We start from the raw sequence: 57,245 nt of genomic DNA, 5'->3' as shown, positions 1-57,245 counted from the left end.
GGCAGCTCTGAAACCAGAGCTGCCTTAAATCAATTTTTTACGATATCATTGCCGGATCATTCGATATCCAACGCCAATATGAGTCTGAATGTATTTGGGATCGGATGGATTTTTCTCAATCTTCTTGCGCAGGGTTGCCATGAACACACGAAGCGAAGGGGTATCGGAAGCCAGCACACTCCCCCACACCTCTTTCAAAATGTAGTTGTGTGTAAGCACTTTTCCCGTATTTTTCGCAAGTACGCACAATAGCTTATATTCAATGGGAGTAAGATGGACTTCGTTTCCTTCCATATATACGCAGCCGGCCGCATAATCGATCACAATTCCGCCATTGCGATATATGCTGCTCTGCGTCTGGGATGCACCTTCCTCTGCACGGCTGCGTCGCAATGCCACCCGCAATCGAGCAAGCAGTTCATCGATGCTGAACGGTTTGGTCAGATAATCGTCCGCCCCGGCATCCAGCGCCTCCACCTTATCCTGGTCCTCACTCCGGGCGCTTACCACGATAATCGGAACCATACTCCAGCCACGCACCTTATGGATGATTTCCACACCATCCATATCCGGCAGACCCAAATCCAGTATGATCACATCCGGATTATAAGAAACCGCATCCAGCAATGCTTCTGCGCCATTTTTCGCTGTATGATATTGATATTCCTGGGTATCCAGAGTGGTTCGAATCAGATTGGTAATGGCTGGATCATCCTCCACTACCAGAATTTTCGGCTTATACACGATCTAAATTCACTTCCTCTAAAGGCAATGTAAAGGAGAATACTGCTCCGTGCGGCTCATTATTCTCCACAAAGATCTCACCACCATGCGCCTCCACAATGGACTGGCACAGGCTGAGCCCCAGGCCCAACCCTCTCCGGCTGTCGGCTTTTCCAATCCCGGCGGTATAGAACATGTCGAACAGATGCACCTTTGCCTCGTCCGAAATGCCCGGTCCATCGTCTGCAATGTGGATGCATACCATTCTGTCTTCTTTTTCAGCGGAAATGCAGATGTGAGACCCCTCCGGAGTATACTTGATGGCGTTATTCACAATGTTGATGATTACCTGAACAATCAGCCGGGCATCCATTTTTGCCATCAGCAAATCATCTTCCAGGTTCACCCGAATGTGATGTCTGGCAGCCTGACGATCAACATGCGCAATTGCTTCCCGCAGTACGTCGTCAATAAGCTCCGCATTCATCTGCAGATGCATCGTGCCGTTTTCTATCCTTGTAATGGACAGGAGATTTTCCGTCAGGTCCACCAACCACATGGAATCATCGTAAATCGACGCGTAGATTTCCTGCTTTTTCTCTTCCGTCAGCGCGATGCTCTTTTCCATCAAAACGCCTGCATTTCCGCTGATGCTGGTAAGCGGTGTGCGCAGATCATGGGAAATCGCTCGCAGCAGGTTGGACCGCAGCCTTTCCCGCTGCGTCTCCAGCGCGATTTTCTGTTTTTCATCCCGCAATCTCCTGCGTTCCAGAATAAGGCCGCATTCGTTCAGGATCGAAATCATCAGATTTTTCTCGAAAACCTCCAGCGGCGGATAATACTTTGCCGGAACGCCAATCACGCCCATTACTTCCTGGTTTCCCCGGACAGAGAGATACAGATTATGCGCGTGCGAGAGCGTATTGGTGGTCGCGCCCGCATGCTTGTTATTCTTTATTACCCAGTCTGCAACCCCTTTTTCTTCCGGCGTCATTGCACTGAGTTGTTTGTTTGCTTCGCTTTGCGGCGATACCTGAAAAGAAAGCTCCTGTCCTTTCATCGCCAAAGCGTAGAGCACCGGCCGATCCAGGAGTGCACTCACCTGCTCTGCCGCAATCTGAATGATTTCCTGCTCATCACGCCCCTGCTGAAGCTTTTGATTGCTGTTGATCAGCAATTCCATATAATATGCCTTCTGGGCAGACTGGCGCGCCTGCTTTTTAACCCGGGTGGCCAGTGTACTGGAAATCACACTGGCCACCAGCATGATCAAAAACGTGACCGGGTAATCCGGATCATTTGCTGCCAATGTGAAGCGTGGTACCGTAAAGAAGAAGTTGAACGAGATAACACTGAGCAGCGATGCCAGCGCGCCATAGAGATGCCCGTTTGTCCAGATGGCCGTCAGCAGAACGCCCAAGATGTATACCGTAATGATATTCGCTTCCCGCAGCCCCAATGTATAGAAGCAAAAACTGATTCCGGTAGCTGCTGCCGTAATCAGAACAACCTTCAGCAAATCCGTCCAGCGAAATTTGTGATCTTCCAGATGAATGAAGGATGCTTTTTTCTTGTAGAGCGGCTGTGTGTCGGGAATGATATACACATCAATGTCACCGGCAAGTTTCGTCAGCTTATCCACCAGTGTTTTGCTTTTCAAAAAGGCCGTGGACTTGTGGTTGGTACGGCCCAGAACAATTTTTGTAATGCCGCTGACCTTTGCATATTCGGCAATCTGTACCGCCGGGTCATCTCCATAAACGGTGGCGATCTGTGCACCAAGCTGTTCTGCCAACCGCAGATTATCGCGCAACCGCTTGAGATTTTCTCCCTTCAGCTCCTTTGTCTCGGTCGTTTCTACAAACAACGCTGTAAAACTGCTATGGAACGCCTCTGCCATCCGTGCCGCTGTACGAATCACCTTTGCATTCGACGGTGAACTGGAAAGACAAATCAAAATATGCTCGCTTGCCTTCGCCGCAGTCTCGTTTCCTGTCCGCTGCGCATTCCGGCTCAATCGGTCAGCCGTACGGCGCAGCGCAATCTCACGCAGCGCTACCAAATTGTCCTTTGTAAAGAAGTGATTCAACGCACGGGAGGCCTGGTTCCTCTGGTAAACCTTACCCGTTTGAAGCCGAAGGATCAAATCGTCCGGCTCAATGTCCACCAGCTCCACCTGGTCAGCTGAATCGAACACCGAGTCGAGAATCCGTTCGTTGACGGCAACCTGCGTTATAGAAGCCACCAGATCATTTAACGACTCCAGATGCTGCACATTGACCGTCGTATATACATCGATTCCTGCTCTCAGCAGTTCTTCCACATCCTGGTATCGTTTTGTGTGGCGGCAACCTGCTGCATTGCTATGCGCCAATTCATCCACAAGCAGTAATTGAGGTCGTCTTTTCAATGCTGCATCCAAGTCAAACTCGTTCAGAACGATTCCTTTGTACTCTACTTTCAACGTGGGGAGTTGTTCCAATCCATCCAACAGCGCCAATGTATCCGGGCGGGTATGCTTTTCCACATAACCCACTGCAACATCCACACCCTGATCCTTCGCACGATGAGCGGCTTTCAGCATCGCATAGGTTTTCCCCACACCAGCAGCATAGCCAAAAAATATCTTCAAACGGCCTTGCCGCGGTTTATCTGCTTTTTCGTATTCCGACTCGTACCAATTATCCAATCTTCCATCGCCCGCTTCTCATTTTTGTCTTTATTGTACCATACTCTGCCTTGAAATAATGTAAAGAAGGCTCATCAGCGCATTAAGATTCCATTAAGATAACCGTCTTAACAAAATCTTAGCAAGCCAAAAAGTTCCCTAACGGCTTCTTTGACCTCTATGTGCTATAGTATGACCATGAGAAGCGTCGAACTATTATGATGCAATCAAGCCATATTGCGGCAGAAAGAATTCATCCAACGCAGGAAAGCCAGCTTACAAAGCATACCGTATTTTCTTCTCAAAGCCTCCTGTTTTCTTCTTTCACAAAAGGACTCTCTGTTTATTTCGGGAAACATCCTTTGGCGTTCTGGGCTGCTGCCCTGTGGGGAATGCCCATCGCACTTGTTTGTTTATTCGGAGCCACCGCTTTCTTTTTAAACATTGCACTGAATGAACTTATTTTTTCGTTTTTCTGAGCTAAAGATGATTGCGAACCGCTTGCAGGAAGCAGGATAGCGCCAATTGCAGACCTCATTTACGGGTGTTGAAAAAGGGCGGGTCCTCTGAAGGGGCCCGCCCTTTTTGGTCAAAGAGAGTCGCTAAAGAAATGGATGATTTTTTCTTCGATGTCCAGAGCTTCATCAGACACAACATGGCTGTATTGGTCGTATATGCAGTGGGCGGCAGATACATAACTTAGGGGCGTTAGAAACGATGGTATCGTTCTCTATGCCTTCATGCTGTTGACTGCGAACATAATCACGGAGCTTATCGTTCCGGCGTGATGAAGAATATCATCGGCCGTGGCATCGCGAAGAAACAATACTACTTCTCGATTGTTTTGACGGTATCTGCTGCCTATTTATTGACAATGCTGGTCAACGGCATGATTGCAGGGGTTCTCGCATTCAGCAAATATGGAATGGGAACAGTTTCGTATCCTGCTTATTATGCCCTTTCTATAATCGCACGTGCTCTTTTTGTATTGGTGTACATCAGCTTTGCTGCCACGACGACCATCTATACCAGAAATACAATTGCAGGCTTTATTTCTGCCCTGATCATTCCGAATATTCCGCAAATTTTGGAAATGGCATTAAGAGTTTTTAAAATTCAGATCGACCTTGATTTTATCAAAACCTCTACACATATGCCGTCTACCTATGCGGCATCGAATGACTTGTCATCGTTCCTGCCGTGCTTCATTGTTCTGTGTGGATATTTTATTCTGTCTGTTTTCTTTGGCCTGAAAATTTTGAAGCAGCAGGATATCAAGTGAGTTCCACTTAGATATCTATACCCTGAAAAGCATATTTTATAGAACTGTAGGCCGCATGAGATGATCTCATGCGGCCTACAGTTCTTTTTCCTGCCCCTGCAAAAACGAAGGTGGCTACTTGCTCTTTCTTTCGAGATCCTACCTTGCTTCCCCCTGTCCGTTCGACGACATCGTTCGATTCACATTTCCGGTTGCCCTCGGCCCGCTATTCGGCGGATTGCTATAGAATTTATCCGTCCTATATGTTCGCTCAGGGATCTGTTCATTTATGCGTTCATTATGCTGGGCAAACATGGTTCTTCCAAGGAAATGTCTCACCTTTCCCATCCTAGCATAATCACACTCGCAAACCCGCATTACAAAAACAAAAAAGCCACCAGCTTTTCAGCTGATGGCTTTGGTCCGAGTGGCGAGAGTCGAACTCACGGCCTCTTGAACCCCATTCAAGCGCGCTACCAAACTGCGCTACACCCGGACGTTTGGCCCGGTGTTCTCACCGGCGACGTTGTTTATTATAGCGCATCCCTCGACAGATGTCAACTCTTTTTTCAAAGAATTTTCAAAAAAATTTAACGCGTTCGATTTTTCTCTTTTCTCCCCTGTTGTGGGCCTGAATCCGATCGCCGCTTTGCCGGAGCATTCAAAAAGAGGCAGCCTTGCGGCTGCCTCTTTTTGTGTTTATGCGATCGATTAGTTGCCGTAGTAAGCCTTCAGGTACAGCTCCTTGATCTCGCTGACCAGGGGGTACACCGGGTTAGCGGTGGTGCACTGGTCCTCGAAAGCCTTGTAGGACAGCTCGTCCACCTTGGCCAGGAACTCTTCCTCAGAGATGCCGCAATCGCGGATGGTCATGGGACGATCAGTCTCCTTCATCAGCTTGCGAACGGCCTCGATCAGGCTGTTCACAGCGGTCTGAGTCTCGGTGCCCACGTTGCACAGGCCGCAGCGCCAAGCCAGCTTAGCGTAACGCTCGTCGGCGATGTACTCCTTGTACTTGGGGAACGCAGCAAACTTGGTGGGACGGGTCGCATTGTAGGCGATCACGTAGGGCAGCAGGATGGCGTTAGCACGACCATGGGGGATGTGGAACTCACCGCCCAGCTTATGAGCCATGGAGTGGTTCAGACCCAGGAAGGCGTTGGTGAAGGCCATACCGGCGATGCAGGAAGCGTTGTGCATCTTCTCGCGGGCCAGGTTGTCACCATTGTAGGAAGCCTTCAGGTAGTGGAATACCATCTCGGTGGCCTGCAGAGCCAGACCATCGGTGTAGTCGCTGGCCATAACGGAAACGTAAGCCTCGATGGCGTGGGTCAGAACGTCCAGACCAGTGTCGGCAACGATGCTCTTGGGCATGCTGCGGGTGAACTGAGGATCGATGATGGCCACGTCGGGAGTCAGAGCGTAGTCGGCCAGAGGATACTTGATGTTGCCATTCTTCTTATCGGTGATAACGGAGAAGCTGGTAACCTCAGAACCGGTACCGGAAGTGGTGGGGATAGCGACCAGCTTGGTCTTGGCGCCCAGCTTGGGGAACTTGAAGGCGCGCTTACGGATATCCAGGAAGCGCTGACGCAGACCGTCGAAGCTGGTTTCGGGATGCTCGTAGAACAGCCACATACCCTTGGCAGCGTCGATGGCGCTACCACCGCCGATGGCGATGATCACGTCGGGATTGAAGGCACGCATGGCCTCCACGCCGCGCATGATGCACTCTACGCTGGGATCGCTCTCAACGTCGGAGTAGATCTCGCTGTGGCAGTACTGCTCACGCTTACGCAGGTAATGCAGGATCTTGTCCACATTGCCCAGCTGAACCATCACGGGGTCGGTTACGATGAAGGCGCGGCTGATGCCCTCCATCTTCTCCAGGTACTGGATGGAATCTTCCTCGAAATAGATCTTCGGGGGAACCTTGAACCACTGCATATTAACTCTCCGTTTCGCGATGCGCTTTTTGTTGACCAGGTTGACGGTGGTAACGTTCTGGCTCACGGAGTTCTTACCGTAGCTGCCGCAGCCCAGGGTCAGAGAAGGAGTATTGGTGTTGTAGATATCACCGATAGCACCCTGAGAAGAGGGGCTGTTCACGATGATACGACCAACGCGCATTGCGATGCCGTACTCGTCGGCAACCTTCATGTCGCCGGTGTGGATAACAGCAGAATGGCCCAGGCCGCCCAGCTCCAGCATCTTGTTGGCGTAAGCGAAGCCCTGCTCGTTGTCCTTGGCTACGAAGTAGGCCAGAACGGGGCTCAGCTTCTCCTTGCTCAGGGGGTACTGCTCGGAGGGTTCGGGCAGAGGAGCGATCAGGATCTTGGTCTTCTCGGGAACCTTCAGACCAGCCTGCTCAGCGATCCAGTTAGCGGACTTACCAACAACGGGAGCGAACACGCCCTTGTTGGGGTCTGGGAACATGTACTTGGTCAGCTTCTCAACTTCTTCGGGATTCAGGAAGTAGCAGTTGTTCTTCTTCATGTACTCCTCGAAGTCCTTGGTCAGCTCCTTGGCAACGATAACAGCCTGCTCGGAAGCACAGATCATGCCGTTGTCGAAGGTCTTGGACATCATCAGGTCGGTGCAGGCGCGATGCAGGTCTGCAGTCTTCTCGATGAAGCAGGGCACGTTGCCGGCGCCAACGCCCAGAGCGGGCTTGCCGCAGGAGTAAGCAGCCTTAACCATGCCAGGGCCACCGGTGGCCAGAATGGTGGCAACACCGGGATGATTCATCAGAGCGCCGGTAGCCTCAATGCTGGGCTTGTCGATCCACTGGATGCAGTTCTCGGGGGCGCCGGCCTTAACGGCAGCTTCGTAAACGATGCGGGCGGCCTCGGCGCTGCACTTCTGAGCGGAGGGATGGAAGCCGAAGATGATGGGGTTGCGGGTCTTAACCGCGATCAGACATTTGAACAGGGTGGTGGAGGTGGGGTTGGTGGTAGGAGTAACACCGCAGATTACGCCCACGGGCTCAGCAACTTCCACGTAGCCCTCCATGTCGTTCTCTTCCAGGATGCCAGCGGTCTTTTCCTTCTTGATGTTGTGCCAGATGTACTCGGTGGCAAACATGTTCTTGATAACTTTATCTTCATACACGCCACGGCCGGTCTCTTCCACAGCCATGCGTGCCAGTTCCTGGTGCTTGTCCAGGCCGGCCAGAGCCATCTCGTGAACGATGTGGTCGATGGTCTCCTGATCATAGCTCAAAAACTCCTGAAGAGCCTTCTGGGCCTTTTCGACCAGACCGTCGATCATTACCTGAACTTCGGACTTGTCGTTCTCTACGGTTTCAACCTTAGCTTTCTTCTGTTCTGCCATTGGTTCTGCCATCCTTTCAAACGATTGATTCAAAACAACCGGGGCGTTGGCGTTCCGCTCTGCCCCACTGACAACATAATATCATATTGTTAATTGAATAACAATGCACCAGTTTCCCAAACATTGTTAGAACGGTAACAATGTTTTTGTCAAACTATACAACACCTCGCTTTCTGCTTTTGGGAAACGATTTTTACCGCCCGGGCTATGGCCGCTTTCCGTCCTCCTTTCTTTTTCATAGCTCCTAGGCAGAAAAGACACTTCATGCTATAATGATACAACAAACAGCAACCTTTGAGGAGGCGATTTTATGTATTGGTCCCGTAAACTTTTAAAAAGCAACGCGCGTAATGTGCTGCGCGGCAGCTATTGGCGGGTATTTGTGGCCTGTTTGGTTTGTGGCCTGTTGGGTGCAGGTTCCAGCAGTACGGTTAACATCAATCTGCCGACCCAGCTTCTGGATCTGAATAGTTTGGATTACGATCCCTACTGGTCTCTTATTTTTTCTATCCTCTGGATCGTTATGATCGCAGTCATCCTGCTGTGTTTGGCCTGGGGAATCTTCGTAGGCAGCCCCATGAAGGTGGCACAGTGCCGCTACATGATGGAAAACCGCTGCGGCAATCCCCCGTTCAGTAGCCTGTTCTCGGTATTCAGCAACAAGGATGCCTATCTGAACGTGGTCAAGACCATGTTCCTGCGGAATCTGTTCATCTTTTTGTGGAGTCTGCTGTGCGTAATTCCCGGTATATATAAGGAATATCAATATTATTATATCCCCTATCTACTGGCAGAAAACCCCTACATGAGCTTTGACCGTGCCAAAGAGCTGAGCATTGCCATGACTGACGGCGAGAAGATGGACATCTTCGTGCTGGATCTGTCCTTCATCGGCTGGTATCTGCTGGGCGCGATCATCCTGATCGGCGGGATTTTTGTAAATCCCTATGCCCAGGCCACCTACGCAGAGCTGTATGCCGCGGCCCGCAGTAAGGCCATGGATACCGGCATCACCGGCCCGGACGAGCTGAGCGGATTTGCACAGTATTGACCGGTTCCATTTCAATCAATAAAATCAATTGTTTAACGATGGGCTTTGCCTGCGGTTATGACTAACCGGGGCAAAGCCCATCTTTTTGGTTAATCTGCCAGTTTTTTGCTCTGGTTTTTTTCAAAAGCGGCCCTGCATCAAGGTCCTGTTTTTGATAGGATAAGTTGACTATGTACGGCACGGTGCGGAACGTCTGTATAAAAATGAGGAGGTTTTTCTTCTATGAGCAAGGAAACAAAAAAACACACCGCCATCCACCGACTATTCTCAGGGCATCTATGATGCAACTTCGCTGGGCAAACCTCGCGTACTGGTTCTTGGCCTGCAGCATATGTTCGCCATGTTTGGCGCAACCGTGCTTGTACCCCTGATTACCGGTCTGAGCGTTTCCACCACTCTGCTGTGTGCCGGTCTGGGCACTCTGCTGTTTCATCTGATCACCGGCGGCAAGGTTCCCGCTTTTCTGGGCTCCTCGTTTGCTTATCTGGGCGGTTTTGCCATCGTCGCGCCCATGCTGGTGGATGAAAGCGGCCAGCAGACCATTCCCAACACCGAAATGCTGCCCTACGCCTGTGCGGGTGTAGCGCTGAGCGGTCTGGTGTATGTGGTGTTCAGCCTGCTGATTTCGGTATTCGGCATCCGTCGCATCATGAAGCTGTTTCCCCCTGTGGTTACCGGCCCCATCATTATCGCCATCGGCCTGATTCTGGCCCCTTCCGCCATCACCAACTGCCAGAGCAACTGGCTGCTGGCTTTTGTGGCACTGGGCACTGTAATTGTATGCAACATCTGGGGCAAGGGCATGATCAAAATTCTTCCCATTCTGCTGGGCGTGCTCGTCTCTTATGTGGTAGCTCTGGTCACCGGTGCGGTGAACTTTTCCGACGTAATGCAGGCCGACTGGTTCGGCATTCCCCTGAACCCCAAGGCCATGGGCCTGTTTGCCATTGACGGCAGCCCTGAGTTCATCAGCGCAGTACTGACTATTGTACCCATTGCTCTGGCCACCATGATGGAGCATGTGGGCGACGTGGCCTCCATCAGCGCCACTGTGGGCAAGAACTTCATCCGCGACCCCGGTCTGAACCGCACTCTGCTGGGCGATGGCCTTGCCACCAGCATGGCCGGCCTGCTCGGCGGTCCCTCCAACACCACCTACGGCGAAAACACCGGTGTTCTGGCCCTGACCAAAATTTACGATCCCCGAGTGATTCGCATTGCGGCCGTATTCGCTATGATCCTGAGCTTCAGCCCCAAGTTCGATGCCATATCATCAACTCTATTCCCGCCGGAATCATCGGCGGCATCAGCTTTGTGCTGTACGGCATGATTTCCGCGATCGGCGTGCGGAACGTGGTGGAAAACCAGGTGGACTTCACCAATTCCCGGAACCTGATCATCGCCGCGGTCATTCTGGTCTGCGCCCTGAGCTTCAACTCTGTGGGCGGTCTGACCTTCACCGTCGCCAATGTGGCCATCAACCTGTCCGGCCTGGCCATCGCCGGTATTCTGCTTAACGCAGTGCTGCCCGGCAACACCTATGAGTTCGATGACAGCACCGGCACCGGCGAAGGCGCCAGCCTGCGTGTCTGATTGTCTGCCAGCCGCAGCAGGCGGCGGAGCCAGGCAATTGAAAAACTGAATCGCATAAAAGGAAATCCGGAACCGTATTCGCTGCGGCTCCGGATTTCTTTTATATTATTATATGTATTCCGCACATCAGCGAACCAGAAGCCAGATTGCAATTGCAACCTGCGCAAGTAAAATGGCCGGAACGCCCAGATAAAATTTCGGCTTGCGGGTCTTGTGGTGGAAACGATACATCGCTGCCCAGAACGCGGCGCTTCCGCCCAGCACACAAAGCAGCAGCAGGGTGTTTTCCGGAACTCTGCGCCCGCCTTTTTTCGCCTGACGTTTATCCCAGGCGCATACGGCCACGGAAATCAGGCTGATCAGCACCCAATATATCAGCAATCCAATTTGTATTCGATCCAAGTAAGTTTCTCCTTTGCTTGTTTACTCCTGCAGCAGTTCCATTTGCGTCTCTGCCTGACCCATTTTTGCCGGGCCGGATCCTCTTTGAACATCAAATGCAGCATGTTCCAGCGGCCTAACTATACCATACCAGCGCGTAAATTTCCAGTCATTTTAGCCTCAAAACTTTCTTACATATTATTATATATGTATCTATATGTTTCGAAGCGTCATCCATTCGGCATAAAAGAACCTGTATCAGCACAGCATTTAAAAGCATGCGAAACGCAAAACCATTATAGTCCGCAGAGGTGAAGTATTTCTCAGGCTACAGTCTCCCTGTCACACAACCGTACACTTTGCAATCGCGAATCATACGCCGACACTGCGGCGAAGATCTGCTGCCCGGCGCACAGAAAACCGGTATGGCTGCCCACTTCCCCATCGCCGAAAAGGCCGGCCGCAGCTGACTCAATCAGGAGTTTTCCGGCCATCCGGTTTTTGCTCTACATGGTAAATACCGCTTTGCGGATTAAGCACCGGCAGGATATGAAGGGTTTCATACTACGCAGACGTTCTTTCAGCAGTACCCGATTTCACCCCTGAAACGGGTACTCTCAAGCCGGGTTCGGTATGCTATAATTAGTATAAAGGGAAGTTTCGCGTTTTCCCGGCATAAGCGGGCAGCAGACCATAAAATAGACAGGGTCTGCCGATTCCGCTGCCAACAAAAACACGAGGAGGAAAGAATATGAAAGGACAAGCAAAACCGCTACATGGCCGATCACCTGGAAAGCGATTGTTTTCAGCAATTGTCAGCCTATGCATGATCGTGTCCCTGCTGCCGACGACGGCGTTTGCCGAAGCTGGCGTACAGGACAGCATTGTGATCACAGGCACAAGCAGGCTGTGCGAACATCACACCGAACACACCGCCGATTGCGGCTACACCGAGGGAACGGCGGAAATTCCCTGCTCCCATGAACACGACGAGAGCTGCGGCGGGCTGATTGACCCGGAAGCCTGCAATCATACTCATGATGAAACCTGCGGCTATGTTCCCGCCACAGAGGGAACGCCTTGCACCTATGTTTGCGAGATTTGCAATGCACAGGACAACGGGAACCCCGTAACTCCGTCCGACGCACAGCCGGAAGAATGTACCTGTGAAACCCTCTGCACCGAGGAAGAAATCAATGAGGATTGCCCGGTCTGCTCTGTGGAGGGAGCTGAACTGGACAAGGTTTGCGTCGGTGCAGCTCTTATGCTGCCCGTCACGACGCTGGCGGCGGGAGAAGATGCGCCTGGTAAACTTTGGGTGGGCCAGACACAAATTACAGGGAGTGGCTATTGGAAAACAACTACTGAAGGAAACTTTGAAACTGGTAGTGAAAATGACTACAATGTCTATTACGATGGCAACGGAACCCTGACGCTGAACGGCGCGACGATTCAGGGAGGAACTTCTACCGGGTCAGTTCCTTATGGCGCCGGGATCTATGCTCAGTGCAATAGCGGGGAGTCGGTTTCCCTGACCATCGAGCTGATTGGTGAGAATACCATCACAGGCTACTATGGGATTTATGTGAATGCAGAGATAAGCGCGGACAGCAATGGTACAGACGCCTCCCTGACTATTACGGGTGAAAACAATGGCAGCCTGGAAGTATCTGGTTCTAATCACGGAATATTTGTCAAAAGCGGAACAGGCAACGCCTCCCTGAACATCGAGAAAGCCACTGTCACAAGCAGCACCAATGGCGGATATGCCGCCGGCGTCTATGTGATGTCCAGCGCGAATGCCACCGGCTCCCCGAATATCTCTCTTTCCGTCAACGGCGGCAGCCTGACCGCCAGCGGCACTGGAAACAGTGATGGGATACTGTTTCATGTGGGATCGTCTCAAGCCTCTAATGCCACTACCAGTCTGACGGTCAGCGAAAAAGCGATCGTGGACGCTAAAACAGGCGGGATCAAGGCATCTGATCCCAATCTTAACAATCTCAGTGATCAAATCGTTGTTGGTTCCGGTACCGGCACCAACGGCGGCATCGTCTTTGACGGTACGGAAGGCACCGTGTACGGCAATGTGACCCTGGACGAGAGCCTCACCATTAACCAGGGCGAAACCCTGACCGTCCCGGATGGCTCCTCGCTGAACTGCAACGGCAACCTGACCAACAACGGCACGATCATCGTGGAGAAGGGCGGCAACCTGACAGGTGACCCAGGCGGTACAGTGGTTAGTGCCCCCACCATCGGCACCCAGCCTGCAAGCCAGACTGTGACCAAGGGAAACACTGCCACCTTTTCCGTTGCGGCCACCGGCGAAAAACTGTCCTATCAGTGGCAGCAAAGCACTGACAACGACCAAAGCTGGACGGATATTTCTGGAGCAAACGCAGCCACCTATACCACAGCGGCTACCACTACCAGCATGAACGGCTATCAATATCGCTGTGTGGTGAGCAACAGCGCAGGTAGCGTCACCAGCAATGCCGTTACCCTGACGGTCAACGCTGCCACGGTTTCTGTCACCGGCGTGACCCTGGAACCAACCTCGCTCTCCCTGTTCACCGGGGATACCGCGCCCCTGACCGCTACGGTAAAGCCTGACAATGCCACAAATAAAAACGTGACTTGGGAAAGCAACAATACCACAGTTGCCACCGTGGACACTAACGGCAATGTTGCCGCTGTGGCTGCGGGCGAAGCTACCATAACGATCAAAACTGCGGACGGCAACCACACCGCTACCTGCCAGGTGAAGGTGACCCAACCAACATACGGCATTTCCGCCGACATCTCGGCTCTCGACTTTAGCATCGCTTGTCCCGGTTATGAGCGGCCTGCTGCCAAAACCGTGACCATCACCAACACCGGCAACCAGGCCCTTACCCTAAACCAACCTGCTTCCACCAACAGTTTTGAGGTGGGGACCCTCTCCAAGACCAAGCTGGCCGCAGGCGAAACGGCTACCTTCACGGTGCAGCCCAAGGCCGGACTGGCCGAGGGGGCATACAGCGAAACCATCACTGTTTCCGGTTCCGAGAATACATCCGTGACGATCTCCGCCACCTTTACCGTGCAACACCAGCTGGAAAAGGTGGCCGCGAAAGCCCCCACCTGCACCGCAACAGGAAACAAGGAATACTTTGTCTGTAAAGTCTGCGGCAAATATTTCGACATCGACGGCAAGACTGAGATTACTCAGGAAAGCACTGTGATTCCGGCCACCGGTCACAGCTATGGCGAACCGGAGTGGAGCTGGTCGGAGGACGGAAAGACCTGCACCGTAACCTTTACCTGCAAAAACGATGCAGCCCACAAGGAAACTCCGAAGGCAACTGTAACATCGGCAGAAAAGACCCCTGCCACCTGCACAGAAAAAGGCGTGACCACCTATACAGCGTCCCTTGAATTTAACGGCCAGACTTACAAGACTGCAAAGGATGTGACAGACATCCCGGCTACCGGCCACAGCTATGACAACGGCAAATGTACTGTCTGCGGCGCGATTGCTTCTGATTTCAAGGCCGTTATCACAGCCGGGGCAAACGGCAGCTGGCAGAAAGGCACAAAGGATGGTCTTTCCTTTACTTCCAATGCAGCTTATAAACACTTCCGGAAGGTACAGGTGGACGGCAAAGACCTGGATGCTGCCAACTACTCCGTAAAGGAAGGCAGCACCATTGTCACCCTGAAAGCCGAATATCTGGAAACCCTGTCTGTGGGCAAGCACACGCTGGCTGTCGTTTCCGATACCGGCACAGCTGTTGCGGAATTCACCATTCAGGCGGCTCCTGCCACCGATAACACACGCTACTATACCTGCCAGAGCTGCGGCCACCACGACTGGACCGCCACCGATGCGGGTTACCGCTGCGACTACTGCGGAAGGGTTATCACCGAGCAGATTTCCGGCTACCCGAATGTGAAGGGGGTCTACACTGCCCCCACCGCCAGCCCCGCTCCTTCCACCGCACCGGGCTCCCCCGCCACCGGCGATGAGAGCAATCTGGTTCTGTGGGTGGTTGTGCTGGCTGCCGGTTCGGCTGCACTGGCCGGGAGCTTCCTGATCCAGCGCAAAAAAGAACAATAACACCGAAGAGCGCCGCCACACACCCAGACTGCGGCGGCTGATCTCTTCTGAATGAACCCGATTTCCTCTGATCGATTTTTAAGCCCTGTTCAGCCCTTTGCTGAGCAGGGCTTTTTGTGTCTGCTGCACCGAGCCGGAAGCAGTGGGCAATGCGTAGCTCAGCCGCCCTGGCGCTGATATTACAATTGATGCGAAAGCCATGCTGCTCTAAATCCGCCTTTTTGCTACAGCTGAAAAAACGAGGGCTGCGCAAGGCAGCCCTCGTTTTTTTCATAATTCAGATTATTCCTGTGTATGCTCCGCCACATAGGGCTCCAGGAACATTCCATCCGCCTTCAGTGTTGCCCGAAGCGTATCGGTATCCAGTGCATTGGCAGGCTGACCCAGGGCCGCGCTCTGAGCTGCCGCCGTTCCTGCCGCCTGAGCCGCCGCCATTACAATGGGGGTGACCCGAATGGCCGCACAGGCCTCGTGGGTGGCACTGATACACCGGCCAGCCACAATCAGGTTCTGAATCTCCCGGGTGGTCAGGCAGCGGTAAGGGATACTGTACCAGCTGCCGGGCCGCAGAAAGCGGTGTTTCATTGCGGCACCGTCCGGCGAGTGTACATCGATGGGATAACCGCCCATGGCAATGGCATCCGGGAACATACGGTTCTGCAGCAGGTCGTCGGCCGTAAGCTTATATCTGCCGTCGATCTTGCGGCTTTCCCGAATTCCGATGTGCGGCCCGGTGGAAATCAGGCGGCAATTCTCGAAGCCGGGGATATACTTGCGCATGAATGCCACGATTTCCCAGGCCTGGCGTCGGCCTTCGATCTCCGCATCGGTCAGATCAAACGCATCCACCGCCGATTTCTTAATGATACGGGACATGTTCAAAATCATCTCGCCGGGGGTGTTGGTCTCGAAGCAGAGCACCATATCCCGGTCCACATGCAGTTCTCCCCGCTCCTTCGCCAGCCGGATCACCGAATAGGCACCCTGCATACCGGTGCGCGGGATCTGCTCCAGATGATCAAAGGGAATGGTGGAGAGCATATCATCCTGATGGCTCTTCACATATTCCATCATCTTCTGACGGTCCACATGATCCACCTTGATGTTCATGCTCATGGGCTGGGCCAGATGGTCGCTTTCCCGCCCGTAACAGGAAGTAACCCCTGCATGGGTGGCAAGGTCCGCGTCGGCGCTGCAGTCCAGGAAGACCTTGGCGGTCACGTCGAAAAATCCGTTTTTCGAATACAGATGTACCCTGGTGATGGTTCCGTTCTCCACATCGCATCCGGTGTATACGGTATGATACAGCAGCTGTACCCCCGCTTCGCAGGCCATCTGCTCCAACACCAGCTTCATACCCTCTGCATCAAAGGGAGTCACACTGCTGGCATAGCCCACAAAGTCCTCCATATGGCCGGGGGAAAGCTTTTTTTCCTTCAGACGCTCAATGATTTCATCCGCAATGCCCCGTACCACCTGGGTCTTGCCCGCATGGAAGGTCATCTGCGGGCCGGTTCCGGCCATGGTCAGCATACCACCCAGGTATCCGTTCTGTTCCACAAGCAATACGCTGGCGCCATGCCGCGCCGCTGCGATGGCCGCTACCGACCCGGCGGGGCCGCCGCCGATTACAACCACATCATAGTTCAATGTCCGCCCCATGGTCTGCCTCCTTGCAAAGTTCATGATAAGTCCGCGCAAATGCGTGGGCGCCAATCTCCGACAACGCCCGAATCCCGGTATTTCCCAGCCGCAGCGGGCCCACGCACAGCATGGGCACCCGATATTCGCGGCTGGTCAGACCCAGACGGGTCCATTCAAGAAAATGAAAATACTCATGGCTCAGGATCAGGTTTTCTGCCTGCTTCAGTTCCATCCCATTCTGCTGTGCCCACAGACCAATGGATTTCAAATACAGGTTCACAACACTCTGACCGGCAATGTAGTCGCTGAAGTAACGCTGGTTCCCACTGACAAAATCCACGTCCTTTTCCACCAGCTTCAAACCACTGGCCCGGGCGATGGCGAAAAAGTCGTAGCTGCCCGCCTGTTCCCGATAAAGCGCACGGGCGGCGTTCGCACCCTTGTTCCAGGCCGATTCCACAATACCTGCCCGGTCCTGCGGGGGGATTCTGCCGTAGCACGGGTCACGCTCCAGTTCCCGGTCTGCCAAGGTACGGTCCGGAAAAGGAAGTTGCATCTCCTGCTGCATACGTTTCTCCTCAGCTTTCGCTTCTCTTGGTTGCCGCCAGAATCAGCGGCTCCTCCTTGCTGCATCCGGCAAGCTCCACATTGCCCAGGCTGGAGATCTGCTCCGGGCTCTGCATACCGGACAGGTCAATCACCCGCTTGCCCAGTACCACATATACATTGGGCAGATTTACGCCGCCGTCGTTGTAAACGGTCAGTTCTTCCAGAATCCAATCCAGATCGGTCTGCCAGCCGCCCACGGTGGTCTGGCGTACCAGAGCATTGTTCTTCTGCAGGCGGATTACGCCTTCCTCGTCCACCAGACGCAGCTGGCGCACGCTCTTTTTCAGAATGCCGAAAAGCTTCTTCTCCACCTTTTCGTGCAGCACCGCATACATGGAACCGTTGCGGGCTGCGATTGTCAGCTCATTGCTGGGCGCATCCAGGTTTTCGGCCACGACCTTCAGGATCTCTTCCTCGGTCAGCCGGCGGCTCATCCGGTCCTTGCTGCGCAGCTCAGTGGCACCCACGGCGATGGCCCGCACAATGCTGCGCTGGGTATCCACCTCCACGCTCACCTCAACGGTGCCCGGTGCGGCGCCGTTCTGAATGGCCTTGAGCTCAGCCTCACGGCGCACACTGATGATATCTTCCTCGGTGGGGTTAGTCACGCTTCGCTCCACCATATCCCGTACCATTGCCAGTGCCACGCCAATGGTGGAGATAACAGGGGCGTTCTTCGCAATGCGGTATTTATGCTGCATGGTCTCGGCCAGATGCGGCACAACCGTAGCCGCACCACCGCCACCGCCCACGAACACTGTGGTGCGAGGGTCCATTTTGTAATCCTTCATCAGCTGGGCTGCCACTTTGCTGTTCTTTGCTGCGGCGAAGGCAAGCACCTGCTTTGCCGCTTCCTCCACCGTGCATCCCATGGAATCCGCCAGCGGCTTCCAGGCTTTGCGCGCTGCTTCCGCGTTGCCATAGGCATAATCCTCCGGCCGCACATAGCCGGCGATGTTTGCCGCGCCTGCCATGGTCAGCGCCACCCGCAGACCGTTTGCGCATTCGATGCAGGCGTAGTCCGGGTCGGTCTCGGTGGGACGCACAGTGACCAGCTTGGGTTCCACGATCTGGTCCGCCTCGGTATAAACCTCATAGTCCAGCCCTGCAATGTGGGCACTGCGGGGACCAGTATCGCATGCCTTGCCGTCTTTGATCTGAACCATCGAACCGCCGCCGATGCCCACCGTGCGCACATCCAGGCTGTTCAGGTAGGTCTTGTGACCGCCTACCTCGGCGTACTGGATCATGACCTTGCCGTCCTTCACGCAGGAGATATCCGTGGAGGTGCCGCCCACCTCGAAGAAGATACCGTCGGTGAGCTTTTCATACATCAGCGCGCCCGCAACACCAGCCGCCGGGCCGCTCAGAATGGTCAGAATCGGGCGGCTGCGCACTTCATCCACCGTCATAACGCCGCCGTCACAGCGCATGACCATCAACGGGCTTTGAATGCCCGCGCCCTTGATGCTCTGATCGGTCATGGTGGCCGCCTCCAGCATCTTGGGCATAATGCTGGCATTCACCACGGCAGTACGGGTGCGGATCTTCAGGCCGTACAGCTTGGAAATGTCATTGGTGGCTGTTGCGGGCAGATCCCGCTCGCCGCACATTTCCACCACCTTGTTCTCGTTGGAGGGGTCATCCACGCTGAATGCTTCTGCCGCCACGATACTGGTGCACTGCTGTTTCTGCAGCGCATCCAGTGCACCGGCAATATCCCCTGTCAGATCAGAAGCCGATGTGTCCACATATTCGTTGCAGGATACCAGGAACTTGCCCGGTGCAAGCTCGATATTGCCCATGGTGGTATCGGACTTGCTCTTGGCTCCCTGCAAGCCGCTGCCCAGGGTGATCACGCCCACCTTGGCCACGTCGCCCTCCAGCAGTGCATTGGTGGCCTGCGTGGTTCCGTGTGCAATGAAGGTAACGTCTTCCGGACGAATGCTGCACTGCTCCATAACCTTGTGCAGCACCTGAACGATGCCGGCGGCAACGCCCTCCTTTGCGCTGTGCGTGGTGGGAACCTTGACCTGGCCGATCAGTTCGTATGTATCGTTGTTGATGGCGACTGCGTCGGTAAAGGTACCGCCCACGTCGATGCCGATACGCACTTTCATAGTTTGACCCTCCTATAATAAAAATCTTTGTTGTATAACGTCTTTCATGCGCCATTTCAGCACGGCTCTGGAAGTTTCAATCCGCGGTGCTTGCCGTGGGTTCAAACCTCCAGAGGAGCGGAGGCCGCGCGTGACCTCCGCTCCGCCAAAAAGGGGAGGAAAATTCTTCCGGTCAGAAGTACAGTACAGCGCTGATCACAACGCCGATGACCGCAATGATCCACAGGTAGGGCAGCAGCCGCTTGGTGACTGCGTTCACATCCACCTCGCAGAAGTTGGCGGTCCATACGTTCTGGGTGTTGGTGGGGTCACCGCAGCCCTGAATACGCTCGGCAGCCAGGAACGCACCCATAACCGCCATGGCAGGCAGAGTGCCTAGACCGATGATCAGAGCAGCGATGCCGCTGCCCAGGCCAAACAGGTTCATGGGTCCGCGATACAGGGACAGCGGAGCCAGAATGCTGAAGAACAGGATGTAAGGCAGCTTGCTGGTGGGAATCACCGCTACCAGGAACGGATTCAGCACTTCCTTAACCATGGTGTGGGTCACGGCCAGATACAGAATGCCGATGCCGATCATCAGGATGATGGCGGGGCCGCTGTCGGTAATGCCGTCATAGCAGGTCTTGACCAGCAGGTTCATGGCTTTGGAGAAGCTCTTGGAGGTGAATACCAGAATCCAGATGATGCCGACCATGAAGGCAGGGCATACCGGGAACTTGAATACCGCCACCAGAACGATGGGGATCAGCGGAGTGAGCATGGCCAGCGCGCCGGTCACACCGGTGAGCTGCTTGGTGGGCTGAGTATCCTGAACCGGAGCGGAGAAAGCGAACTTCACGCCGTTGCGCTTGAACTCCACAAACACCAGCACCAGAGTGGCAATAAAGGTGGCAACGAGCATGTAGATCTCGAAGCCCTTGATCTGCTCAAGCTCCAGCCCGAAGATGGTGGAGAAACTCTTCCAGTTTGCGATGTTGAAGGTCAGGCCGGTGGTGAACGCCATTAGGAAAATACAGGCGGCGCTGAGGGCCGGAACACCAACGGAGATCAGGATGGGCAGTACGATGGAGCCCACCATGATGATGGAGCCCAGGCCGTTCAGGGTAGTGAACAGCACGGCACAGGCAATCACCATAATCAAGGTGACGATCAACGGGCGGTCGCCGCCCAGCTCGGCACTCTTTTTGATAATGTTTTCCGTTACGCCGGTCTTGTTCATCAGCTGGCCCAGCCAGGCGCCGAAGATCACGGCCATGATGGCGCTACCCATACGAACCGTACCATTTTCCAATACAGTCTGCAACCAGCCAATCTGATTGCCTTCCGCATCGGTACCAATGGCCGGAACGCCGGCGATCACACAAATCACCACTGCCATCAGCGGCAGAGCAAGCAGAGTGGGGATTTTTTTCGTCATCATCAACGCCGCAATGATGAGAAATGCAACAATAATCAAAGAACCTTGTAGCATCTGATTACACTCCTTACTTTCGAATGTGCTGTGCAGCGCGTTGCTGCAACGGCTCTATCACATCGGGAAACGCGCCTCCCGCATGTTCTGAATCAAAGTGCCTCCACGGCTTCGCGGAAGGCGGCAGTGGCCTGCTTGAGCTGCTCCGGCCCCGGCTCCTTGCCCATGACAATGGCGCCGATCATCACAGCCTTGCAGCCGGCCTGATACAAATGCTTTACCTCGCAGGGTTTGATCTTGCGCTGGGTGGGAATCAGGCAGGGCTTGCCGCTCTTTTCCACCAGATCCGAATACCGCAGAATATCCGCGTAGTTCAGATCGGTGCCGTAATTTTCACCCGGCTGCACCGAGCATTCCAGCACGTCGATGGGGCTTCTGCGCACCGCATCCAGCGTGGCGGGGGTGTAAGTATAGTCGATGGCAACCATCTTGCTGAGCACCTGGCTCTCCATCATATGGCAGGGCAGATGCTGCGAATAGGAGCTGAAAAAGCCCAGGCCCATCTGCTCCAGCTCCAGCCGCTCCTCCGGCGTAATGAAGGCGTCCGCACCACCAGGCACAAGGCCTACCGGCACATCCCCGCATAGCTCGATCAGCTTGCGCAGGAACTCCTTGTTTTCCGCATAGCTGCCAAAGGTATGGCCGCTGGCCCGGTGCCACACGTTGCAGTGGACCTTTACCGCCTGCGCGCCGCCTTCCAGCGCCGCCTTCGCCAGTTCCAGATCATTGGAGGGCAGACTCACCACCAGGGAGAACTTGTTCTGCCGAATCATCTCTTTGAATTGCATAACAATGCCTTCTTTCCATAGATTTGATTATATGAAAAGCACTTTGCGTCAGCGGGCACACAAGGCTTTTTGCCGCACCGTATCTGCAAATAGCTTTATCGTATCTCCGTCATTTTTTCTCAACAGCTCAAATCTGGGCGCGCCGTCTTCCTGCAGCGCGGTCTTCACGTACCCCTCCACCGTGCTCAAAAAGCCCTGGGTATGCGCTGCGGTCCCGGACAAAAAGACCACATCCAGATTGAACAGGGTGCACAGAATCGCCGTCATTGCCCCGATCTGTCGCGCCAGCAGCCCCGGCTGCTCCCGGTTCAGACTGGTGGCCTCTTCCCCGCTCTCGCCGGACTTCAGTTCAAGCTGAGTCTCCGGTGTCATCAGAGGGGTCATATCTGCAATCACACCATTCTTTAACGGAATCGGGCGACCATCGATGTTCACACTGGCCACCACTGCAGCACCAACGGCAATGTGGGCACTGTTCACTTTTTCTTCCTTCATTCCCCGCATGGCCTGGGCCGCTGTATAATTCTGGCTGTATTCCTCCAGCACCGGAACCCGGAACTGGGTACGCAGCGCTTCCACCAGTGAAATACTTGCGGAGGAAAAGCCGGTGGAATACACCACGTTGAAATCGCTGGGGCGCATATCCTTCTGGAACAGCAGCCCGATTCCCATCAATGCCCCCTGCCGGATTGCCTCATGCCCCAGCAGATTGAACAATACCCGGGTTATCTCGGTAAGCAGTTCGTTGCTGGACAGATACTGTTCTGCCAGAACAACGCTCTGTTTCACCTGAAGTGCCAGGTCAAACAGGATCAGCCGGCTGCTTTTTCGGCCGATTTCCGCCACGGCCACCACTCCCCGGTCCCGGTTGACCGTAAGCGCGGTGCGGCTGCGCCCGCCGGTTGCGACCCGCACGCCGCTTTCCACCAGAAGGCCCTCCTCCAAAAGCTCACTCACCAGCCCGGAAACCGTACTGGGAGAAAGCTCGGTCAGATTTGCGATTTCGATGCGTGAAAGCGATTCGTGCTCCAGCACCGTTTGCAGCAAAACCCGTCGGTTCTGCTTTTTCATGTCCTGCAGTCCACTCTTTTTCATGGGACGTGAATTCACTCCTTACTTTCTTGCGCGCGCCTTATTTCGGATTCCGAAACATCTTTCTGCTTGCAGTATAACACCGCCCAAAACTTATTTCAATCTCCGAAATAAGTTTTTTTGAGATGTAGGCGGATTTTCTCTGTTTCGCTGTTTTCTCACACCAGGAATTGTGTATTCTAAACAATATTTTCTTTTTTGTTTTTCAAGAGCGATTTTCGTCTCTTCCTCGGCCGAATGTTTTCTTTCGTCGAACAATCCGGCTGCTGTTGTTCAATTCCTGCTCTACTGTGGCGGCCGCTCTTTCAAAGGCGTGAAAGGCTCTCTATCGATCTTTCCTGAGAGTTTAACCAAGGATATCTTCTTCTCTTTGGTCAGTATGGCCCTTGAAATCGGCAAGAGCACAGGCGTAGACTATAGATGTACCATACCCGTTATGAAAGGCGGTGCAAATTCGCTAATGAACACTCTGGATTTTTTCTCCGCTTAGAAAGGTTTGGTTATCCAATGGAAGATTGGCGAATTACAAATCAACGCCAATATCTGGATGGGGCCACGCTTGTATGGGACCACTATTCCACGGATGATGCATGGGATCATGACCACTGCGAACTTTGTTGGGCCAAATTCCCGGAGGATGAAAGCGCCGGATACCGAACCCGGGATTCCCGTCACTGGATCTGCAAGCGGTGCTTCGAGGATTTTAAAGAGGACTTTTCCTGGACAGTTGCGGAAAACGGCCAGCCTGCAAAGAACAATCACCTGGAAAATTAACCGGATGATTCGTATCTGTTATTCAGCCTGTTCACCTGCTTAAAGCACTATATCCTGTTCGTTCTGGAAGCGGAGGGATCTATGTATTCCGCCGCCAGTCTGATCAGCCCGGGCACTCCACCATCCCCGTTGCAGCGGAGGCTCCGGCGAATCCTGATTCCGGTGGGGCTCGTTCTTCTTCCGCAGGCAAGCTTATTCTGGAGAGAAGTCATCACAACAGACCCCATATCCGCCAAAGAAACTGCAGCAAGAGCTGCTTTCCCCGTTCAATTGAATTCGATTTTATGGATCATCTGACCGAAAGGACTTTTATGCCCCGTTGAAAGCAAAAAAGCACCGAAACCGCCGATTATAAGCCGTTCCGGTGCTTTTTTCTTTTTCATCTATTTTTTCGTTTCAATCAAGCACGGGTTTTACCCCGCAGTCGGTTCTTCCGCACTTACAGAGAGCATTGGAAGGTCCAGACCTTCCACCCAGGAAGCCACCTCTTCTTCCGATGCCCCGGCGCTGAACCGCTGTCCCTCCAGCCACGTGGCATTTTCTGCGAAAGCCTGCAGGTCATCAGCACTGGAACCGATCCCACTGGAACCGGACGTGCAGAACGGAACAATTGTGGCATCCCCAAAATCATAGCTTTCCAGAAAGGTATACAGGATTTTTGGCGCTCCGCCCCACCAGATTGGGTAGCCCAGGAACACCACGTCATATTCCTCCGGGTTTTCCAGCGTTCCCGCAATTGCAGGTCGGGCGTCGGGGTCCTGCTGTTCCTGATTGGCCCGGCAGGACTCGTTGTTATAATCAAGATCCTCGCTGGTGTACGGCTCCTCGGCTACAATCTCATAAAGCTCTGCATTCAACACTGTCTGAAGATGCCGGGCAACGTTTTCTGTATTGCCGGTAGCGGAAAAATATGCCACCAGAATATTTGCGCCCGATTCAGCGGTATCTGCATCCTCCACCGGCTCAGAGGCTTCCGACGATGCAGACGGAATCGAAACGTAGGCCTCGCTTTCCTGCACAGACTGCGTCTGTTCCGACGTGCTCTGTACTCCCGTTCCTCCACAGGCTGTCAACATACAGGTCAATGCAACCAACACAGCAAAAATTCGTTTCATCTTGTGATACCTCCTCGTTCTTGTGCGCGACCGCCAGACCTTGCATTCAAGCCCCTGCTGTTACCGAACGCTGGAATGAGACTTTTTGCCCGGCTCTTGCTGCACAGTCAAAAAAATGTGGGTGCCCTTCTTCGGACACCCACATTGTAAAACGATTTACCTCTCATGTCTAATGCTTATTTTGTTTGCTCAAAAATGCTCATCAGACATTTTTAATATGTTCATGAAATGCCTCTGTCGCCGGTGTCAGAACCTGATCTTTTTTCCAGACCAGCACGGTTCCCGTTTCCATTTTCGGGGAAAGCGGACGGAAGCACAGCCCCTCAAAATCCAGATTCAGGTCAAACCCGAGCGCCACACCAACGCCGCAGCGCACCATATTGGCTGCATTCAGGATCAGATTGAAGGTGGCTGCAATCTGCAAACGATCCCAGCTTTCGCCAAACCAACTGGCCAATTCCCTTTGAACCGTTTCCCGTCCGCTGAGCAGCAGCGGAATATTTTCCAGATCGCCGGGCGTGATCACCTCCCGCTGGGCCAAAGGCGTATCTGTCCGCATCAATACACCCCAGCGATCCTTCTCTTTCATCCGGCAAAAGGCATACCGGCCCACATCCACCGGCTCGGTCAACAGCCCCATATCCAGCAATCCCATATCCAGCCGTTCCTTCACATCGTCCGCGCTGGCACTGAAAATCCGAAACGTCACCTTTGGGTAACGCTCCCGAAAACTGACAATCGCCTGCGACAAAAAAGACATACTCTGTGTCTCACCTGCACCAATGGCGATTTCTCCCATCAGTTCCGTTTCTCCGGTGATAAACTCCCGGGTGGTTTTGTCCGCCAGATCCACCAGCTCCTGTGCTCTGCGACGCAGCCGCATTCCTTCATCTGTTAACACAATGTGGTAGCGGCTGCGCTGAAACAGCTTTACGCCCAGCTCTTCTTCCAGCTGCATCAGCTGCCGGGAGAGAGTAGGCTGCGTCAGGTGGAGCAGCGCCGCCGCCTTTGTGATGTTCTCCTCCCGGGCTACCGCCAGAAAATAACGCAGGACTCTCAGTTCCATTGTTTTCCCTCCTTTTCTTTATCTTATCACGGGCATATTCATGTCGCAACGAAAAATGCTCGCAGAGAATAACTACAGATAGAAAATGAGTATTTTACATTTCTCAGCATCCGTTTTACAATGAGGGCAAAGGAGGTTGTATCCATGAACGCATTGATTGCTTATTTTTCTGCCACCGGCACCACCGCAGCGGCAGCAAAGGCTCTGGCTCAGGCTACCGGAGCCGCTCTTTATGAAATCAAGCCTGCCATTCCCTATACCAGCGCAGATCTGGACTGGCGGGACAAAACTTCCCGCAGCAGTGTGGAGATGCGCGATAAGCATTCCCGCCCTGCTCTGGCAGACACTGACGCACCAGTCGCCGATTACGATGTGATTTTTCTGGGCTTCCCGGTCTGGTGGTATGTTGCCCCCACCATTCTCAACACCTTTCTGGAAGCCTACGATTTCACCGGCAAAACCATCGTCTTGTTCGCCACATCCGGCGGCAGCGGCCTAGGCAAGTCTGCCGTGGAGTTGCGGCCGAGCGCACCCGGAGCCAGAATTGTGGAAGGTCGGATGCTGAACGGCCGACTGAGCGAGTCCGAACTGAAAACCTGGGCAGAGGGGTGGGACCGGCAATGAAATATGCCAGACTGGGCAATTCCGACCTGACGGTTTCCCGCATCTGTATGGGCTGCATGGGATTTGGGGATGCCCAAAACGGCCAGCATTCCTGGACCATCGACGAATCCCATTCCCGGGAAATTATTCGCCGCGGACTGGAGCTTGGCGTTAATTTTTTTGATACCGCCATTGCCTACCAAAGCGGCACCAGCGAGCAATACCTGGGCCGGGCATTGCGGGATTTCGCCCGGCGGGACGAAGTAGTGGTGGCCACCAAATTTCTGCCCCGCACCAACGAGGAAATTGAAGCGGGAATCAGCGGACAGGATCATGTCCGGCGAATGCTGGACCAAAGCCTGAAAAACCTGGGAATGGACTATGTGGATCTTTGCATCTACCACATGTGGGATTATCAAACTCCGCTTTCCGACATCTTGGAGGGGCTGAACAATGCAGTAAAGGCGGGCAAGGCCCGGTACATCGGCATCTCCAACTGCTTTGCCTGGCAGCTGGCCAAAGCAAATGCTTTCGCTGAGCGGGAAGGGTTCACCAAATTTGTTTCCGTGCAGGGCCATTACAACCTGATCTTCCGGGAAGAAGAACGGGAGATGGCTCCCTACTGCCGGGAAGAAAACATCGCCATGACGCCTTACAGCCCTTTGGCGGGCGGACGATTGTCCAAGCACCCCGGCGAAAGCTCCCGGCGTTTTTGTGAGGACAGCTATGCCCGCCTGAAATACGATGCTTCCCGGGATCAGGACGCTCCCATCCTGGCTCGCGTGGCAGAGCTGGCCGACCGCCGGGGCGTTTCCATGACGGAAATCTCTCTGGCCTGGCTGCTGACTCGCGTCACTGCCCCTGTGGTGGGGGCCACCAAAATCAGTCATATCGAGGGCGCAGCCAAGGCGGTGGACCTTACCCTGACGGCGGAAGAGTGCACCTATCTGGAGGAGCTTTACACACCGCATCCTCTGGTTGGAGTTATGGCACAGAACACAGCGGCAGCGGCGAAGGAAAAACACGTCTGGTCTACCGGAAACCAGGAGATCGGCGGGACACGGTAACTGGAATGGGGTGTTTTCCTGTTAATCTACAGGTCCGGTGTAACTACTTAACTGGACACGCTGAATTGAAGAACACCTTCCGCTCGTTCTTGCATGCAAATTATCCAGTAATACACAACAAGCAACGCCATTCGCATCTGGCGTTGCTTGTTGTTTTCTTCGGATAGAATCCACACACAAGAAAAAGACCTGTGATCCTAAGATCACAGGTCTTTCTGGTGGAGATAAGCGGGATCGAACCGCTGACCTCTTGAATGCCATTCAAGCGCTCTCCCAGCTGAGCTATACCCCCACATTATGTGCGCCGTCTCTCGACTGCTTGATTATTATATCAGCTGCATTTTGAAATGTCAACAGATAAGCGAAAATTTTTTTCATATGTTTTTTCAGAGATTTTTCCGACACATTAACAGGGATATTCCAGCTCGAAGGAGGCCCGGTCGGCTTCCAGTTCCCACAGAATAAATCCATCTTTCCGCAGCTGGTATCGAACGCGGCAGCAAAGATTTTCGCGGATCGTACGCGTCATTCCCCCGCAGACCGGCGCGTTCAGCGGCTGGCCTGCCTGGCCCAGCCGTTCCGCTATAAGGACAAGGCATCCCTGACGAATCTCCACTCGGCCAGCCCGGACACTGACCAGCCTCGCCCCCAGATAGCTTGCAAAACGGTATTCCCTGCCCCGAACTTGCAGCAATGCAATTACCCCGGAAAATGCAATCGGTCCTACTGGCACCCGGGCGGCAGCCAGCATCAACGAGCCTTCCGGAAAAAAGCACTGACTCCATGCGTAGTCCCTGGGAAAAGAGCGGCCCTTATCACCTTCGATATAGCCTTCCGCATTCTCAAACCGGACGCACTTTCCGTTTACAAGCAGTATCCCATCCACCCGATGTTTCATACTGGCAATCCGGTGACTGCACTCCATGAATGGCATCAGCTCAAAAGGTCCCATAATCGGTATGTGCAATGGATTCAACGGTCCAAACCGGAGTACCCCCTGAATGTTCCAACGGGCATTTCTGACCGAAAGCGCAACACCATGCGGGCAGAACAGATTTTCTCCCAGAATCGCTCTGGGGCTGGCCCAGTTCACAGCAGCCCGGACTGCTGGTATTGGAACAACTCCGCTCTGTTCTCCCCACAGAATCTGTAGAGATGCGGCACTTTCTTCTGCTGACCCGTGCACTGCTGGAATCAGCGCAAGGCTGCACTCACTTGACTGCACTTTAAAATACCACCCGCAAAATGACGGCTCCATCCTCATGCTCCTTTTCTTTCACCGATAACCATCGGATTCTTTGCGGAAACGCCGAGATGAATTTGAATTGTTTTATTCTTAGTATCTCCCAAATCCGTGCTATCATCAGCGCTGTCGGAAACATTTTTGAAAAAGTTTGCAATTATCCCTTTTATCGGACACACCTGACGCTATAATAGTAGTAAGTTACTGGTAAATCAAGTCTTCAAGATAACCCACTCAGAAACAGAACGCAAGCAGAACGATGTTTCGTTCTCATGCGCCATACTGAAATTTAAGCCAGAGCAATCGGACAAAAGGAGGAAAGAATATGCCTTATGCAGACAAACGCCAGCTGAACGTTTCCGTTTTTGAAGATACACGCAACTGGTACTCGCAGGATGCGATGCTGAAGGATGCCATCTGCCATTCAAAACAGCACACCAAATTTTACGCTCCCGGTGCGGTTTCTCCTGCTCCGGAAATGCTTACTCGTTTCCCTGAAGACATGCATATTCTTGTATCGTCGGAACGGACGCTTCAGGCGGCCGGGAAATATGCCGGCCAGAAGGTTGCCGTACTGAACTTTGCATCGGCCACCAACCCGGGCGGCGGTGTTCTTCGCGGCAGCTCCGCCCAGGAAGAAGCACTGTGCCGGTGCAGCACTCTGTACCCCTGCCTGCTGGGAAATGACCTCTGGCAAAGCTACTACCAGATGCACCGGGCGCAGCACGATGTGACCTACACGGATGCATGCATCTACACACCGGATGTACTGGTAATCAAAACCGATACAAATTCCCCCGAACGACTGTCCAAGGATAAAATCTATCCTGTGGACGTGATCACCTGTGCGGCGCCCAATCTGCGCCCGCAGCCCAACAACTACATGAACCCCGGGCATGGCGTACCGGTCCGGCTGACCCGCGAGCAGATTCGTACACTGCACTTACAGCGCGCTCGCAAAATTCTGTCGGTGGCTGCTATCCATGGCGCCGAGGTACTGATTCTGGGCGCTTTTGGCTGTGGTGCATTCTGCAATCCACCCGAAGTGGTCGCGGGCGCCTTCCGTGACATCCTGCCCGACTTTGCACACGCCTTCCGAACGGTGGAATTTGCAGTTTATTGCACACCCCGGGATGATTCCAACTACCGCACCTTCCAGCAGATTCTGACAAGATAATCCTTTCCTCAGTTTAACAGGCCATCTCTTACAGGTGGCTTTTCCATAGTTTCTCTTCAGCCAATCGAAAAAGGGAGCAGCCCACACAAGCGGACGGCTCCCCTTTTTTCTCTCTTTTATGCTTTGGGGCGATCCTCCCGGAGCTGCTCCAGCACGCTCCATCCGATGGGTAAAGTGAGGGCAAAGCTCAGAATATCTGCTGCCATCTGAGCAAATTGCACCCCGGCCAGCCCAAACAACCCGGGCAACAGCAGGATCATGGGCACAAACATGATCCCCTGCCGGGCCGATGCCACCACGCTGGCCTTTGCGGCCATTCCAATGGTCTGCAGCAGCATGCTGCACAGGATAATCCAGACACTGAGCACCAGCACAAGGCACTGCGCCCGAAGTGCCAGCGCACCGATGCGGGCCACCTGTTCATCATTTCGGAACAGCAGCATCAGCGGGTGTGCAAACAGAATACCCAGCACCGAAAAAACAGCCAGCGTTCCACTGCCCAGCTTCAGGCAGAAGAAAAGCGCCTCCCGCACCCGTTTGTAGCAGTCTGCACCATAATTCGTCCCGCAAATCGGCTGAAAGCCCTGCCCGAAACCGATCAGCGCCGAGTTGGCAAAGGCGGTAATTCGCCCCACCACGCCCATGGCGGCAATGGCCTGATCCGCCATAGTTCCGCCATAGTAACCGGCAGCCAGATTCAAAAGAACCGTCGCCAGACTGCCCAGCCCCTGCCGGAACATGGAAGGGATTCCTCCCTTCAAAATCCCTTCCAGATAACGGCGCTTTAAGCTCATCTGGTGCCAGTGTACCTGAACCACTGCCCGTTTCCGGTGCAGCCTCCACAGCAATACAAAGCTCATGATCTGGCTGATTACCGTGGCGAGCGCCGCCCCTTCCACACCCATGGAGAGGCCAAAGATGAGAAGCGGGTCCAGCAGCACATTGGCCACCGCACCTGTCACGATACCGATCATGGCCACCGAGGCGTTCCCCTGAAACCGCAGATGGTTATTGAGCACAAACGAGCACATGATGAACGGTGTGCCCACGAAAATGACACGCAGATATCGCACCGTATATTACCATAGAAAGAGCGCTTCATTATTGCTCTTCGGTCATCATATGCATCAATTCGCAAGTGGAGTCATAGAGCTTATCATATATTGCCTGATACTTCTGGTAGATTTTATATTTTTTGAAATCAGGCTTATATACTGTTCCCGTTTTGATATGCTGAGCCAAGCAAGAAAAATTCTCAAATCCCGGATGTCTCACTCCTACTGCGGCCATCATGGCATCGCCGTAACTCGCTCCCACTGTGACGTCCGGCGTGTTGATCTCTCTGCCCGTTACATCCGCCACAATCTGCATCCACAGCGCATTGTTCACCCCGCCGCCCACAGCAAAGATTTGATCAATGGACACATCCTCATGACTTTCCATCAGGCGTAGCTGCTGCTGAATGGAATACGCTACTCCTTCCAGCGCGCTGCGGTATAAATGCCGACGCGTATGGGAGATCGTGAGTCCAAACAAGATACCACATGCCAGTGGATCATTGACCGGTGTGCGTTCTCCCGCAAAATAGGGCAGCGTGATCAATCCGTCCGAACCTGGCGGTACCTGATCCACTCCCTCCAGCATCAGTTGATAGGCATCAATCCCCGTCTTTTTCTCCTGTTCCAATGCATCACTGAACAGTTCATCTCTATACCATTTGGTCAAACTGCCACCAGTGTTCGTACCCGCGGAGATATCGCACAGTCCGGGCACAATGAATTGCTCACGCCACAACCGCTCGTCGTCCACCAGGTGTCTGGTACCCAGAATCATATAGATGGAGGAACCAAACTGAATCATCATTTTGCCCGGCTCCACCACGCCGGCGCTGATAGCTTCAGCACCAGAATCATCTGTCCCCGTGATCACTGGTGTTCCCGGGGCCAGGCCTGTCTCTTTGGCCGCAGCCTCGGTTACGTAACCCGCTAGATCCGTTGCCTCCTGTACCTTCGCCAACTGGTCCGGTCGACAAACAGGCGCGCACAGTTCCGGGACCGGTCGCCAAGTTTTCGGATCATACAACGGATTGAAACTGGCCAGTCCCAAGAAACGATCCACCACATAATTGCCTGTCAGCTTTGCCGCAAGAAAACTGGAGCCAGTTAAAAATTTGTAAGTTCTGGCATACACCTCTGGCTCGTTATTTTTGATCCACAGGATTTTGGGCATTACATCGCTAGAGCACAGCGGACGACCATACCAGCGGCGGATTTGTTCTGGGCCATACAGGCTGGTCAACTGTTCAATCTCTTTTCCTGCTCGCGCATCAATGCCATACAAAATGGCCTTGCGCAATGGACGGCACTGTTCATCAACTGGAAGGCAATCAGCTCCCAATGCGCTAAGCCCCACTGCCTTGATCTGAACCGGATCAATCCCGGATTTTTTCAATAGCCCTTGGCTGATACGACAGAAATCGCCCCACCAATCTTTTTCGGCATCGTGTTCGAAGTGATTCGGCTTCGGATTGGTCATGGTGTGCTGAGTAGAACAACACGCCACTACATTGCAATCCTCATCAATGATCACACCTTTGCTGGAATTTGTTCCCGTATCAATTCCCATAAAATATGTAGCATCCATGCAATTCAACCTCCTTCACAACTATTCGCACAGTTCATTGAATTTCTTCGAAAAAATGTGCAACAATATGGGCCACTGTATCTTCATTATTGCAAAAAGGAGATACATAATCTGCCGCCCCCTTGACATGAGGCCGCGCGTTGGCCACTGCTACACCGATGTCACTGTTCTTAATCATTTCAATGTCGTTATCGTAATCCCCAACAGCAATGATCCGGAACGGTTGAACCGGCAGCAGCGAAAGCAGGCGACAAATACCGTTCCATTTGCTGATTCCCGGTGCCATGATGTCTACACTGGTAGGGTCGCTTGGCGTAACACTGAGTGCAAGCCCCTTGCGGCGCACAAACTCCCACACGGGCTTCCAGTCCTGGGTCACAGTAAAGCCCTCGATGTCATCCAGCGGCAACTGATCACAGTGTTGAAATCGGCTGGGCCAAACCCCCAACTGATCAGCATACTCTCTCAGACTGTCATTTTCCTTATTCACCGCCCATAACGGTCCAGCCAGTACATGTAACAGATAGTCATGATGCAAGCAAAATTCCACCAGCTGCCGAGCCGACACTGGATCAATTCGTTCCCGGAATAATACCCGGCCACTGCCGGTCTCTACTAGCTTACCCCCGTTGTTCAGCAACAGATAGTCGGCGCAGTCAGACACGTCTCCCAGTGGAAGCATGTCCACCTCTCGACGACCAGTGGCAAAGCAGACCATATTCCCCTGACTACGAACCCATTGCAACGCTCGCCGGTTCTCCCTGCTGATGTTCCCCTGGTCATCGCAAGTAGTGCCATCCAGATCCAGAACCAACAGGGCCGGAACTCTGTTGCTATCTTTATGCCCCCTCATCTGGCTCGCACCTGGTACACTACCCGCATCAGCTCCCTGACCCGGTCAGCGCACACCCGCACATTCTCCAACTGTTCGTTTTCCAGTCTACCGCCCTCCTTGAAATAGGTCCCCACTACTGCTCCATCCGCCACCGCCAGCTTACGGGCAATGGTATCTGGCCGACATCCTGTATTGCACAGGATCACCGTTTGAGGCGCAGCCTGTTTGACACTGGCAATCAGCTCCTCGTCCACATCTTGTCCGGCCGCATTGGCTGAAACACATAATCCATCCGGATGGACCTTGAAAATAGTGGATCGAGCAATGTCTGCCAATGGCCTGTTATCTAGGTTTTGGTCGGATTCCGGATTGATAAAATACAGCATCCGAAGCTGCTGCAGATGCAGCTCCGCACGCCGGCGCATCAATTTGGAAAAATCATTGTTATACAGGCCTCCATCTCCCACATACACGCCGGAAAAGGTCCCACGCACAAAGTCTGCATCCACCGCGGCGGCCAGCTCAATCGTGGCGCGCCCATCCGAGATGCAGTCCACGCCAAAGGGGACTCTCAGATCCTGCTTGAGCCGCCCCACCACATAGGCCATGGCCGCCGGGGTCACAAAGTTCATCTGTCGCTCATAGGGCAGGCTGAACTCGTTGCTGATCAGCACCCCGTCCACGCCGCCCTCCTGCAGCGCCTGCAGGTCCGCCCGGGCATGTTCCACAATCTCTTCCATCGCGGTGTTCGGACGAAAGCGGGGATCGCCAGGCAGTGGGTCCAGATGCAGCATAGCGATGATGGGCTTTTTTACGCCGAATAAGATTTCACTCCAAAGCATGGTTAGCATCCTCCTTTTTGAAAAGAGCCGCCGCAACGACTCATGCAAGGAATCGCTGCGGCGGCTCGTGCTGTAAATGGATCAATACTCAAATTGGCGGTAGTAGCGGCGTATCGACAGCGGATGGCGCAGGAACAGCTCCATGTAAGCGTCCACGCGATTGTTCACACCGTGCATCACCAGATGAGAAATCGTGCCGCGGAATTCCGGGCTGATGCCCTTCAACGCAAACTCCTTGGTATCGATGATGGTATAATTGCCGCACACCTTGGGCAGGAAACGCGCCACCCGTTCGGCCAGCGGACGCTGCTCATCCTCGCCCATAAACAGGGTAACGGGGGTGTCCCACACCACAATCTCCTGCATGCCGTGGAAGAACTCCTGGCAGGAGATGGACTTGGTGCGAATCCACATCTGCTCTTCCCAGTAGCACATGGCGTAGGAATAGGTGGCACCATACTGGTTGCCGGAACCAATGAAGTAGCGCGGCAGGTCCGGATGCTCGTTCCGGAACGCGACACAGGCCTTGGCGTAATCGTAGGCCCAGGCATCGGACTCCTTTTCCACATCCACCAGTACCTGCGCCAGATGAGCCTCCATCTCCCGGTTGTACCGGTCATAGTCCGCAAACTCGCCGTTTTTGTACATCAGGTAGTTCGCTACCATATAAAATTTCAGCTGTTCGTTCTTGGGATAGACCACCAGATAATCCTGCTTGTCCGGCTGGGTCAGCACACTGCCCGGCGTGTCGATAAAGCTGAACACCCTGCCGCCAATCTGATGCACCCGGTCCACCAGCTGTACCATCTCCTTGGTGTTGCCGGAAACCGAAGAGAGGATCACCACCGAGCGATCGGTGAATCGACGGTTGCCCGTGGTCAAAAATTCGGCGGCATTCTCCACGAACACCGGCAGTTTGGAGTGTCCGCGCATATAGACCTCCACCTGCATGCTGGAGGCGTAGGTGCCACCGATACCAATAAAATAGATCCCGTCGAAACCATCGGCCCAGATCTGGTCGATGATCTGTTCAATCTGGCCACGCAGTGCCAGCGCGCCATTTACACTGTCCAGAGATTCTTTTTCATCAAAATTACGCAGACACGCACCGGTCTGTTCGTTCCACATAGAAGTCGTAACCATAATACAAATGCTCCTTCTCTTTCATACTATCATGCAGTTTTCCCGCCAAGCGCCGGCTCAGAAAATCGGGCTGGTCTGCAGGTCCATTCCGCAAAAATACTGGAACGCCCGCTGGATCGCCACATCCCAGAAGGGCCACGCATGCTCTCCGGCCCATTCCAGATAGGTGTGTCCATATCCCGCCGCTCTGGCCGCATCCCGAAAGCGCAGATTGTCTGCATACAAAAAATCTTCCGTGCCGCAGATCTGCAGCAGCCCGGGGCGCCCAGGGTCGTTGGCCCGGTCCCTCAGCAGCTGAAACAAGTCCTCCTGCGGATCAGGCGGCATGCCCATTCCGTGAAGGGCGTCTAGTTCCTGGGACAGCACATCCGGCCACTCTCCTTTGCGGACCCGTTCCACCATGGCGGCATAATCCATCACGCCGGACAGACTTGCGCAGGCGGCAAAGCACTCCGGCCTGCGCAGGGCCACCTTGACCGCCCCGTAACCGCCCATGCTTTCCCCCGCAATAAATGTGGAGGCTCTTGCTTCGGGTAGTCGAAACCAGGTTTTGCACAACTCACTCAGTTCGTCGGCCACATACCCGAAATAGTCCGGGCCGTACCGGGCCGTGCAGTAAAAACTGCGCTGGACCTCCGGCATGATCACAATGAAATTGTATTTTTTGGCATAGTATTCAATTTTGGAAAAGCGGGTCCATTCGCTGGCGTTGGCCGCAAGGCCATGCAGCAGATACAGAACCCTGGGCTCCCCCGTCCACAGCGGAGTTACATCGTTGGAGGGGTCCGGGAAGATCACATACAACTGGGTGGTCATGCGGAGCTTTTGGGAATAAAATTCCCCGCGGAACAACCCCATTACAAGCCCTCCCTTCACAGGGCACGCTCATTTTTGAAAATGAACGGTAAAATTGCACTTGTCGCCCCGGGTATAGTTGCGCGAAAACTCAATCACCCGACCGTTTTCATCCTGGCTGGTGCACTCGAACAGCATCACGGCCTGCTCGCATGAAATGCCGAGCAGACGCGCGTCGTTTGCTTCCAGCACAGCCAGGTCCAGCGTTTGCCGCGCTTGTTTGGGGCGCACGTGATAAAAATCATAAACCTCATACAAAGAAAAGACGGACAGATCGATTCCTTCCAGCTTCGGGACCACATAATGCGGAATGAAAACCTCTTCCAACGAAACCGGCTCATCGCTCACATAGCAGATACGCTTGATGTAATAGATGGAGTCCTCCGGCTGAATCCCGAAGACCAACGCATACTTGTTTCCCGCCGGGCGTAGCGCCTTGGTGAGGATTCGGGTGGAGGGCACCGCGTTTTTCTGCCGGATGGTTTGCGTAAACCCGCCCAGATTGTCCAGGTCCCGGTTCATCTTTTCCCCCAGCACATAGACGCCCTTGCCCTGCACCCGCTTGAGCAGTCCCTCGTACACTAGGGCTCCAATGGCTGTGCGCACGGTCAGACGGTTCACATCATATTGGGCTGCCAGTTCGTTTTCCGGTGGGATCGCCGTGCCGGGAGGGTATATCCCTTCCTCAATTTGTGCGCGAATGATCTCCCGCAGCTGCAAAGAGACAAGTCCAGTTCCGATGTGTTCCATGTCGAGTCCTTTCTTGTTCGGCTTATGCGGGACCGGTTACAGCCACGCGCCGAAATATTGCAATGTTTCTGTGGAGGTTGCGGCTCCCTTTTCCATGCACGCCTCAATGGGCAATCCGTCCACTAGGCCATGCAGGAAACCAGCGATGTAGCTGTCGCCCGCACCCATCGTATCCACCACATTGGGGCAGGGAACAATCCCAAAGGAATGGAAGGTCTGACCATCAAAGCACAGACTTCCCTGCTCGCCCAGCATGGCAATCACCAGTTTGGGCCCCTGTCTGTGCAGCACCTTCATCAGCTCACGCAGGGTTTCGGTGTCTCCGTCATCCGAGGAAAAGAACAGATAATCCGTATAGGGGATTGCCTCCGCGCAAGCGGCGTCTCCGGGACGAGTGGCACAGTCAAATGCGGTTTTTACCCCGCGCTGCTGGAGCTGGCCGAAGAAACGGCCCACCTTGCCCCACAGGTCGCACACCACCACGTCATGTGTGCTGATGAAATCCATATCTTCCGACGACAGGGTGTACTGCTCCAGCACGCCCTCGTCATAGTCGCCGAATACCCGTTCACCGTCCACCAGGGTCACCTGGGAAACCGCCGTATGCCCGTGCAGCACGTGCAGATGACTCGTGTCCACACCCTTGCGGGTCATAGCTTCGGCCATAATCTGCCCATACACATCGTCGCCCACCGGCCCGATGTAGGAGGCCTGGCCCCCGTTGCGCACCGTGTAAACCGCCATGTTCACCGGGCCGCCGCCGGGATAGGCTGTTCCGCCCTCCACATTATTATAATAATCAATGCAATTGCTGCCAACTGCTGCCAGTTTCATAACTGTTCCACCTTTTCTTTGGGTTGTGTTGTAAGGATGCTGGAAAACCGGATCTTGTCGGCGCGCGTGACAGATTTGAACACTTCGATTGGCCTGTTCTGGCTGTCGAACGAGATACCGGACACATAGAACAGCGGCGCCCCCACCGGAACCTCAAGCAGTTCACTTTCCCCTTCGGTGGCGTAAGTGATACCGATAGTCTGGTGACCATGATCCACCGTAATGCCGTAATGTGCCAGCACGTTGTAGAAGGATTCATTGGAAAAATCGTACTGCTCAATCCCCGGGCAGATTGCCGGATCAAGGTAGTTGGCCTCAATCGTCACCGGCTGTCCGTTGATACAGCGCAGTCTCCGCAGCTGGAAGACCGGGCTTTGCTCCGCAAGCCCCAGCTTCCTTTCCACCGAGCGGGGGGCCGCTGCCGTTCGCACGTCCAGCGGCCGGGTCTGCATGCTGCGGTAGTTCTGCAGAACCTGATCGGTGAAGGACTTCACATCCTGCAGCGTCCGCTCCAGCTTGGGCGGCGCCACAAAGGTACCCGCCCCCTTGCGGTGGTACACCTTGCCCTCTACAATCAGTCGGCGGATCGCGCTGCGCAGCGTGGTCCGATTCATTTGCCACATGCTGCACATATCCCGTTCGCTGGGCAGCTTGGAATGCGGTGCAAGATCGTTCTGCAAAATATAGCACTCAATCTGTTCCGTTGCCTGGTCCCGCGGGCGTGCGCGAAATTGCTGTTCCATAGAATCCCGTCTTCCTTATCCAATTGCCGGTCCCGGATTTCCGCGGCTTAAAGCCGCGGAAATCCGGTCGGCCGATTCACTGTTGTGGTTTGCGGAAACGATCAGGCGTTCCCTTGCTTTTTCTGGTTCTGCCGCTCCATCAGGTAGTAAGCCGGCAGGCCGGTGCCCACCGCCACCACTGCAGCAATGATGCTGGGCAGCGCGGACCAGATGAAGGTGGAGTAGATCAGCGTGGCAGTCATCACCATGGCGATTACCGGCATGACGTATCCGCCGGGCATTCTGTAGGTGGGTTTGTAATGCTCCTTGCGGCGCAGCACAAAGATGGTGCCGAAGGTCAGGAAGTTCTTCAGCAATGCGATCACGGTGAAGTAACCCAGAAGATCAGACAGGCTGGAGGCGAAGATCAGAACGATAGCCACCATGCACTGAACAACGATGGAGAACGCGGGTGTCTGGTATTTGGGATGCACCTGGCCAAACTGCTTGAAGAACAGTCCGTCACGCGCCATCGCGTACTCGATGCGGGGCTGGAACATGATGCAGCTGGACAGAGAGCCGATCACCACGATGATGGCCATGATCGCAACCACCACGTCGGCGCCCTGGCCGATTACGGGGATCTTGGAGGCCAGCAGCGCGATGGGCGCATCGGAAGAAGCCAGCTCATCGATGCTCAGCAGGCCGGAAGCTACGAAGGTCAGGCCCACATACAGGCCCAGAACGATCAGCGCGGTAAGAATCAGACCACGGGGCATATTCTTCTCGGGCTCTTTGATCTCGCCGGACATGTAGCAGGCAGCGCCCATGCCGTCAAAAGACCAAGTGGTGGCGGAGATACCGGCCAGCAGCGCCGTGATTCCGGTGACCGTGGTGCCCGCCAGAGGAGTGGCCGACAGCAGGGTGGACCCATTCATGAAGAACAGTCCTACACCGATAATCAGTACAAAGGGCAGAATTTTCAGGGCGGTGATGAAGGTCTGGAACTTGCCGCCTCCCTCCACACTGCGCAGATGCACCATCATGAACACCAGCACGAAAACCGTAGCAACAATCTTCAGCACGATGCCGTGCATGGGCAGGAAGTAAGCCAGGTAGTTAACGATCGCCAGCGCCATAATGGAGATGGACGGGGGATCGGTGGCCCAGAAGCTGATCCAGCCGCACAGGAAGGCCAGCGGGCGGGACCCGGCTTCACGGAAGTAAACATACTGACCACCATCCTCAGGGAATGCGGAAGCCAATTCTGCGTAGCAGAAGTTGGCAGGTACCTGAAGCAGACCGCCGATCAGGAAGGCAAGCACCAGGAACAGGCTGCTTCCTGCGGCATTGGCCACCTCAGACAGAGACGAGAAGATACCGGAACCAACGGTGGTGCCGACGCCCAATGCGATCACAGCGCCCAGCCCTAATTTGCGTCCCAGCTCCGCGCTGGGTGCAGTCGTTGTTTCGTGTTTCGACATGCGGATTCTCCTTTCACACAACGATATCCCGGCTGCTGCCGGAATGATTTCGCCCCCGTTAGGACCACTCGAGGGCAATTGGCTTTCATCACATAACACATCGGGTTTTTCATACCACTTCGCCAATTATTCTAGCATAATGAACAAACGCCATCAATATAATTCCCGAAATAAAAAGCACAGTGCCCAAATTTTGGCGTTGTGCAGGAAAATCTCATTTTCTCTTTGTGGATAGTCCAACATTTGAATCCTCAAACCGTACGTTAATAAATAAACAGGCATACCGCTTTTGGGAATTTTTCCCACACACTTTTCCCCACCCTGTTTTCCGTTCCGTTTTCAGCCCTTTCTTTCTTCGCCGTCCGTCGATCTTTTTCGACAGAAAAGGGCGGGGTTCGAAAGGAATAAATCCATTCTGAACTCCGCCCTTTTGCGTCCGCTTTGTTTTAACGCCTGCTCACTCTTGGATCATGACCAGAATGGTGCGTTTCGCCGGACCGTCAAACTCACAGAAATAGATATCCTGCGCACCGCCCCGAATCATTTCTCCCTCGACCAGAGGGAAATGACAATGATTTCCGGTGAGATACGCCTTCAGGTGACCGGTGGGATTGCCGGCCGTAGATCCGTAATCCCGCAGCATGCGGGCATGGCTGTACGGTGCATCCTCCGGCGCCTGCCGCTGCAGGAACAGCGCAATATCGCTTTCCAAGCATTCCAGGGCCTCGTTCACCGTAATTCCCGTGGTGGTGTGCTTGGTCAGCACGGTAACCATTCCGTTCTGAATCCCGCTTTCCTTTACGATCTGCTCCACCTGAGGAGTGATCACATCCATCTCGTTATAGGTTTTGGTCAAAAGTACGATTGGCTTGATATACATTGCCCCTTCTCCTTTCCACCCTTACAGAGAACCGCCCAAAAACTCCAGGGCGTTACCACCCCGAATCAGCTCCAGCGTACTGTCCCGCAACCCCAGCTGATCCAGTGCCTGGGCCATGCGAATCTGTTCAAAGCGGGGATTGTTGGACCCGAACATGACCTGGTGGCGCAGAGATCGATCGATCCAGGTGACCGGGATATCCCGCGTAAAGGTCTGCTGATAAAACTCCCGGGCACAGTCAAAATAAAGCGCACCGGTGTCGGCGTACACGTTGGGATACTTCACCATCAACATCGCAGTCTCCCGCACCCAGGGCCATGCAAAATGACCCAGACAGATGCGCAGTTTGGGATGCCGGGCTGCCACCTCCTCAAAGCAGAGAGGATGGCAATACCTGGTCAGTGTATCCGGCTCCCAGGAAAGGCCCGCATGGAACATCACCGGCCGGTCATACTGTTCGCACAGCGCATAGATCGGCTCCAACCGCTCGTCGGCAGGATAGAAATGCTGGCGGCCGGGATGAAGATTCACGCCTCGCAGCTTCAAATCCGCAAAGGCATGCTCCAGCCGATCCACCGCGCCCGGTGCAAGCGGATCCGCTCCCGCAAATCCGATAAAGCGGTCCGGCGCCAGTCCAACCAGTTGATGGATCTCTTCATTGCTCACCAGCGTATCCCCCACCGTGCTGGTGTAATCCTGGCCCAACAGGCAGAGTCGGTCCAGCCCGGCGCAGCGCATCTGGTTGAAGATATGCTCCAGCGGGGCGGTTCCGTTGCGGTGGATATCCAGTTCCCGATGGCGCAGTTCCTCTCGCTGCTCGTCCTGGTTGATGGGTTCAAAAAATGCGGGATGTACATGAATATCGATAAACAAAGGTCCTTCACATCCTTTCCGTTGATTCGACGGGTCACATACCCGCATGTGCCATCATAGCGCGCACGTTTTCCACCGCTCGGCGAGCATACATGCGGGGTTCGTTGATATACCCCAGCACCAGCTCCAGTGTGGCAGTTCGGTCGTAACCGATACGAGCCAGTTCGTGGAACATCTCCTGCAGAGGCATGCTTCCCTCACCGGGCATGATATGGCTGTCCGTTCCCTGTTCCCCGTCAATGATGTGCATATGATCCATCTTGTCCCCCAGCTTGTCAAAGTAGGCCATGATGCTCTCATGCTGCACAAAAGGCGGCACCACGTCGCACATGCCCACCACGTACGGGTTGTCGATCCGGCGGAACAGTTCGGCCAGATCGTTGGCCCGGGTAAAGAAGTTTGACTCATACGGGGTCAGCGCTTCCACGGTCAGCTTTACCCCCACCTTCGCCGCATGCTCTCCCAGTTCCCGGATGGTCTTTTCCAGACGGGGCCATAACTCGTCGTAGGTGGCAAGATACCCACCGTTGGCGGGGCTGGTCAGCATATATTCCGCCCCCATCTCCTTGGCCATGTCCAGGCACAGTTTCAGATATTCCACCGCGTCTTCCCGCTGGGCCTCGCTGCCAATCATGTAGTTGTAGGGGTAAGCATTGTGTTCCGGGGTGTAGCCCAGCACCGGCATCTCATATTTCTCAATCAGACGCCGCACCTCGTTGATATCGCCCGCTTTCAGATCCGGTGCATAGGCGTGAGGCCGCCCTCCCCAAAGCTCTATGTAATCATAGCCGAATTCCTTTGCATCCTGGAAGCAATGTTCCAACGGGTTGCGCTGGTAACCGGATGTGAACATACCAAGTTTCATCATGACAAAACCCTCCTGTTATGAATTTGTTCTCTATGAATGCGTATCTCAGTCTGTGACCCAAGGTTCAAAAACCTGCACCACACTGGAAGCTACCGTCGCTCCCTGCTTCAGGCAAGCTTCCAGCGCTGCCCCCTTCATATACTGATACAAAAATCCGGCGATGAAGCTGTCGCCCGCACCCACGGTATTGACCACCTCAGCCGCCGGCACCACGCCAAACTGGACAAACTGCCGGCCATCGTAAGCCAGACTGCCCAATTCTCCGAATGTGGCCACTGCGACCTTCATGCCTCGATCCACTTTGTCCTTCAGATAGCCCTCGATGAATTCGTCCCGCTGTTTATGGTACGAATAAAACCCGATGTCCACATAAGGAAGTGTACTCTCCACCAGAGGATGATCTAGTCGATCCGCATAGTCAAAACTGATTACCGCCTGGCTGCAACTGCGGATCTTGGGCAGTGCATCCTGGGCATTTCCCCACAGTGCGGTGTGCACCAGATCATGCCCGGCAGCAAATGCGATGTCCTCCTCATCAAACACGATATGTTCCAGGACTCCTTCGATGTAATCTCCATGTACCCGGTCATTGCCATTCAACGTCATGTAGGTGATGGCGGTGGGGCCTTGTCCCACCTTCAGATGGCTCACATCCAACCCTTCGCCCTTCAGGGTGTTCACCATCCACTGCCCGTTCTCATCGCTGCCGGTAGTGCTGATGATGGAGGTCTTCATCCCCAATTTCTGCAGGTTGACCCCGGTGTCCACCACGTTGCCCGTGGGATACTTGCGATCATGGAACACGTTTCCCTGTCGGTCCACGTATTCCGTGTAGTGGTCGATACAGTTGTCACCAATCATTGCTGCTCGCATCGTTTCGTTACCTCCCGTATACTTGATTTTCGAATAGATGAGTCGCATTTCGTTGCAAACCACTTTTCTAAAAATTAGTATAGCGCCGGGTAAACTAGAGGGTCAATCACGAGCTTAACCAAAAAAAATCAGGTATTCTCCGTGGAAAGAGAGAAAACTGGTGTGCTTTTTCTTCCGCGCTCAGACCAGTTCCCGGGAATCTGGCTCCCCAGCCCGCAAAATCCCCTCGAAACCGAACTGGTCGTTGCGAATCACCGCAGAAAAGGATTCGATAGGAATTCCATAGTCATCCCGTGTTACGCCCCGCAGCAGGAGTAACGGCTGCAACACCGGAATCTGTAGTAATTCGGCTTCCATCTCATCTGCATAAGTAATACTCAGCGTCTGGTTACCGGAATCTGCATAAATCCCATACTCTGTAGCCATAATCTCAAACAGGCTGTTCTTAGCCAAATCAAACCGTTCCAGATCCCGTACCCGCAACGCAGATAGATATGTGGTTTCCAAAATGGCTGGCGTGCCATCCAGAAAACGCAGCCGACAAAGTCGATAGGCCTCACCCGCCTCGTTCAGTTTCAGGAGCCTCGCCACTCGTGGCACAGGCTTGAGCCTTTCCATGGAGATTACTCGGCTGGTAAATTGACGTCGGTTCTGTTGCAGGAAATACCACAAAGGTTCAAAATCATAGAGATTGCGCCGAAAACGTGGCATTGCCACAGTAAATCCGCTCCCCTTCCGACGGGTCAACTTTCCCTCACCCGCCAAACATCGAATAGCCGTACGCAGTGTATCACGGTGGCAGCCAAGCTCCTTCGCCAACGACTCTTCACTGGGTAGGCGCTGGCCTGCCTGCAGTCTGCCACTTTCAATCCAATATTCCAGCTGCTCAGCGATTCCGCTCCAACTTGCTCGTCGGGACGTCTCGTCTTTTTTCATTACCATCCGTCGGCTCCCCCCTTCCTTCTTTTCTGGCAGTAGTGATACTGCCAGTTTCGATTATCATATACTTCCACTCCCAGCCAAGTCAAGAAATTCCATTCGTCCTGACCCGAGGAGTTGGTTCATCTGAAATCGGCCAAAGCAGACCAATTTTTGGCAGCCTGAAAGATTCCGTTTTTCCTTTCTGTGTCATCCTCCAAAAATGATTTTAACACCTTGAAATGACCGAATACCCATGCTATCATTTGGTCAAATTCAGGACAGCGTGTCAGGACCAACACCGCCTGAAATACATAACACACCGGGCTTACCACTTCGGATTTTCTTGCAAAACATTGCGCGGTACGCTGACCACTTCATTCCAGCGTCCGTTAGCAAAATGCTAAGGAGTGACGTAAGTATGGCAGAACATACGCAGATCGTGCTGAGATCCAACTGTATCTTCGACGGGACTGGCGCAGAACCATTCTCCGGATATGTGGTTATCCGGGATGAGCGTATCCTGCAGGTTGTACAGGGAGATCTTCCCTCCGAATTGGCCCATGGCTCCACCGTGTACGAACTGGGGAACCGGACCATCTGCCCCGGCTTTGCCGACGCGCATACCTTTTTTACCGGATGGGCGCTGAACTATCTTGGCGTGGACCTCTCCCCCGCTACAGACAGCAGTCAGATCGGTCAGATAGCACTGACCTATGCCAACAGCCTTCCACCTGAGAAACCGGTGTGGGGGCATGGCTGGGACCCGACCATTGTCACCGGCGGACCTCAGAATCTGGACCGTATTTTTCCGGACCGTCCCGCCGTGCTGTTTGCCGCAGGCGCTGAGACTTTCTGGATCAATAGCGCAGCAATTCAGCGGTACGGCTTTGACAACAGCGCCGACTGCAATGAGGTCTTCTGGCGACTGATGGAAGAGTTTCTGGCCGACCATGCCTTCTCCAAACCGTTGTTCCAACATTATATGCAGATGCTGAACCGTCAAGGTGTAACCTCGGTCAAGGAGATTGGCTATGATACCTTCAGCACCTTCCCGGAGGTGCTGGAGCAACTGGAACGGGACAACGCTATGACGCTGCGCGTGCACTTTATGAGTCAGCCCGTCAAAGAAGGCGCAAATCTGGATTACGCACGCCGAATGCGACAGCGGTTCCAGGGTGAGTTCGTCCGATTTTCCGGCTTTAACCGCATGACTGACGGCTCTATCAGCCAGATGTGTGGATATCTGAAACAGCCTTATCGCTGTGCACCGGATACACAGTGTGCTCAAGAAATCGACTGGGCACTGATCGAGCGCGAGGTGCTGCAGGCCGACGCGGAAGGCTTCCGTTTTTCGCTGAACGCACAGGGCGACGCCGCTGTGGCGCGCGTGCTGGATATTTACGAAAAATGCTGCCGAGATTCCCGAGGAAAGGTGTGTAACCGGCATGCCATTACCGAAGCGGAATTCAGCGATCCACAGGACCTGGAACGAATGGGCCAATTGGGTGTAATTTGCGAATTTTATCCTCAAATTCAATCCATCGCCGACCGTGCGGGCAAGGTGGGTATGATCGAGGAAAAGCTGGGCACTGAGCGCGGGGCTGGTTACTGGAATCGGCGCAAAATGGCGGACAGCGGCGTCTTGCTGTGCTGTGGCACCGATCTTCCTCTGGTCATTGATGACATCCCACAGTCCTTGTATCACAGTGTCACCGGAAAATTTCCTGAAGGTGGCGAGCCCTTCCACCCGGAGAACACACTGACAGTTAGCGAAGTATTACAGGCCTGGACAAGCGGCGGCGCATACGATATGTACCGTGAAGGGGACACCGGTACACTGGCGCCGGGCAATAAGGCAGACATCGCTGTTCTTGACGCTAACGTCTTTGCGATGCCTATCGATGAGGTCCGTAAGGCCAAGGTCTGTCTCACTTTGGTGAACGGCGCCGTTGTATACGACGTCTGGTCTACGGAGGGATAAGCCTTGACATCTGTATACGCGGGGGCACTTTCCATTCTTCCTCCAGTTCTGGCTATCGTACTGGCTCTGCTCACCAAGGAAGTTGTCTCCTCTCTGTTGATTGGTATTTTGTCCGGCACGATTATTTATGCAGTAATGGCGGAGCTAAATCCGGTTGTAGCACCAATTCAGATCATGTTCGACATGACAATACAAACTGTGGACCTATATATCATTCTGTTCTGTTGTCTGCTGGGGGCCCTGGTCCACGTCGTCTCCATGGCTGGTGGCTCCATTGCTTACGGCAACTGGGCCAGCCGCAAGCTGAAAAGCAAGCGCTCGGCTATGCTGGCCACCGGGTTGTTGGGCTGCCTCATTTTCATCGACGATTACTTCAATTGTCTTACTGTCGGCACCGTCATGCAGCCAGTCACTGACCATCACCGAGTTTCCCGGGCGAAGCTGGCTTATATCATCGACAGCACTGCTGCCCCAGTCTGCATTATCGCCCCCATTTCCTCCTGGGCAGCAGCTGTGGGCAGCAATCTGCGGGATACCGCCGCCTTCCCTAGTGATTTTGCCGCATTCTGTGCTACTATTCCTTACAACCTCTATGCGCTGTTGACCATTGTTACCGTAATCGTTGTTTGCTCTGCACACCTGGATTTTGGTCGGATTGCCCAGCTAGAAGCCCGTGCTGAACAGACGGGCGACTTGGGTGTGGTGAATTCTTCCGCTCAGGAACTCCCTCAGGGTAGCCGCCAGGGTCGAGTATGGGATATGTTACTCCCTATCGGCATGCTGATTCTTTGCTCGATCCTAAGTATGCTTTACAGCGGTGGCTTTTGGGGGACAGACCCTGCCTTCTACGGCAACTTCTCCGCGGCGTTGGGCAACTGTAACGCTGGCCAAGCTCTCACCTGGGGTGGATTTGCAGCGTTACTTTGCGCCTTTGTGCAATTTGTTCCCCGTGGGTTGATACGCTTTCGTGACTTCATGGACGGCGTGACCAAAGGGATCGCCGCCATGGTTCCCGCCATCATGATTTTGGTCCTTGCCTGGACCATCAGTGGTGTTTGCCGAGACCTACTGCAAACAGATGTATTTGTAAAAAACATCATGGCAGCCAGCAACATTCCCGGTGCAGTTCTTCCCGCACTGATTTTTGTGGCAGCAGCCTTCCTGAGCTTTTCCACCGGAACTGCTTGGGGCACCTTTGGAATCCTGATTCCTATTATCATTCCAGTGGCAGCTACTCTGAGCCCAAATCTGGTCATCGTTTCTCTGTCGGCCACTCTGGGTGGAAGCGTTTTTGGCGATCACTGCTCTCCTATTTCAGACACAACCATTTTGTCCAGTACAGGTGCTGGCTGCAATCATCTGGAACATGTGACTACCCAACTGCCCTACGCTCTATTGGTAGGCGCCTGTTGCATTGTCGGCTATCTGGTAGCAGGATTCACTAATGGCAATCTACCGTTGATGCTTCTAACCAGCCTTAGCTGCTTGCTGACCACCCTTTTTATTCTTCATCGCCAAAGTGTATGTTCTTCCCTATAAGATACTCATTTCATTTTGAAAAAGGAGAGGTTGCACCATGTCTGTCATCACATTGGATCAGCTTGCCGTCATGAGCGTCCAGTATGTTCAGTACACCTTCGATTATTTCTTGGATTCCATGGATCGATGTGGCATCCACAATATCGATTTATGGGGCGGAAGCCCCCACTTTTGCCGCTTGGACTACCCCTGGGGTCCCGCTGCTGCCCGCCGCATCCGGGAGTTGCGTCGGCAAATTGAGGACCGTGGAATGAAGGTCGTAATCTATACGCCTGAAACCTTAGGCTACCCCTTCAGCTACAGCTCTCCTGACCGCGCTCTGCGGGATCGAACACTGGATTACATGGAAGCCAGCATGGAAGACGCATTGGAATTCGGCACGGACAAACTGTTTTTAAATACTGGCTGTCACCCCCGTAACTTAAACCGGGAAGATGGCTGGGCACGAACGGTAGATAGCCTCCAACAGTTGGCACAACGTGCGGAACGGATGGGCGTTACCCTAATGCTGGAACAGCTGCAACCCTATGAAAGCAACCTGTTGTTGAACCTGGAAGACATGAAACAGATGCTGCACCAGGTTGATTCCCCTGCGCTCGCGACCTGTGTGGATCTGGTCGCCATGGAGGTAGCCGGAGACAATCTAGAAAGCTTCTACCAACAACTGGGTAACAAAATCCAGTGGATTCATTATTCTGACAGTCATCACGAAATTGTTGGTTCCGGTAACTTTGGTCGTAAAAAACTCGAAGGCTATATCCGTACACTGGAACATTTCGGGTATAGTGGCTGCATCGATCTTGAGATCAACGACTCCATCTACTGGGAGGATCCTCACACATCCATTCAGCAATCGGTGGAATATCTGCGTAATTTTCTGCCTGAAAGGCAATGAAAGCAGCTTTTGAACAGCAATACCGCGAGAGCCTTGTGCACAACACTTCATATATTTTCTCCCTTTGTAATATGTGAAGCACATAAAAAACAGAACCCTCTGGAAATTCAGAGGGTTCTGTTTTTTATTACGCATCCGCGATTTCTTTTGTAACTCACCGATCCTCAAAATATCTTGGCGGGTGTTTAAAGCTGCAGCGCAAATATATATTTTGTTATAACACCGATTATTGCTGCAATCAAGGACACTGAATTTTTCTGGTTTTATTGTAGCATAAAAACGCGCTGAAATCTCAGTCAGGGAGGATTTCAGCACGACAATTTTCTGCCGCCGGGGTGTTTTCTATTCTTCGCCTGATGCAGTTTTAGAAACCCGTCTTTTCCAATTTCTTGTATTCTTTTGGCAAATGAAATACAATGAAGTAGATTAAGCCTGTTCACAGACAGGTACAGCGAAAGCAGGTGAGCCAGTGCTGCATCTGGCAATTTGTGATGACGAAAAGGACTTCGTTCAATATCTGACCGGCTTGCTGAACCAATACAGCAGGGAGACCGGGCGGGATATAAAAATCACCCCGTATTATGACGGCATGGAGCTGATCGAGAAATACGATCCGACCATTGACCTGATTTTTCTGGACATCCAGATGAAACTGATGGATGGTCTCCATGCGGCGGAACGAATCCGGCAGATGGATGAAACCGTGGGCATTATTTTCCTGACTACACTCACTCAATACGGGCTTGAAGGGTATAAATATCACGCCACCAACTACATCATCAAGCCCATGAAATATGCCCGGCTCAAATCGGAGCTGGACCACTTCATTGAACGAAGCCAGAAAGAAGATGCCCCCTCTCTGGTGATTGCCAACGATACCGGCAAATACAAGGTCCCCCTGAAATCCATCCGTTATATCGAAACCTTTAACCGCAATCTGATGGTTCATACCGAGCAGGAAAACATCATCTGCTACAAAAGCATGAAAGAGATGGAACGGGCGCTTTGCGACAGAGACTTTGCACGCTGCCATACCAGCTATATTGTGAATCTGTTTTATGTGAAGGGCATCAAAAAGCTGGAGATCGAGCTGATTACCGGCGAAATCATTCCCATCAGCCAGCCAAAGCGAAAGGAATTCATGGAGCGGCTGACCGATTATTGGGGGGATTTTTTGTGATACACCTTTTCGAGGCCCTCTCTTTTCTGCTGGCATGGGGGTATACGGCGGTTTTCTTCCTGATTTTAAAGTCCTTTCTTCCCCTTCGGGAGCCTCTGATTCTGAAAGTGATCGCGTTTCTGGTTTGCGGCTTTCTGGCCGACTCCATTATCTACTCCAACGACCCGGGAAGCCTGTTCGGCACAATGCTTTTGTTCTTGCTCTTTGTGCTGCTGTTTTACCACGGAACGTTTATGGAAAAGCTGTCTGTGCTGCTGGTGTTTTATCCGGCACTCATTGCCATGAACTACCTGATGCTGGATATCGGCGGACGCCTGTTTAAGCTAGTGACCGGGGCAAGCTATGAGGATACGTTACAGTCTCCAAAACTGGCGCTCATCAGCACCGCCATTCACACGGCATCCCTTTTGCTGCGTCTGCTGTTCTGGATCGGCGCATGGCTGGTTTTGCGGCGGTTTCTGGAAAAGATCCCGTCCCACCTGAACACAAAAACCTGGCTGATCATTGACATGCTGATTCTTTCCTCCTTCGTGGCAATCTTCACCATCATCTATTTTATGCCCGAACAGACTGCAATCGTTTACCCCATCTGCGGGGCCTCCATCTTTTCCAGCTTCGGCTGCATGTATCTGGCGGCGTATATCTACGATTCCATGCAAACTGCCTACCGGGTGCAGCAGATGGAGATTCAGCGGGATTACTACAAGGATCGCATTGCCGAAGAAGAACGTGTCCGCTCCATCTACCACGACCTGAAAAACCACCTGCTTGTGATGGAAAGCAGGCAGAACACCGCCGAGACCCGGCAGATGGCCCGGGCGCTGCGCTCTCAGATTGCAGACTATGAGGACTATGTACACACCGGCAATGAGTTTCTGGACATCATCCTGAAGGACAAAGCCGCCAAGGCCCGTGAACGGAAGATCGACTTCTCTGCCCTGGTTGATTTCAAGGGGATGGACTTTCTGGAACCGCTGGACATCAGCACCATATTCGGCAACGCCATCGACAACGCAATGGAGGCCAGCGAACAGCTGCCGGAAGAGGATCGGCTGGTCACCGTGAAAGCCGAGCGCGTGCGGGACATGCTGCTCATCACTGTGGAAAACAGTACCCCGCCGGGGATACCGTCCACCGGAGGCACCACCAAATGCGACTATTTTGTTCACGGGTTCGGTATTCCCAACATAAAAAAGGCCGTTGAGAAATACGACGGCCAATGCAGCTTCCGTCCAAACGACGGAACTTATCTTCTGAAAATTCTGATTCCCATTCCCTGATTGGGGTTGACGCCGCTTCTTTTCCGGAAGCGGCGTTTCTTTTTGTGTCGTGTTAGTTTTTTCACTGTGGATATTAGTTTACGCATTTTTCATTGTGCCTTTCCTGTGCCCGGATACAATGAAGAAAAAAACAGCAAAGTGAGGGCATGGAGCATGAGTATTTTAAGCACCAATCAACTGACCAAGCATTACGGCACCGCGCCGAATATCGTGAAGGCACTGGACGGCGTGAGTATTTCCATTGAGGCAGGCGAATTTGTTGCCATCATCGGCACCTCCGGCAGCGGCAAGTCCACCCTGCTGAACATACTGGGCGGATTGGACCGCCCCACTTCCGGCTCGGTCAAGGTGGACAATTACGAGCTGGGCAAGCTGAAGGACGAGGACCTGACTGTGTTCCGCCGCCAGCGGATCGGTTTTATCTTTCAGAACTATAATCTGGTTCCCGTTCTGAATGTGTATGAAAACATTGTTATGCCCATCCAGCTGGACGGCAAGAAGCCGGATCGAAAATTCATCAAAGAGATCGTGGCTTTGCTGGGTCTGGAAAAGAAACTCTACAATATGCCCAATACCCTTTCCGGCGGCCAGCAGCAGCGCGTCGCCATTGCCAGAGCATTGGCCAGCAAACCGGCGATCATCCTTGCCGACGAGCCGACCGGCAATCTGGACAGCCGGACCAGCGATGAGGTGATTGCACTTTTGAAGGTCACCAGCCGGAAATTTCACCAGACCATCGTCATGATTACCCATAACCCGGAAATTGCAGCACAGGCAGACCGCACCATCCGTATTGAAGATGGCCGGATTGCAGAGTAAGGCGGTGATCCCATGAAACGGCAGAAATCAATGATTCGCACCTTGACAAACCGCAGTTTCAAGGCAAACAGAACCCGCAATCTGGTTGCCGTGGTTGCCATTGCTCTGACAACGGTAATGTTTACCTCCCTGTTTGTATTGTCTCAAAGCATGGTGGAAAACCTGCGAAACATGAATTTTCAGCAGGCCGGATATAACAGCCATTTAAGTTCCGGCATTATGACAGACGCGGATGCAGAAAAGATCACCACCCATGAAGCCGTTCGGGATTTCGGAAAAAGCATTGTGGTTGGAATTGCTGAAAATGAGGAATTGACCGGGCGGCAGGTGGAAATCCGCTCTGCGGATGAACCCTATGCCCGCTCCAGCTTTTCCTATCCCACCGAGGGAACCATGCCGGTGCGGGAAACTGAAATTGCTTTGGACACCATCACCCTTGATAAGCTGGGGCTGCCTTATGAATTGGGGCAGGAAATCACCCTGCAATGGCGCAAGGACTTAAACAGCGAAGAAATCGCCACCAGCACCTTTACCCTCTCCGGCTACTGGGACGGGAATTCCGCTGCCATGGCAAGTATGGCGTGGGTTTCCGAATCCTTTGTGCAAAGCCAGTGTGCAGGCATCGATCAGGCGGAACAGCTTGCAAACGGACAGATATTTGGAACGGTGATGCTCCATCTCGACCTGTACAGTGATAGCAATCTGGAAGGGGCGGCCCGGCAGATTTTGACCGACACCGGCCTGTCCCATGTGTCTCTTTCCCCCAACGCCGCTTATGATTCCACCATGAACCAGAACATCATCCGTGAAGTTCTGCCCATGGCAATTTGCATGGTTCTGGTATTTGCCAGCGGCTATCTGATCATCTATAACATCTTTCAGATCTCCGTTGCCAGCGACATCCGCTTTTATGGCCGTCTGAAAACCCTGGGTGCAACCAAACGGCAGTTGAAGAAGCTGATTTACGGGCAGGCCAACCGTCTGTCGCTGATTGGGATTCCTATTGGGCTTGTGATCGGGTACCTGCTGGGGGCTGTGCTGGTGCCGGTCATGATAACCGGCACAGCAGGAGGAGCCAAAACAGCGGTCGATCCCTATCTCTTCATCGGCTCTGCGCTGTTTGCCTATCTGACAGTTCTGATCTCCTGTATGAAGCCTGCGAAAATCGCCGGAAAGGTTTCCCCAATAGAAGCTCTGCGCTACACCGACGCCGGAACGAACAGCAAACGGAAAACAAAGAAAAGCACCGGCGGGGCCAGCATTCCGAAGATGGCTCTGGTGAACCTGGGCCGGAACAAAAAGCGCACCATTACAGTCATCTGTTCCCTGACGCTGGGGCTTGTGCTGCTTTCCTGCGTCTATGCGAAAAATGCCAGCTTCGACATTGATAAGTACATGAGCCAGACGGTTATCAGTGATTTTGAGGTAGAGGACAGTTCGATTTCTTCCACCTTTGGAACCTACAATCCCTACGGCACCACCATTTCCCCGGAGCTGGTGCAGAACATCGAGAACCTTACCGGACTGGAGGCAACCGGGCGTTTGTATTCGCAGGTATTTACGCATAAGATCGGGGCGTCTGCTCTTAAAAACATCCAGACCTACTATAATGCTGATGACCGGCTGACCTATATGGAAGCAACGGATGCAGGGCTGGCAGAAGCTTACCACGAGATGATCGACAGCGGCGAATGCACTTCCATTCTGTACGGCATTGACGGCCTGATTCTGGACACCTTTGCACAGGACAACAGGATATTGGATGGCACCTTTGATAAGGAGAAATTCCTGTCCGGGGGCTATGTGGTGATGGAAGCGGCCACTGGTGCGGAGGACAGTGAGAAAGAAACACAGCCGACTTATTCCGTTGGTGATACGGTGGAGCTGAATGGGCAGCTGTATGAGGTGATGGCAATCGTGGCGGATATCCCCACCATTACCGAGGGCGTGAACAGCAGTACGCCGGACTTCCTTTCGTTCTATCTTCCTGCCGATACCTTCCGGGCCATGTACCCGGATAACACCTTGCGCAAGCTGTTCTTTGATGTGGCCGAGGAATACCAGCCGCAGGCGGAGGAAATACTGATTCAATATCGGCATGATGTGGACAAGAGCCTGAATTACACGGCAAAATCCACGCTGATCGCGCATTACCAGGAACAGACCCGGGCAAACACCGTGATGGGCTTTGCCATCAGTCTGATCATTTCCTTTGTGGGGGTTCTGAATTTCGTCAATTCCATGGTAACGGCGATTGTTTCCCGCCAGAAGGAATTCGCCATGATTCAGAGCATCGGCATGACAAAACGGCAGCTTCGGCGTATGCTGATCGACGAGGGCTTATATTACGCCGGAATCACCTTACTGGCATCCTACGTTTTAGGCGCTCTGACTGTTGGAATCGGCGTCCGCATGATGGTGGCTGGAGACTGGACGGCAACCTTCCATTTCACGCTGCTGCCGCTGGTTATCTGCACCCCGATTCTGATTTTGTTTGCAATCGTCATCCCCTGCATCAGCTTTAAAAATCTGGAAAAGCAAAGCATCGTGGAACGGCTGCGGGCAACCGATTGAAAAGACATTTAAACCTATCCATGACAATCTGCCATGTTCTGATCTCATCGCATCCACTCAATCCAGTCGGCAGCAAAGAGATTGTCTTTCAGGCACACAAAGGAAAAAACTCCGCTCATGGGCAGCCCCGCCAGATCAAAGCGGGCCAGTTTGCCACACGCCAGTTCTTTGGATGCCGCCGGAGCATACAGGAATGAAACGCCCCATCCATCGGCCACCAGCGATTTGATGGTGGAAAAATCGCTGATGGTCGCCACATTCGGATAGCTTTTGAGGGTGCGATTTTCCCGCCGCAGCGCTTCTTCAAAGATGGCCCGGGTACCGGAACCGGGTTCCCGGATCAAAATCCGCTCCGATTCCAGTTCCGTCAGGGATATGGCCCTGCCTGCAAATCGATGCCCCGGCGGGCAGATGCCGAAAAACTCCTCTTTCCGATATAAAGTAGTTTCATACCGGCTACCATCAAAAAAGCCTTCCACCAGCACAAAGTCCAGCTTCCCCGCTTCCAGCATCCGGAGCAGAACCTGAGTGTTGTCCACAATCAAGGAAAAAGACGCTTCGGGATAATCCCGCAGAAAACGTTCCACCTTGGAAGCAACCACGAATTCTCCTATTGTTTTTGACGCTCCAATCCGCAGCGAAAGCGGCTTTGGCGCCATCATGGATTCCTCCACCTTCCGGCTGTTGTAGGCCAGAGAACGGGTATACTCCCGCAGTTTCACCCCGGCTTCCGTCAGACGAAGCACCTTGCCTTCATAGGAAAAGAGCCGGCACCCATAGTGATCCTCCAGATAATGGATGTGGTGGGTCACAGCGGGCTGTGTCAGACAAAGCCGCTCGGCCGCCCGGGTATAATTCATGGTTTCGCACAAGACAAGAAAGGTATTCCAGCGAGGATCCAGCATTGCACATCACCTATTACGTAGATTTATTAACATATGATAATTCTTCATTTTATTTTATCAACAAAGTGCGATATAATCAAGGCAGCTCAGGAAGGGATGCAGAGAAACCTCAAAAATCTTTTTCTGGCAGATGAGCAATGCCGGACCAGGCCTGCCGCGTCTGATCTTCCACATTTTCAAAACCAGGCATTGGCCCCGATTTTGCCGGGCCTGCCACAAACAGAAAGGAAACGGATCACTATGTATGACATTATCATTATCGGTGCAGGTCCTGCCGGTATCAGCGCCGGCATTTATGCAGTCAGCCGCGGCCAGCGCACACTGGTTCTGGAAAAAGCCCAGGTGGGCGGTATCATCGGAAAGGTTTCCACCGTTACTCATTACACGGCCATTCAGTCCCAGGAAACCGGCGCCACCTTTGCCGCCCGCATGAAGGAGCAGGCACTGAACGCCGGTGTTGAGATTGTTCAGGCTGCCGTGACCGGCGTAAAGCTGAGCGGGGATATCAAGACCGTGACCACTGATCAGGGCACTTACGAAGCCCGGCGGGTCATCCTGGCCAACGGCGGTACACCCCGCAAACTGGGCATTCCCGGTGAAATCGAACTGGCGGGCAAAGGAATGGGAATGAATGCCGCCCGGGACGGTGCTGCTTATAAAGGCAAAAATGTCTATGTGGTGGGCGGCGCCGATGGTGCCGTGAAAGAGGCATTGTATCTGGCTTCCTTTGCCAAGCATCTGACCATCATTCACTTCGAGGAGCAGCTGGGCTGTATCCCGGAGTTTCTCCAGAAGATCGCTGCCACCAACAACATTTCTCTGCGGCTGGCTTCCCGGCTTCATGCCGTTTATGGTCAGGATCAGGTGGAGCGTCTGGAAATTGCCAACGTGCACGACGGCAGCATCGAGAGCGTGGAAGATCCCGGCTGCGGAATCTTCGTTTACGCCGGTGTTGTGCCCAACACCGAACTCTACACGGAACTGACGCTGCAGGATGGCTACATTCCCACCAACGAGAAGATGGAAACCGCCATTCCCGGTGTCTATGCGGCCGGCGACATCCGCGTCAAGCAGGTCCGGCAGGTGGCTACCGCTGTATCCGATGGTGCAATTGCTGCCATCAATGCGGCGATGTGATTGCAGCAGAGTGCAAGGCACAATTTATTTCAGATTTTGAACTTTGCTATCCTTCTTTCTATATAATTTCTCCACATCACACCTGTAAAACTCCCGGGAACAATTCAATGTTCCCGGGAGTTTTACATTTCACGGTTTCGTCCCAAGGAAAAGCAACAGCCCCCTGATACAGGGAACCTGCGTCAGGGGGCTTACTGATGTTCGGTGAAAGGCAACAAGTGTTGATTTGCACGCTTATTGCGGCTTCCATTCGCGCAGATATTTGAAGGGAAACGGAAGCACCGTCCACGCACTGGCGCGCACAAAATCCACCTCCATCAGGGGCAGATACTCCGCAAACTGAGGTTGTCCGCCAGTGGCTGTGATCTTGCGGATGCAGCACGCACGCGCCAGCGATTGTTGCAATGACTGACCGCAAGGGCCGCTGTAATAGTATTGGGCATCGTCCTGTGTAAACAGGCGGATATCCAACGTCCCTGCAAAAAGTTGTTCCTTTGTTTTGTTCTGCTTCATTCCGCTGCCGAGCAG

46 protein-coding genes, 2 tRNA genes and 2 pseudogenes (1 of these 50 running past the window's edge) are annotated in these 57,245 nt (G+C 53.5%); 17 read left to right on the top strand and 33 right to left on the bottom strand.

Features of this window, described 5'->3' with window-relative positions; all coding sequences use genetic code 11:
• Positions 1-45 precede the first annotated feature (45 nt).
• Positions 46-744 (bottom strand): response regulator, encoded by a 699-nt coding sequence (locus PH256_RS01655; protein ID WP_087185154.1) that lies wholly within the window; start codon positions 742-744, stop codon positions 46-48.
• On the bottom strand, positions 737-3,412 hold the full coding sequence (locus tag PH256_RS01650) for a sensor histidine kinase (protein WP_087185153.1): 2,676 nt from the start codon (positions 3,410-3,412) through the stop codon (positions 737-739). Before PH256_RS01650 ends, PH256_RS01655 begins: the two co-directional genes overlap by 8 nt.
• A gap of 197 nt (positions 3,413-3,609) precedes the next feature.
• Between PH256_RS01650 and PH256_RS01645 the strand changes: the two genes are divergently transcribed.
• Together PH256_RS01645 and PH256_RS01640 are read left to right on the top strand one after the other, a co-directional pair.
• On the top strand, positions 3,610-3,870 hold the full coding sequence (locus PH256_RS01645; RefSeq protein ID WP_270912710.1) for a hypothetical protein: 261 nt from the start codon (positions 3,610-3,612) through the stop codon (positions 3,868-3,870).
• Between the two features lie 308 nt (positions 3,871-4,178).
• A complete protein-coding gene (locus tag PH256_RS01640; RefSeq protein ID WP_270912708.1) occupies positions 4,179-4,673 on the top strand; it encodes a hypothetical protein in 495 nt (164 codons plus the stop codon).
• A 398-nt stretch (positions 4,674-5,071) separates the two neighbouring features.
• Here the strand turns inward: PH256_RS01640 and PH256_RS01635 are convergent.
• Both PH256_RS01635 and adhE read right to left on the bottom strand, forming a co-directional pair.
• Positions 5,072-5,148, bottom strand: a tRNA-Pro gene (locus PH256_RS01635).
• Between the two features lie 215 nt (positions 5,149-5,363).
• Positions 5,364-7,985, bottom strand: coding sequence for a bifunctional acetaldehyde-CoA/alcohol dehydrogenase (gene adhE / locus PH256_RS01630; protein ID WP_270912706.1), 2,622 nt, complete (start codon positions 7,983-7,985; stop codon positions 5,364-5,366).
• A gap of 310 nt (positions 7,986-8,295) precedes the next feature.
• Between adhE and PH256_RS01625 the strand changes: the two genes are divergently transcribed.
• Both PH256_RS01625 and PH256_RS01620 read left to right on the top strand, forming a co-directional pair.
• A complete protein-coding gene (locus PH256_RS01625) occupies positions 8,296-9,036 on the top strand; it encodes a DUF975 family protein (protein WP_087184650.1) in 741 nt (246 codons plus the stop codon).
• Positions 9,037-9,310: 274 nt separating this feature from the next.
• A pseudogene (locus tag PH256_RS01620) lies at positions 9,311-10,629 on the top strand (uracil-xanthine permease family protein).
• A 126-nt stretch (positions 10,630-10,755) separates the two neighbouring features.
• Here PH256_RS01620 and PH256_RS01615 read toward each other — a convergent pair.
• Positions 10,756-11,031, bottom strand: a complete 276-nt coding sequence (locus PH256_RS01615) for a DUF1294 domain-containing protein (RefSeq protein ID WP_270912703.1) — start codon at positions 11,029-11,031, stop codon at positions 10,756-10,758.
• Positions 11,032-11,761: 730 nt separating this feature from the next.
• On the opposite strand from PH256_RS01615, the gene PH256_RS01610 reads away from it, so the two are divergent.
• Positions 11,762-15,112, top strand: coding sequence for an Ig-like domain-containing protein (locus PH256_RS01610; protein ID WP_270912701.1), 3,351 nt, complete (start codon positions 11,762-11,764; stop codon positions 15,110-15,112).
• Between the two features lie 282 nt (positions 15,113-15,394).
• Here PH256_RS01610 and PH256_RS01605 read toward each other — a convergent pair whose 3' ends face one another.
• From PH256_RS01605 to PH256_RS01580, 6 genes are all read right to left on the bottom strand, one after another.
• On the bottom strand, positions 15,395-16,774 hold the full coding sequence (locus tag PH256_RS01605; protein WP_087184654.1) for an FAD-dependent oxidoreductase: 1,380 nt from the start codon (positions 16,772-16,774) through the stop codon (positions 15,395-15,397).
• Positions 16,752-17,285: a hypothetical protein gene (locus PH256_RS01600; protein WP_270912698.1), complete on the bottom strand. Its 534-nt coding sequence runs from the start codon at positions 17,283-17,285 to the stop codon at positions 16,752-16,754. Before PH256_RS01600 ends, PH256_RS01605 begins: the two co-directional genes overlap by 23 nt.
• 49 nt (positions 17,286-17,334) lie before the next feature.
• Positions 17,335-19,485 (bottom strand): hydantoinase/oxoprolinase family protein, encoded by a 2,151-nt coding sequence (locus PH256_RS01595; RefSeq protein ID WP_087184656.1) that lies wholly within the window; start codon positions 19,483-19,485, stop codon positions 17,335-17,337.
• A gap of 172 nt (positions 19,486-19,657) precedes the next feature.
• Positions 19,658-20,944, bottom strand: a complete 1,287-nt coding sequence (locus PH256_RS01590) for a C4-dicarboxylate ABC transporter (protein WP_270912696.1) — start codon at positions 20,942-20,944, stop codon at positions 19,658-19,660.
• Positions 20,945-21,051: 107 nt separating this feature from the next.
• Positions 21,052-21,747 (bottom strand): hypothetical protein, encoded by a 696-nt coding sequence (locus PH256_RS01585; RefSeq protein ID WP_087184658.1) that lies wholly within the window; start codon positions 21,745-21,747, stop codon positions 21,052-21,054.
• A 48-nt stretch (positions 21,748-21,795) separates the two neighbouring features.
• On the bottom strand, positions 21,796-22,842 hold the full coding sequence (locus PH256_RS01580) for a winged helix-turn-helix transcriptional regulator (RefSeq protein WP_087181235.1): 1,047 nt from the start codon (positions 22,840-22,842) through the stop codon (positions 21,796-21,798).
• A gap of 417 nt (positions 22,843-23,259) precedes the next feature.
• Between PH256_RS01580 and PH256_RS01575 the strand changes: the two genes are divergently transcribed.
• Positions 23,260-23,613: a hypothetical protein gene (locus PH256_RS01575; RefSeq protein WP_270912693.1), complete on the top strand. Its 354-nt coding sequence runs from the start codon at positions 23,260-23,262 to the stop codon at positions 23,611-23,613.
• Positions 23,614-24,026: 413 nt separating this feature from the next.
• On the opposite strand, the gene PH256_RS01570 is transcribed toward PH256_RS01575, so the two are convergent.
• Positions 24,027-24,728, bottom strand: coding sequence for a flavodoxin (locus PH256_RS01570; RefSeq protein WP_087184660.1), 702 nt, complete (start codon positions 24,726-24,728; stop codon positions 24,027-24,029).
• Between the two features lie 202 nt (positions 24,729-24,930).
• Positions 24,931-25,794 (bottom strand): LysR family transcriptional regulator, encoded by an 864-nt coding sequence (locus tag PH256_RS01565; protein WP_087184661.1) that lies wholly within the window; start codon positions 25,792-25,794, stop codon positions 24,931-24,933.
• Positions 25,795-25,938: 144 nt separating this feature from the next.
• Here PH256_RS01565 and PH256_RS01560 point away from each other — a divergent pair, with 144 nt between their 5' ends.
• Both PH256_RS01560 and PH256_RS01555 read left to right on the top strand, forming a co-directional pair.
• On the top strand, positions 25,939-26,418 hold the full coding sequence (locus PH256_RS01560) for a flavodoxin (RefSeq protein ID WP_087184662.1): 480 nt from the start codon (positions 25,939-25,941) through the stop codon (positions 26,416-26,418).
• Complete coding sequence (locus PH256_RS01555) at positions 26,415-27,464, top strand: aldo/keto reductase (protein ID WP_087184663.1); 1,050 nt, start codon at positions 26,415-26,417, stop codon at positions 27,462-27,464. The genes PH256_RS01560 and PH256_RS01555 overlap by 4 nt, the downstream gene beginning before the upstream one ends.
• A 216-nt stretch (positions 27,465-27,680) precedes the next feature.
• Here the strand turns inward: PH256_RS01555 and PH256_RS01550 are convergent.
• Positions 27,681-27,756, bottom strand: a tRNA-Ala gene (locus PH256_RS01550).
• Positions 27,757-27,870: 114 nt separating this feature from the next.
• Positions 27,871-28,722: a tocopherol cyclase family protein gene (locus PH256_RS01545; RefSeq protein ID WP_158096433.1), complete on the bottom strand. Its 852-nt coding sequence runs from the start codon at positions 28,720-28,722 to the stop codon at positions 27,871-27,873.
• 310 nt (positions 28,723-29,032) lie between these two features.
• Here PH256_RS01545 and PH256_RS01540 point away from each other — a divergent pair, with 310 nt between their 5' ends.
• Complete coding sequence (locus tag PH256_RS01540) at positions 29,033-29,884, top strand: TIGR02452 family protein (protein ID WP_087184665.1); 852 nt, start codon at positions 29,033-29,035, stop codon at positions 29,882-29,884.
• Positions 29,885-30,000: 116 nt separating this feature from the next.
• Here PH256_RS01540 and PH256_RS01535 read toward each other — a convergent pair whose 3' ends face one another.
• The 15 genes from PH256_RS01535 to PH256_RS01465 form a co-directional block, all read right to left on the bottom strand.
• Complete coding sequence (locus PH256_RS01535) at positions 30,001-30,957, bottom strand: MATE family efflux transporter (RefSeq protein ID WP_087184666.1); 957 nt, start codon at positions 30,955-30,957, stop codon at positions 30,001-30,003.
• 28 nt (positions 30,958-30,985) lie between these two features.
• Positions 30,986-32,527 carry an FGGY-family carbohydrate kinase gene (locus PH256_RS01530; RefSeq protein ID WP_270912691.1) on the bottom strand — a complete coding sequence of 514 codons (1,542 nt, stop codon included), beginning with the start codon at positions 32,525-32,527 and terminating at the stop codon, positions 30,986-30,988.
• A 34-nt stretch (positions 32,528-32,561) separates the two neighbouring features.
• Positions 32,562-33,341, bottom strand: a complete 780-nt coding sequence (locus PH256_RS01525) for an HAD family hydrolase (protein WP_158096434.1) — start codon at positions 33,339-33,341, stop codon at positions 32,562-32,564.
• Between the two features lie 35 nt (positions 33,342-33,376).
• Positions 33,377-34,204, bottom strand: a complete 828-nt coding sequence (locus PH256_RS01520) for a BtpA/SgcQ family protein (RefSeq protein WP_087184668.1) — start codon at positions 34,202-34,204, stop codon at positions 33,377-33,379.
• Between the two features lie 81 nt (positions 34,205-34,285).
• On the bottom strand, positions 34,286-35,347 hold the full coding sequence (locus PH256_RS01515) for an SIS domain-containing protein (protein ID WP_082669636.1): 1,062 nt from the start codon (positions 35,345-35,347) through the stop codon (positions 34,286-34,288).
• Positions 35,348-35,404: 57 nt separating this feature from the next.
• A complete protein-coding gene (locus tag PH256_RS01510; RefSeq protein ID WP_058965541.1) occupies positions 35,405-36,205 on the bottom strand; it encodes an alpha/beta hydrolase in 801 nt (266 codons plus the stop codon).
• Between the two features lie 27 nt (positions 36,206-36,232).
• A complete protein-coding gene (locus tag PH256_RS01505) occupies positions 36,233-36,952 on the bottom strand; it encodes a GntR family transcriptional regulator (RefSeq protein WP_058965539.1) in 720 nt (239 codons plus the stop codon).
• Positions 36,953-36,988: 36 nt separating this feature from the next.
• Entirely contained in the window at positions 36,989-37,786 is a 798-nt protein-coding gene (gene frlD, locus PH256_RS01500) for a fructoselysine 6-kinase (RefSeq protein ID WP_087184670.1), read from the bottom strand.
• Positions 37,783-38,529, bottom strand: a complete 747-nt coding sequence (locus PH256_RS01495) for a GntR family transcriptional regulator (RefSeq protein ID WP_087184671.1) — start codon at positions 38,527-38,529, stop codon at positions 37,783-37,785. Before PH256_RS01495 ends, frlD (PH256_RS01500) begins: the two co-directional genes overlap by 4 nt.
• A gap of 101 nt (positions 38,530-38,630) precedes the next feature.
• Positions 38,631-39,992, bottom strand: a complete 1,362-nt coding sequence (locus tag PH256_RS01490) for an amino acid permease (RefSeq protein WP_270912690.1) — start codon at positions 39,990-39,992, stop codon at positions 38,631-38,633.
• Positions 39,993-40,449: 457 nt separating this feature from the next.
• Entirely contained in the window at positions 40,450-40,872 is a 423-nt protein-coding gene (locus tag PH256_RS01485) for a secondary thiamine-phosphate synthase enzyme YjbQ (RefSeq protein ID WP_058965531.1), read from the bottom strand.
• Positions 40,873-40,893: 21 nt separating this feature from the next.
• Complete coding sequence (locus tag PH256_RS01480) at positions 40,894-41,745, bottom strand: amidohydrolase family protein (protein WP_058965528.1); 852 nt, start codon at positions 41,743-41,745, stop codon at positions 40,894-40,896.
• Positions 41,746-41,779: 34 nt separating this feature from the next.
• Complete coding sequence (gene frlC / locus PH256_RS01475) at positions 41,780-42,613, bottom strand: fructoselysine 3-epimerase (protein WP_242868427.1); 834 nt, start codon at positions 42,611-42,613, stop codon at positions 41,780-41,782.
• Positions 42,614-42,658: 45 nt separating this feature from the next.
• Positions 42,659-43,486: a fructoselysine 6-kinase gene (gene frlD / locus PH256_RS01470; RefSeq protein ID WP_087171845.1), complete on the bottom strand. Its 828-nt coding sequence runs from the start codon at positions 43,484-43,486 to the stop codon at positions 42,659-42,661.
• A gap of 180 nt (positions 43,487-43,666) precedes the next feature.
• Entirely contained in the window at positions 43,667-44,422 is a 756-nt protein-coding gene (locus PH256_RS01465; RefSeq protein WP_270912689.1) for a GntR family transcriptional regulator, read from the bottom strand.
• Between the two features lie 403 nt (positions 44,423-44,825).
• On the opposite strand from PH256_RS01465, the gene PH256_RS01460 reads away from it, so the two are divergent.
• The 7 genes from PH256_RS01460 (at position 44,826) to PH256_RS01430 (ending at position 54,675) form a co-directional block, all read left to right on the top strand.
• Positions 44,826-46,388, top strand: a complete 1,563-nt coding sequence (locus tag PH256_RS01460) for an amidohydrolase (protein ID WP_270912687.1) — start codon at positions 44,826-44,828, stop codon at positions 46,386-46,388.
• Positions 46,389-46,391: 3 nt separating this feature from the next.
• Entirely contained in the window at positions 46,392-47,927 is a 1,536-nt protein-coding gene (locus tag PH256_RS01455; protein ID WP_087184676.1) for a Na+/H+ antiporter NhaC family protein, read from the top strand.
• Between the two features lie 37 nt (positions 47,928-47,964).
• Positions 47,965-48,822, top strand: a complete 858-nt coding sequence (locus PH256_RS01450) for a sugar phosphate isomerase/epimerase family protein (protein WP_058965521.1) — start codon at positions 47,965-47,967, stop codon at positions 48,820-48,822.
• Positions 48,823-49,291: 469 nt separating this feature from the next.
• A complete protein-coding gene (locus tag PH256_RS01445; protein ID WP_270912686.1) occupies positions 49,292-50,002 on the top strand; it encodes a LytR/AlgR family response regulator transcription factor in 711 nt (236 codons plus the stop codon).
• Between the two features lie 107 nt (positions 50,003-50,109).
• Positions 50,110-51,282 carry a sensor histidine kinase gene (locus PH256_RS01440; RefSeq protein ID WP_270912685.1) on the top strand — a complete coding sequence of 391 codons (1,173 nt, stop codon included), beginning with the start codon at positions 50,110-50,112 and terminating at the stop codon, positions 51,280-51,282.
• Positions 51,283-51,435: 153 nt separating this feature from the next.
• Complete coding sequence (locus PH256_RS01435) at positions 51,436-52,101, top strand: ABC transporter ATP-binding protein (RefSeq protein WP_270912684.1); 666 nt, start codon at positions 51,436-51,438, stop codon at positions 52,099-52,101.
• Between the two features lie 171 nt (positions 52,102-52,272).
• Positions 52,273-54,675 (top strand): ABC transporter permease, encoded by a 2,403-nt coding sequence (locus tag PH256_RS01430; protein ID WP_270912683.1) that lies wholly within the window; start codon positions 52,273-52,275, stop codon positions 54,673-54,675.
• Between the two features lie 44 nt (positions 54,676-54,719).
• On the opposite strand, the gene PH256_RS01425 is transcribed toward PH256_RS01430, so the two are convergent.
• The gene (locus PH256_RS01425; RefSeq protein ID WP_270912721.1) at positions 54,720-55,349 is read right to left on the bottom strand and encodes a LysR substrate-binding domain-containing protein; all 630 of its coding nucleotides are present in this window, start codon (positions 55,347-55,349) and stop codon (positions 54,720-54,722) included.
• Between the two features lie 60 nt (positions 55,350-55,409).
• Positions 55,410-55,580, bottom strand: a pseudogene (locus PH256_RS01420) (helix-turn-helix domain-containing protein); the annotation flags it as partial.
• 240 nt (positions 55,581-55,820) lie between these two features.
• Between PH256_RS01420 and PH256_RS01415 the strand changes: the two are divergent.
• Positions 55,821-56,717 carry an NAD(P)/FAD-dependent oxidoreductase gene (locus PH256_RS01415; protein WP_270912682.1) on the top strand — a complete coding sequence of 299 codons (897 nt, stop codon included), beginning with the start codon at positions 55,821-55,823 and terminating at the stop codon, positions 56,715-56,717.
• 234 nt (positions 56,718-56,951) lie between these two features.
• Here the strand turns inward: PH256_RS01415 and PH256_RS01410 are convergent, their stop codons facing one another.
• On the bottom strand, positions 56,952-57,245 hold the end of the coding sequence (locus tag PH256_RS01410; RefSeq protein WP_087184349.1) for a hypothetical protein. The gene runs 453 nt beyond the window's last position; 294 of the gene's 747 nt are visible here — the last part of the coding sequence; the start codon falls outside the window, past its right edge — the gene reads right to left on this strand; it ends in the stop codon at positions 56,952-56,954.

Origin of the sequence: Allofournierella sp. CML151, assembly GCF_027853465.1 — a bacterium.
Lineage (GTDB): Bacteria > Bacillota > Clostridia > Oscillospirales > Ruminococcaceae > Allofournierella.
This window is presented reverse-complemented; position numbering and strand designations above follow the sequence as displayed.

Coding starts and splice junctions, on each gene's coding strand:
- PH256_RS01645 (WP_270912710.1), top strand. CDS start 3,610: ATGATGCAATCAAGCCATATTGCGGCAGAAAGAATTCATCCAACGCAG.
- PH256_RS01640 (WP_270912708.1), top strand. CDS start 4,179: ATGAAGAATATCATCGGCCGTGGCATCGCGAAGAAACAATACTACTTC.
- adhE (WP_270912706.1), bottom strand. CDS start 7,985: ATGGCAGAACAGAAGAAAGCTAAGGTTGAAACCGTAGAGAACGACAAG.
- PH256_RS01625 (WP_087184650.1), top strand. CDS start 8,296: ATGTATTGGTCCCGTAAACTTTTAAAAAGCAACGCGCGTAATGTGCTG.
- PH256_RS01610 (WP_270912701.1), top strand. CDS start 11,762: ATGAAAGGACAAGCAAAACCGCTACATGGCCGATCACCTGGAAAGCGA.
- PH256_RS01605 (WP_087184654.1), bottom strand. CDS start 16,774: ATGGGGCGGACATTGAACTATGATGTGGTTGTAATCGGCGGCGGCCCC.
- PH256_RS01595 (WP_087184656.1), bottom strand. CDS start 19,485: ATGAAAGTGCGTATCGGCATCGACGTGGGCGGTACCTTTACCGACGCA.
- PH256_RS01585 (WP_087184658.1), bottom strand. CDS start 21,747: ATGCAATTCAAAGAGATGATTCGGCAGAACAAGTTCTCCCTGGTGGTG.
- PH256_RS01580 (WP_087181235.1), bottom strand. CDS start 22,842: ATGAAAAAGAGTGGACTGCAGGACATGAAAAAGCAGAACCGACGGGTT.
- PH256_RS01575 (WP_270912693.1), top strand. CDS start 23,260: ATGTACCATACCCGTTATGAAAGGCGGTGCAAATTCGCTAATGAACAC.
- PH256_RS01570 (WP_087184660.1), bottom strand. CDS start 24,728: ATGAAACGAATTTTTGCTGTGTTGGTTGCATTGACCTGTATGTTGACA.
- PH256_RS01565 (WP_087184661.1), bottom strand. CDS start 25,794: ATGGAACTGAGAGTCCTGCGTTATTTTCTGGCGGTAGCCCGGGAGGAG.
- PH256_RS01560 (WP_087184662.1), top strand. CDS start 25,939: ATGAACGCATTGATTGCTTATTTTTCTGCCACCGGCACCACCGCAGCG.
- PH256_RS01555 (WP_087184663.1), top strand. CDS start 26,415: ATGAAATATGCCAGACTGGGCAATTCCGACCTGACGGTTTCCCGCATC.
- PH256_RS01545 (WP_158096433.1), bottom strand. CDS start 28,722: ATGGAGCCGTCATTTTGCGGGTGGTATTTTAAAGTGCAGTCAAGTGAG.
- PH256_RS01540 (WP_087184665.1), top strand. CDS start 29,033: ATGCCTTATGCAGACAAACGCCAGCTGAACGTTTCCGTTTTTGAAGAT.
- PH256_RS01530 (WP_270912691.1), bottom strand. CDS start 32,527: ATGGATGCTACATATTTTATGGGAATTGATACGGGAACAAATTCCAGC.
- PH256_RS01520 (WP_087184668.1), bottom strand. CDS start 34,204: ATGCTTTGGAGTGAAATCTTATTCGGCGTAAAAAAGCCCATCATCGCT.
- PH256_RS01515 (WP_082669636.1), bottom strand. CDS start 35,347: ATGGTTACGACTTCTATGTGGAACGAACAGACCGGTGCGTGTCTGCGT.
- PH256_RS01510 (WP_058965541.1), bottom strand. CDS start 36,205: ATGGGGTTGTTCCGCGGGGAATTTTATTCCCAAAAGCTCCGCATGACC.
- PH256_RS01505 (WP_058965539.1), bottom strand. CDS start 36,952: ATGGAACACATCGGAACTGGACTTGTCTCTTTGCAGCTGCGGGAGATC.
- frlD (WP_087184670.1), bottom strand. CDS start 37,786: ATGAAACTGGCAGCAGTTGGCAGCAATTGCATTGATTATTATAATAAT.
- PH256_RS01495 (WP_087184671.1), bottom strand. CDS start 38,529: ATGGAACAGCAATTTCGCGCACGCCCGCGGGACCAGGCAACGGAACAG.
- PH256_RS01490 (WP_270912690.1), bottom strand. CDS start 39,992: ATGTCGAAACACGAAACAACGACTGCACCCAGCGCGGAGCTGGGACGC.
- PH256_RS01485 (WP_058965531.1), bottom strand. CDS start 40,872: ATGTATATCAAGCCAATCGTACTTTTGACCAAAACCTATAACGAGATG.
- frlC (WP_242868427.1), bottom strand. CDS start 42,613: ATGATGAAACTTGGTATGTTCACATCCGGTTACCAGCGCAACCCGTTG.
- frlD (WP_087171845.1), bottom strand. CDS start 43,486: ATGCGAGCAGCAATGATTGGTGACAACTGTATCGACCACTACACGGAA.
- PH256_RS01465 (WP_270912689.1), bottom strand. CDS start 44,422: ATGAAAAAAGACGAGACGTCCCGACGAGCAAGTTGGAGCGGAATCGCT.
- PH256_RS01460 (WP_270912687.1), top strand. CDS start 44,826: ATGGCAGAACATACGCAGATCGTGCTGAGATCCAACTGTATCTTCGAC.
- PH256_RS01450 (WP_058965521.1), top strand. CDS start 47,965: ATGTCTGTCATCACATTGGATCAGCTTGCCGTCATGAGCGTCCAGTAT.
- PH256_RS01435 (WP_270912684.1), top strand. CDS start 51,436: ATGAGTATTTTAAGCACCAATCAACTGACCAAGCATTACGGCACCGCG.
- PH256_RS01430 (WP_270912683.1), top strand. CDS start 52,273: ATGAATTTTCAGCAGGCCGGATATAACAGCCATTTAAGTTCCGGCATT.
- PH256_RS01415 (WP_270912682.1), top strand. CDS start 55,821: ATGTATGACATTATCATTATCGGTGCAGGTCCTGCCGGTATCAGCGCC.